Origin of the sequence: Acidovorax sp. MR-S7 (assembly GCF_000400995.2) — a bacterium.
In the GTDB taxonomy this organism is placed as follows: domain Bacteria; phylum Pseudomonadota; class Gammaproteobacteria; order Burkholderiales; family Burkholderiaceae_C; genus MR-S7.
Genome location: NZ_DF238927.1, coordinates 1 through 55822, shown reverse-complemented (window position 1 = coordinate 55822; position 55822 = coordinate 1). Strand labels below are relative to the sequence as shown.

Below are 55822 nucleotides of genomic sequence, written 5' to 3'. Positions count from 1 at the left end.
TCCTGTTGCGCGGGCGAGCCGAACAGTAGCACGCTGGCAACCTGCAAGTGCTGAAAGCCAAACAGATGCGCCAGCGAGCTGTCGGCCTGCGCAAGCCTGCGCACGGCGGAAAAGATCGCGGGCCAGCGCGCCTCCTGCCCGCCCCACGCGGCAGGCACGGCCAGCGTGAGCAAACCGCTGCCACGCAGCAACTGCCGCTGTTCCAGCGCGGTGCCTCCCGCGCGGTCCCGCTCGGCCGCCGTGCGGGCCAGCTCGCAGGCCACACGCTCCACGACGTCGGCCAGCTCGTTCGTCGAATCACTCCAGGGCAGCGGGGCCACGCCGGTCCAGACATCTCGGTGCATCGGTACTTCATCCATCGGTGGTGTGGCTTGCGGCCACAAGGAGTACGCGACTGTAGAAAGCGGCGGCGCATTCACCAACCAATCATTTGTCGTGAGCTTCTGCCCATGAACTCACAACCAAAACATCTATGCCTGGAAATACCGGCCCCCCACATCTCTTTCCAGAAAGCGCCGCCCACAATCAGGCGCCATGCCCGTGTTCGCCCCCGCCATGCCGCGCGCGCTGCGCGGGTTCGCCAGCCTGCGGTTCGTACTGCGGCTGGCGGGCGTAGCGGCCTTTCTGCGGCAGGCCGAGGGTGCCCGGCTCGCCGCCACCGCCATCTGGTTCGCCGTGCTGCTGGCCTGCCAATGGACGCTGGGTGCGGCCATGCAGGGGCGTATCGTTCCGTGGGAGGCGTTGATGGTCGAGGCCGGCGCACTGGCCACGGCCACCAGTGCGCTGCAGTTGGAGGAGTGGCACCTGCCGCTCAAGCCCATAGCCATGGCGTTAGCTATTGTTTTTGAAGCATCCAGCGCCCGCCAGCAAAGCGCTAGAAGCTTTTCTTACCTGAAGTCGCCTTACCCGCTGCTGCCGGGCGCACGGCTGGCTTCGCTGGCCGGCGACGTGTGCCTGATGCTGCCCGGCCTGTTCATTGCCCGCCTGGCGAGCCTCCTGCTGGCGTACCTGTGCTACATCGCGCTGCCGCGCCGGGGCATGGCATGGATGGCGCACCGCCCTGCACTGGCCGCCACGCTGGCGCTGGGGGCATGCGTATACGCCTTCCTGTGGCAGGGCGGGCTGCCCGCCGCGCTGCGCCTGCCCGTGGCGGCCTATGTGGCGCTGGGCGCCTGCTGCTTCATGCTGAACGATACGGTGCTGGCCGCCAGTCGCTTGGTGTACCCGCTGCCTCACGCGCAGTTCCGGGTGCTGGCCACGTACTACGCGGCGCAGGCGCTCATCGTCGGCGGCGTGCTGCGGGGAGTCAGCCGCCTTGACCCGGCGGGCCTGCGCGGGGGATAATGCGCGCTTCGCAAATTTTGGAGTCCCCACGTGGACAGTGCCAGTTCAACCAGTGATGCAAGGCGCGCCGCAATGGCTTCGCCGCTGGCCGACTGACCCGACTCCCGCAACGGGAGCCCCAGCCGGCCGCCCGAACCCGTTGCAGTTTTCAGCTTCTCCACCTTCCGCCCCGGCAGTGGGCCTGGTGGCATTCCTGCGCTTCCACTGAGATCCTGCGCTCTGCCGGCACAGGTGTTTGACACGTACCGCTACGTGGCCCTTTTCCGTGCCCGCACAGGAGACCGCCATGATCGCCTTCTGGAACCGCGACCCGCGCCGGCTGCCGCCGCGCATGGCCGCTGCCCGCCTCTGCGCCACCCAGCCGCCGGCCGCCCAGCCCGCGCTGGAACAGGCGCTGGACCTGGACGCGCGCACCGTCTGGCCCACGCACCGCATCCGCAATTTCCTCAGCACCCATGCTGCCCCTTCGGGCTGCAAGTCCCGCTGAGCCGGAGCCCCGCCATGGACCCCGTCCCTCCCCCCCCGCCCACCGAAGGACCCGCGCGCCGCTGAAACTCCCGCCCGGCTCCTTCTGCCGAACGAGAAAGAAAGGAGCCCGCATGCTGTACCTGCCCCGCCTGCGCGCGCAGCGCGCCCCCGGCCTCACCCACGCCATCGCCCCCGCCGCAGCCGCCTGCGCCCTGGAGCGCGCCGTGCTCGCCGCGCTGGGCCAGCGACGCCCGCACCTGTTGAACCACCTGGTCGACCAGGCCGGCCCGCAGGCCTTCGCGCAGGCCCTGGCTGCACTGGATGCACGGCAGATGATGGATGTCCTCTGCCTGCTGGAAGATGCGCCACGCGCCGCCGTCTGCGCCCACCTGCCGCCGTCGGCACGCCGCCGCTGGCCCACCGCCCAGGCGCCGCGCCCACGCGGATGGCGCGGTCTGCTGCAACGGACATTCATCTGACCGCCACGGAGCCACCCTAGGCTTTCTCACTCATTCCGAAAAAGAACAACCATGCAGGCACTGCACAACATCAACCTCGCGGCCACCCTCAACACGCTGGTGAGCCTGTTCTTCGCCTTCGTCTTCGGCAGCATGATCGGCCTGGAGCGGCAGATACGCCAGCGCACGGCCGGGCTGCGCACCAACGCCCTGGTGGCCGTGGGCGCGGCGGTGTTCGTGGACCTGGCAATGCGTCTGGACGGCTCCGGCGGCGCCACGCGCGTGGTGGCCTACGTGGTGTCGGGCGTGGGCTTCCTGGGCGCGGGTGCGATCATGAAGGAGGGCATCAACGTCACCGGGCTCAACACCGCAGCCACGCTGTGGGGCTCGGCCGCCGTGGGCGCGTGCGCGGGCGCCAGCCTGGTGGTGGAGGCGGCGCTGGCCACCGTCTTCGTGCTGGCCAGCAACACGCTGCTGCGCCCGGTGGTCAACCACATCAACCGCCGTCCGGTGAGCGAAGCCGCGGCCGAAGCCACCTACCACGTCTATGCCATGTGCCGCCAGGCCGACCAGGCGGACGTCCACGAAAAGCTGCTGGCGTTGCTGGAAGCCGCGCAATACCCCGTGCGGGCGGTGCAGAAGCACCCCTTCGGCACCACGGACACGGAGATCGAGGCCGTGCTGTACGCAACCTCGGTCGACGCGGAAGAACTGGACGGCGTGGTACGGCGTATCGAAGAGCTGCCCGGCGTGCTGCAGGCCTACTGGAACGCGGGCACCGAACACACGGCGTGAACAGGCGAGGCCCCGGGCGGCTGCGCCTCCCCGTCCCGCCAGTCGCCGTGCCGCCCTACGCGCCGAAAAGCCCGCCCGCCGCGCTCGGCGGCGCCACGCCCAGGTGGCGGTAGGCCGCGAGCGTGGCCACGCGCCCGCGCGGGGTGCGCTGCAGGTAGCCCTGCTGGATGAGGTAGGGCTCGATCACGTCCTCGATGGTGCCGCTCTCCTCGCCGATGCTCGCGGCGATGTTGTCCAGCCCCACCGGGCCGCCGTCGAAGCGGTGCACCACGGCTTCGAGCAGCTTGCGGTCCATCACGTCGAAGCCCTGCGGGTCCACGTCGAGCATGGTGAGCGCGCGGTTCGCCATGTCGAGGGTGATGCGGCCCGTGCCCTTCACGTCGGCGTAGTCGCGCACGCGGCGCAGCAGCCGGTTGGCGATGCGCGGCGTGCCCCGGCTGCGGCGCGCGATCTCGAAGCCGCCTTCCTCGTCGATGGGCGTACCCAGCAGCCCGGCGCTGCGCATGACGATGCGCGCCAGTTCCTCGGGCGTATAGAACTCCAGCCGCGCGACGATGCCGAAGCGGTCGCGCAGCGGGTTGGTGAGCATGCCCGCGCGCGTGGTGGCTCCCACCAGCGTGAAGGGCTGCAAATCCAGCTTGATGCTGCGCGCGGCCGGGCCCTCGCCGATCATGATGTCGATCTGGTAATCCTCCAGCGCGGGGTAGAGGATTTCCTCGACGACCGGCGAGAGGCGGTGGATCTCGTCGATGAAGAGCACGTCGTTGCGCTCCAGATTGGTGAGCAACGCGGCGAGATCCTTGGGCTTTTCCAGCACGGGGCCGCTGGTCTGGCGCAGCTGTACGCCGAGTTCGGTGGCGATGATGTGGCTGAGTGTGGTCTTGCCCAGGCCCGGCGGGCCGAACAGCAGCACGTGGTCGAGCGCCTCGCCGCGCTTCCTGGCCGCGCCGATGAAGATCTCCAACTGCTCACGCGCCTTGGCCTGGCCCACGTATTCATCGAGCAGCTTGGGGCGCAGCGCACGCTCCAGCGCCTCCTCCTGCGAGGACGCGGGCGAGGCCGACACCACACGCTCGCGCGCGGGCGGAGGGGGAGCGGGGGCGAAATCGTCGGTATGGATCGTCATGCGGGGGCGATTGTCCCCCATTGGTAACATCGGTCCCCTTTCTTTCCGGGCCGTGCCGCAGCGTCTCCGCACGGCCCCGCAACGCCCCATGACCGAATCCACACCCCCCTCCTTCTTCAGCCGCATCGCCCTCGCCTTCGCCGTGCTGGGCGATGCACGCCTCGCCCTGGGCGCGGCCCGCCTGCGCGGCGGCGAGGCACTGGCCGCCGACGTGCCGCCGCGCGAGGTGCCCGTCGAGAAGATCGTCGAAGTCCGCGTGGAAGTGCCCGTGGAAAAGCTGGTCGAAAAGCGCGTTGAAGTCACCACACCCACCGCCGCGCTGCAACTGCTCGGCCTGCTGCAGCGCGAGGCGCGCTTTGTCGATTTCGTGCAGGAAGACGTGGCCGGCTACACCGACGCCGAGATCGGCGCCGCCGCGCGCGTGGTGCACGAAGGCTGCCGCAAGGCGCTGCGCGAGCACCTGACCCTGGAGCCCGTGCGCCCCGAAACCGAGGGCAGTCGCGTCACCCTGCCCCCCGGCTTCGACGCCGCCGCCGTGCGCGTAAGCGGCAACGTGATCGGCCAGCCGCCGTTCACCGGCACCCTGGCCCACCGCGGCTGGCGCGCCGCCGACGTGCGCCTGCCGCAGCTCTCCGACGACAAGGCCGCCGCCGTCATCGCCCAGGCCGAGGTGGAGCTGTGACCGTGGAAACGACAGGCGCCCGATTCAGCATCGGCATCGACCTGGGCACCACACACTGCGCGCTGTCGTGGGTGGATCTGCAGGCCAGCGATGGCGACCGCGTGGTGCAGGGCGTGCTCGACGTGCCGCAGCTCACCGCGCCCGCCACCCTCGAAGCACGCCCGCTGCTGCCCTCCTTCCTCTACCTGCCGCACGAGAGCGAATTCGCCCCCGGCGATACCGCCTTGCCCTGGGGCGCGGCCGAGGACGGCATCACCGGCGAACTCGCGCGCACGCGCGGCGCGGCCACGCCGATCCGGCTGGTGGCCAGCGCCAAAAGCTGGCTCTGCCACCCCGGCGTGGACCGACGCGCACCCATCCTGCCGGCCGATGCGCCGCCCGAGGTCGCACGCATCTCTCCGCTGGCCGCCAGCGTGTACTACCTCACACACCTGCGCGATGCGTGGGCGCACGCCCACCCCGGCGCGCCGCTGGCTGCGCAGCACGTCACCGTCACCATCCCCGCATCGTTCGACCCCGCCGCGCGCGAGCTAACGGCCGAAGCCTGCAAGGCCGCGGGCTTCGAGCGCCTGTCACTGCTCGAAGAACCCCAGGCCGCGCTCTACAGCTGGATCCAGGCGAGCGGCGGCGGCTGGCGCAAGCAGGTACAGAGCGGCGACGTGATCCTCGTCGTGGACGTGGGCGGCGGCACCACCGACCTCTCGCTGATCGCCGTGCAGGAAAACGCCGGCAGCCTGGAGCTGCGCCGCATCGCCGTGGGCGAACACATCCTGCTCGGCGGCGACAACATGGATCTGGCGCTGGCCTACGGCGTGGCGCGCAAGCTGGCGCAGGAGGGCAAGCAGCTCGACGCATGGCAGACCCGCGCGCTCGCCCACGGCTGCCGCGCGGCCAAGGAGCAATTGCTGGCCGACGAGAACGTGCAGAGCGTGCCCGTGATCGTGCCCAGCCGGGGCAGCAAGCTCATCGGCGGCAGCATCCGCACGGAGGTCACGCGCGCCGAGGTGCAGCAGACGCTGCTCGAAGGCTTCTTCCCCGAGGTCGCGGTGACCGACAAGCCCCAGACCCGCGCGCGCGGCGCGCTCACGCAACTGGGCCTGCCCTACGCGCAGGACGCGGCCGTCACGCGCCACATCGCGGCCTTCCTCGCGCGGCAGGCCGGGGCGCTGGACCAGGCCACGTTCGCGCGCCCCACAGCCATCCTGTTCAATGGCGGCGTGCTCAAGGCGCCACAGATCGCCGAGCGCATCGTGCAGGTCGTCAACGGCTGGCTGGCCGCAGACGGCGCGGCCCCCGCCCGACTGCTCGACGGCGCCCACCTCGACCTGGCCGTCGCACGCGGCGCGGCCTACCACGGCTACGTCGCGGCACGCGGCCAGGGTGTGCGTATTCGCGGTGGTACGGCGCAGAGCTACTACGTGGGCGTGGAAAGCAACATGCCCGCTATCCCCGGCATGGAGCCGCCCATCAGCGCCCTCTGCCTCGCGCCCTTCGGCATGGAGGAAGGCAGCGAGGTGGCGCTCGACGCGCAGGAGTTCGGCCTCGTCGTCGGCGAGCCCGTGCGCCTGCGCTTCTTCGGCTCCAGCGTGCGACGCAACGACACCGTGGGCACCCTGCTCGACTTCTGGGGGCCGGAAGAACTGGTGGAGTTGCAGGAGATCGAGGCCCAGTTGCCCGCCGAAGGCCGCACGCCCGGAGAGGTCGTGCCCGTCACCCTGCATGCGCGCGTGACCGATATCGGCACGCTGGAACTCGACGCAGTGCCCGTGGGCGGCAGCGAGCGATGGAAAGTGGAATTCGACGTGCGCGCGCCTGCGGCGTCTGAATAGCGGCGCGGGAAAACCACGTCAGGCACACCACACCATGGCCACGAAATCCGTCCAAGAACTCCTCGATGACCTCCGCCTGCTTGGCGGCGAGCAACTCTCATGGGTGGAGTCTGTTCGCACGCTCGTCAAGGAAACCATTCCATCCGTGACCGAGGAGGTCAAATACGGCGGCATCCTCTTTTCCTCCGGCGTGCAATTCTGCGGAGTCTTTGCCTACAGGCAGCATGTCTCGGTGGAGTTTGGCAGGGGCGCCAAGATTTCGGACCCCTTCGGCCACCTGGAGGGTTGCGGCAAAGGGCGGCGGCACATCAAGCTGCGCTCGGCAAATGACATCCAGGCCAAAGAGTTGGCCCACTACCTTCCGCTGGCGTTGGAGGCGGCGAGGAGTGGCGCCTGATTGCATGCCCCAGCGCCCATGACGCAGCCCGCCGCCCGCTACGCCGTCGGCATCGACCTCGGCACCAGCCACACCGTCTGCGCCTTTGCGCCCCTGGGCGGCGATGCGGAGCAGATCACGCTGCTGCCCATCCCCCAGCGCATCTCGGCCAGCGAGGTGCAGGCCCAGCCGCTGCTGCCCTCGGTGCGCTACCAGGCCGCGCCGCAGGAGCTGGGCGATGCGTGGCGCGCGCCGTGGCCGCCGTTGGATGCGTCGGAGGACACACCAGCCACCCTCGGCCGCTGGGCGCGCGAACTGGGCGCGGCCGTGCCGGGGCGGCTGGTGGCCAGCGCCAAGAGCTGGCTGTCGCACCCCGGCGTGGACCGCACCGCGCCCATCCTGCCTTGGGGCGCACCGGAAGGCGTGGCGAAGGTGTCTCCGCTCGCGGCCTCGGCCTCGTACCTCGCGCATGTGAAAGCCGCTTGGGATGCGGCCCATCCCGGTGCGCCGCTGGAACGGCAGACCGTGGTGCTCACCGTGCCCGCCTCGTTCGACGAAGGCGCGCGGGCGCTGACGCTGGAGGCCGCGCGGCTGGCCGGGCTGCCCGTCGTGCATCTGCTCGAAGAACCCAAAGCCGCATTCCACGACTGGCTGGCGCTGCAGGGCGAGCGACTGGCCACGCAGTTGGAAGGCTGCCGCCTCGTGCTGGTGGCCGACGTGGGCGGCGGCACGACCGACCTGACGCTGATCCGCGTGGGGCCTACGCCGGGCGGGCTGCCCACGCTCACGCGCATCGCCGTGGGCGAGCACCTGATGCTGGGCGGCGACAACATGGATCTGGCGCTCGCGCACCGGCTGGAGCCGCAATTCGCGGGCGAGGGCCAGCGCCTGCCCGCCCCGCGCTTCGCACAGCTCGTGCAGCGCTGCCGCATCGCCAAGGAGCGGCTGCTGGCGCAGGACGCACCCGAGAGCGCCGCCGTCACCCTGCTCGGCGGCGGCTCGCAGTTGCTGGCGCAGACGCGCTCGGCCACGCTCTCTCGCGATGACGTGCGCGCCTGGGTGGTCGAAGGCTTTCTGCCGAGCGCGCAACTTACCGATGCGCCTGCACGCCGCCAAGGTGCGCTGCGCGGTCTGGGGCTGCCCTACCCGGCGGACGCGGCCATCTCACGGCATCTGGCGCAGTTCCTCGCACGGCATGCGCAGGGCGAGCTGCCGGATGCCGTTCTGCTCAACGGCGGCGTGTTCCACGCGCACGCGCTGGCCGCGCGGCTCACGCAGCTGCTGGGCGCATGGCACGGCGCGCCGGTGCGCGTGCTGCACAACCCGCACCCAGACTGGGCCGTGGCGCGCGGGGCGGCGGCGCATGGGCTGGCCACTTTTGAGTCAAATCAGCCTCCAGCGCTTGCTGGACAAGCGCCACCAGCTATCAAAACCGTAGTCCCTCGCATCGGCGGCGGATCGGCGCGCAGCTACTGGCTGGTGCTGCCGGGGGGCAAAGGCCTGTGCCTGCTGCCGCGCGGCACCGAGGAAGGCGTGCGCGTCGTCCTCACCGGGCGGCGATTCGCCCTGAAGCTGGGGCAGGCGGTGCGCTTCGCGCTCGTCGCCAACAGCCATGACGCACCCGCGCAAGCCGGACAGATCGCGCCGCTCGCAGGCGAAGGCTGGGTGGAGCTGCCGCCGCTCGCCGCCGTGCTGCCCGCGCCCGAGGGGCGCGAGAAGGCGCAGGTCGAAGTGCAGCTCCACGCGCGCATGACCGAGGTGGGCACGCTGGAGGTGCGCTGCGTGGCCGTGGACGACGACAGCCGCCAGTGGCTGCTGCCCTTCAACCTGCGCGGCGCTACCGATTCGATAGCTGGTAGCGCTTGCCAGGAAAGCGCTGGAGGCCAAAAACACCTCAAGCCCGCCATCGAAGCCATCGACCGCATCTTCGGCAGCCAGTCGCAGGAAGTACCGCCCAAGGATGTGCGCCAGCTGCGCCAGACGCTGGAAAAGATCCTGGGGCCCCGTGAGGGCTGGGAAGCCCCTCTGCTGCGCGCGCTGTTCGACGCCCTGCTCTCGCGCGCCAAGCGCCGCCGCCGCACGCCCGAGCACGAACGCGCATGGCTCAACCTCGCGGGCTGGTGCCTGCGCCCCGGCGTGGGCGCGGAGCTGGACGGCTGGCGCGTCGACCAAGCGTGGCAGCTCTACGCGCAGGGCCTGGCCCACGGCAAGGAGGCGGCGAACTGGACGGAATGGTGGGTCTTCTGGCGCCGCATCGCGTCGGGGCTGGACGAGGCGCGGCAGATGGAATTGCTGGAAGACGTGGCCGGGCACATGCAGCAAGCCGTGCAGCGCACCGCCAAAGCCGCGCACGGCAGCTACGACGACATGCTGCGCCTCTTCGCCGCGATGGAGGCCGTGCCCTGGCAATACCGCCAGGAGATGGGCCAGTGGATGCTGCAGCGCCTGCAAAAGCCCGGCGAGCCGGTGCAGACCTGGTGGGCCATCGGCCGCCTGGCCGCACGCCAGCCGCTGGCCGCCAATGCCCACCTGACCATGCCGCCCGAGGCCGCGCGCGAATTCCTCGCCGCCACGCTGGCGCAGGACTGGCGCAGGAACGAACACGCGATGTTCGCCGCCGTGCAGATCGCCCGCATGACGGGCGACCGCGCGCGCGACCTGCCCGATGACCTGCGCGCGCAGGTGCTGGCCCAGTTGCGTGCCGCCGCCGCGCCCGGGCGCTGGATCGCGCTGGTGGAGCAGGCCCAGGCGATGGACGCCGAAGACCAGAAACGCAGCCTCGGCGACAGCCTGCCGCCCGGGCTGGTATTGCTTTGATTCACTTGACAAGGAGACAACCCATGCCCCGCTCTCTCACCCGCCGCACCCTGTCCGCCGCCGCCCTCGGCCTGCTGGCCGCCGCGCCCGCCGCATGGGCGCAGCAGAATGCCTGGCCCACGCGCCCCATCGTCTTCGTGGTGCCGCAGAACCCCGGCGGCGCCAACGACGTGATCGCCCGCGCCGTGGCGCAGGGCCTGGAGAACTCTCTGGGCCAGCCTGTGGTGGTGGAAAACCGCCCCGGCGCGGGCGGCAACCTGGGCACCAGCCAGGTCGCACGCGCCGCACCCGACGGCCACACCTTCCTGGTCACGGCGCAAAGCGCGCACACCATCAACCCGGCGCTCTACAGCAAGATCCCGTTCGACCCCGTCAAGGACTTCACGCCCGTGATGCAGCTGGCCGTGGCGCCTTACCTGCTGGTGGTGAACCCGAACTTCCCGGCCAAGACGCTGGACGAACTCGTGGCCTACGCCAAGGCCCATCCCGGCAAGGTGGAATACGCGTCGGCCGGCAACGGCACGCTCAACCACCTGCTGGGCGAGATGCTCAAGAAGCAGAAGGGCGTGAACCTGCTGCACGTGCCCTACAAGGGTGCGGCCGCCGCGGCCACCGACGTGGTGGCGGGCCAGCTGCCCGTCACCTTCGGCAGCTTCCCCGGCGTGATGCCGTTCGTCACCAGCGGCAAGCTGCGCGTGCTGGGCGTGGCGTCGGACAAGCCCACGGCGCTGGCGCCCGAGATCCCGCCGCTGGGCAAGGAGCTGTCCGTGACCTCGTGGTACGGTCTCTTCGCCCCGGCGGGCACGCCCGCGCCCATCGTCGAGAAGCTGCACGGCGCCATCACCAAGGTGCTAGCCACGCCCGCGATGCGCGAGCGCCTCAAGGCGCTGGGCGCGGAGCCGGTGGATTCCGACCCGCGCAGCTTCGCGGCCATGCTGCCAGGCGAGCTGGCGCACTGGAAGCAGATCGTGCAGGACTCCGGGGCGCGGATTGATTGACATCCCCCCGAGCGGCTTCGCCGCTCCCCCCTTCTCTCGCGCTGCGCGCGGGAAGGGGGGCGACGCCGGCGGCCTGGCAAAGCCAGCTCCGCGGCGCCCGCTGGCATGGCGAGCGCTAGTTTCAGGCCCGGCGATCTATGGCGTGCCGGGGTTCAGCCAGTTCTTGATCGCGGTGCGGTAGCTGGTGTCGAAGCGGCCGTAGTGGTCCACGCCGGCCGGGTTCTCGCAGCTCGACGTGCCGCCGAACAGCTGGCCGACCACGTAGCGGCGCGGCCCGATGGTGATAAACGCGCCCGAGCCGCTGCTGCCGCCTTCCACCACGCCCTGCTGCCAGCCCAGCGTGAGGAAGGTGCCGTTGGTGTCGTCGCTGTTGGTGCACCACTCGCCGCTGCAGGTGCTGTAGCGCAGCACCACGCCCTGGCTGACCTTCTGCAGGTCGCCCTTGGGGTGGTGCACGCCGGCCAGCACCTGCCCGGCCTGCACGCCGCCGAAGTACGTGCCTGCGTAGACGATGCCCGCCGGCGCCGGACGGTCCAGGCGCAGGAACGACACGTCGGTGGTGGCCGACGCGTACAGCAGCGTGGCGCCGCCCGCCAGGCGCGTGGTGGCCGGGTTCACGCCGGAGCCGCCGCAGCTCGCGGAGCGGTAGAACCAGTCGGTGGTGAGCGTGGAGGCCACGGCCTGGGTGGAGATGCAGTGGTTGGCGCTCAGGAAATACGGCGTGCCGCTGGACTGCGCGTCGTTGAGCAGCGTGCCGGTGCACAGGTAGCTCTTGCCATCCTCGCGCACATAGATCATGCGCGCCACGGAGCGGCTCTGGTCGAGGTATTCGGGGCGGCAGGTCACGTCCACGTTGCAGCTGCCCGACTCGCCCACCTTGGCGAAGGCGGCCTCCTCGGCGGCGGCGGGCGCCACGGTGAAGTGCGACAGGCGCGGCACGGCCAGCTGCACGGCGGCAGCCTGCGCGCCGGCAGGGATCTCCACCTCCAGCGTGGTCTGCGGGCCGCCGAAGTCGGGGCTCCAGTAGGTGCGGGCGGCGTCATCCGGAGCGCCGCCCTGGGCATTGCGCTCGGCCACGGCGCGCAGCTCGTCGGCGCCGATCTCCACGGCGCCCTCGTCCATGGTCCCGTAGAAGCGCAGCACCGCGCCGGCAGGCAGCGCCTGCACCAGCACGCCCAGGCGCACGCCGTGCGCCCCCTCGGCCGTGAAGCGCAGCGCCGCCACCTGCGTGCCGTGCGCCGTGGGCTGCCAGCGCAGCAGCGCGGCCGTGGCGGCCACGGTGGCCGTGTCCTGCACGCCGCGCGCGGTGCCGATCTGCAGCGGCACGCCGGGCTGCGCCGCTGCGGCAGCCTTGGGCTGCGCCAGCGCGCCCAGGGCGACGGTGCGTGTGGCCTGCGGGCCGGCCGCCGCATGCACCGGCGCCGCCGGCGCGGCCTGCGCCTTGGCAGTGCCGCTGGGGTCGAAAGGCTCGATGCGGTCCGCCGAGGGAACTACAGGCGTCTCGGGCGTGGACGGCGTGCTGTTGTTGCTGCCGCTGCCGCCGCCGCAGCCGGCCAGTGCCAAAACCAGCGGCAGCGCCGCCCATGCTGTATTCGAAGCCTTCATGGCGTTCTCCTGGGTCGTTGGAATTTATTTGGCCAGGGACTTGAGCGCGAGCTTGATGCCCTCGCTCACCCCCACGTCAGCGGGCAGCGCCTTGAGCGCCGCGGCCGCTTCCTTGTCGTTGTAGCCCAGCGCCAGCAGCGCTTGCAGGATGTCGGCCTGCGCGTCGTTGGCGGCGTGGGCCTTGGCGCCGATGTCGGCGCCCAGCTTGCCCTTGAGCTCCAGCAGCAGCCGCTCGGCCGTCTTCTTGCCGATGCCGGGCACCTTCACCAGGCGCCCCGCCTCCTGCAGCGACACGGCCTGCGCGAGGTCGCCCACGCCCAGGCCCGAGAGGATGGCCAGCGCCGTGCGCGGCCCCACGCCGCTGATCTTGATGAGCTCGCGGAACGCCTGGCGTTCGGGCGCGGTGCCGAAGCCGTAGAGCAGCTGCGCGTCCTCGCGCACGATGAACTGGGTGAGCAGCGCCACGCGCTCGCCCACGGCCGGCAGGTTGTAGAAGGTGCTCATGGGCACCTGCACCTCGTAGCCCACGCCGTGGCAGTCCAGCAGCACCTCGGGCGGGTTCTTCTCCAGCAGGGTGCCGGTCAGTTTGCCTATCATCGCGTTCCTTTCTTGCTGGAATTATCAGCGTGATCCTGCGCCACACCTTCACCCCCCACAACAACACGCGCCTGACCCACCTGTGCGGCCCCGCCGACGCGCACCTGCGCACCATCGAGGTGGCGCTGCAGGTCAAGATCGCCCACCGCCATGAGCAGTTCAAGGTGGACGGCCCCAAGGCCAAGGCGACGCAGGCCATGGAGCTGCTGCAGGCGCTCTACGAGATGGCCGAGCGCCCCATCAAGGAGGAGCACCTGCAGCTCATGCTGGCCGGCGACAGCAGCATGCGCGAGGACGCGGAGGGCGCCATCCAGCTCACCACGCGCCGCGCCGACCTGCGCGCGCGCACGCCCACGCAGAGCACGTACCTGCACAACATCGCCACGCACGACATCACCTTCGGCATCGGCCCGGCGGGCACGGGCAAGACCTACTTGGCCGTGGCCTGCGCGGTGGACGCGCTGGAGCGCAGCGCCGTGCAGCGCATCGTGCTCACCCGCCCTGCCGTGGAAGCAGGTGAGCGCCTGGGCTTCCTGCCCGGCGACCTGACGCAGAAGGTGGACCCGTACCTGCGCCCGCTCTACGACGCGCTCTACGACCTGATGGGCTTCGACCGCGTGCAGAAGGCCTTCGAGCGCAATGCGCTGGAAATCGCGCCGCTGGCCTTCATGCGCGGGCGCACGCTGAACAACGCCTTCGTCATCCTGGATGAAGCGCAGAACACCACGCCCGAGCAGATGAAGATGTTCCTCACCCGCATCGGCTTCGGCGCCAAGGCCGTGGTGACGGGCGACGTGAGCCAGATCGACCTGCCCAAGGGCGCGATGAGCGGCCTGATCGACGCCGAGCGCGTCCTGAAGCGTGTCAACGGCATCGCCGTCACGCGCTTCACCAGCGCCGACGTGGTGCGCCACCCGCTGGTCGCGCGCATCGTGGATGCCTACGACGCCCAACGCAGCCCGGGCAGCCGCCGCGATCACTCCTGATTCAATAGCTGGTAGCGCTTACCAGATAAGCGATGGAGGCCCAAATGGCTCTTAACGCACTCGCCCTGTCCCTGCAGTTCGCACGCGACGCCGCCGCCCACCGCGCCGTGCTGCCGCGCCACAAGGTCGCGCGCTGGATCCGCCACGCGCTCGCCGTGGATGCCGAGATCACCGTGCGCATCGTGGGCGCCGAGGAAGGCCAGCGCCTGAACCGCGAGTTCCGCCACAAGGACTACGCCACCAACGTGCTCACCTTCGACTACCAGCAGGAGCCCGTGGCCGTGGCCGACCTCGTGCTCTGCGCCCCCGTGGTCGAGCGCGAGGCGCGCGAGCAGAACAAGACGCTGGAGGAGCACTACGCCCACCTGCTCGTGCACGGCGCGCTGCACGCGCAGGGCTGGGACCACGAAACCAGCGCGCAGGATGCCGACGAGATGGAGGCTTATGAGACCGCGATCATGCAAGAGCTGGGCTTCGCCGACCCCTACGCCGCGTAAAGCACCGTAACCCGGCGCATACCCAATCGGGCGCCGCTGCCCGCCTAAGATCGGCGCCGATGTTCGACACCGCCCTGCTCCTGGCCGCCGCCTTCGTCGCTGGCGCCCTCAACGCCGTCGCCGGAGGCGGCAGCTTCCTCACCCTGCCCGCGCTCGTCCTCACCGGCGTGCCGCCCGTGGCCGCCAATGCCACCGGCACCGTCGCGCTGCTGCCCGGCTACATGGCCGGGGCCTGGGGCTTCCGCGAGGACATGCAGCCGCCGCCGGGCCTGTCGATGCGCGCCGTGGTGCTGCTGTCGCTCATCGGCGGCTCGGCCGGGGCGGCGCTGCTGCTGGTCACGCCCGATGCCACGTTCAAGAAGATCGTGCCCTGGCTGCTGCTGGCCGCCACCGCCATGTTCGCCTTCGGTCCGCAGTTGCGCCGATGGGCCGGCGCCACCGGCCACGGCCCCGTGTCGGCATCGAAAGCCGGCCTGGGCATGCTGGCCGTTGCGGCCTACGGCGGCTACTTCAACGGCGGGCTGGGCATCCTGCTGCTGGCCCTGTTCGGCCTGCTGGGGCAGACGCAGCTCAACGCCATGAACGGCATGAAGAATCTCGTGTCCGCGCTGCTCACCGCCATCGCCGTGGCGATCTACGCGGCGGGCGGCATCGTGGAGTGGAAGCAGGCCCTGCTGATGATGGTGGCCGCCACGCTGGGCGGATACGGCGGCGCGCGCGTGGCGCGCAAGCTGCCCGCGCCGGTGCTGCGCTGGGGCATCGTGGCGACGGGGCTGGTGATGGCGGCGGTGTTCTTCTGGCGGCAGTAGGCCAGAGCAGGATTCAAGCCGAATCGGCCTCCAGCGCTTGTCCAGCAAGCGCAAGCAGCTCTATTTTTTGATTACTTCTGCCGCGTAGCGCGACGCCGCCAACGCGGGGGAATTCGCCGTCGCGCTGGTGGTGGCGCTGCTGGGCGGCGGCGTCACGGCCACCAGCAAGGACCAGACCATCCGCGTCGCGCTGGTGGTGCGGCCCGCCAACGACGGCAACGGCAAGGCCCGCGAAGGCAGCCACCTGGTGCGTGTCACGTTCCAGCGCGTCGTCCGCCGCACCGATGGCAGCACCTACGCCGAAACGCTCAAGAGCGAGGAACTGTACCGCGATTTCTATGAGCGGCTTTCCAAATCCGTCTTCCTCGAAGCCCACAAGATATGAGACACCTCTTCATTTCCTGCACCGTGGCCGCAGCCGCCCTCGCCGGCTGCGCGACCACCCACCAGCGCGTACTGGACGCGGACTCCGGCACGCAACTGCAAAAGCGCAGCTACCAGTCGCGCACCTTCGACACCGGCGACAAGGAGAAAGTCCTGCGCGCCACGATCTCGACGCTCCAGGACCTGGGCTTCGTGATCGACCGTGCCGACCTGACGCTGGGCACGGTCACCGGCACCAAGCTGGCGGCGCACCGCATCACGATGACCGTGAGCGTGCGCCCGCAGGGCACCGACCGGATGCTGGTGCGCGCCAATGCGCAGTTCAACATCACCGCGATCGAGGACCCCAAGCATTACCAGGACTTCTTCTCCTCGCTGGAGAAATCGCTGTTCCTGGCAGCACACGCCGAGGGCTGAGCGCCATGCGGGCATTCACCCCGGCCATCGGCCTCGGCCTGCTGCTTCTCGCCCTGTGGACCGGCTCGGCCCTGTACCTTCGGCGCAAGCGCAGGAAAAAGGAGGAGCAACTGCGCGCCCAGGGGCAGCATGCAATGGCGGATGCACAGGCAGCCGAGCACGCTCCCCTGCAAGGCTGCACCAGCGCGTCATTGGCCTGGGCATCGTTTTCTATGGCATCTACCTGTCCACCCTGGTGGGCACCATGACGCGCTTCGTCCTGCCGGAGGCTACCGCCCTGGGCGGGGGCGCAGCGGCGGGCGCGGGGGTCGGCCTCCTCACCTATCTCGTGATCGGAACGGTGGGCGTCGTCACGGGCGGCACGGGGGTTGCGCTCGGCGCGCTGGCGATGTCGTTGATCGGCGGCGGCGTCGGTGCCGTGGGGGCGGCTGCGGGCGTGTCGGGCTTTCGCGCCCTTAGCTATCCGCTGGTTTCTCCCTGGTTCTGGGGGCCGGTCATCGGCCTCGGCATCTATCTGATCGTCGGCAGGGACATCCAAAGAAAACTGTCGTCCCGATCCAGCGACTGATCTCCACAGGAAAGCACCTTATGCACAACGACGACATGCTCCTGGGCCTCTTCGGCGGGCTTTTCGCCGCTCTGGCCCTCATCCTGGTGGTGGAGATCACCGTGGCCTACCTGCTGCACCAGGGCCTCAAGAAGATTCCGGAGCAATACCGGGCCACGGAAACCTTCATGCCCTGGCTCACCCTGGTCCCGATCGCAGGACTCGCTTTCTACTGGATATTGCTTCCGTTCAAGATTCCGGAATCCTTCAGGAATTACTTCGCCGAGAACCCCGGCAACGGCCAGGAGCCCAAGGACTATGGCAAAGGCATGGGGATGGGCGCCGCCATTTGCGCCACCCTCCTGCTCGTTCCCGTCATCAATGTCGTTGCCTGGATTCCCGCGGGCATCTTCCTCCTGGTTTTCATGCTGCAGTTCGCGGAGATGGTGCGGCAACTCCCTGCGAACACGGGCAGCCACCCGCCTGTGCGCCACGCCCCCTCTCGGGCAATGCCGTCGTCCGACGACAGATTCGCCCGGCTGGAGCGGCTCAAGCAGTTGCTGGATGAGGACATTCTCACGGCCGACGAATACCAGAGCGAGAAAAGAAAAATCCTCCAGGGCCACGAGCATCCAGAATAAAAATCGCCTCCAGCGCTTTCTGAGCAAGCGCTGACAGCTCTCCTTTCAGGAGCAGCTAGATGCTCGCCGGCTCCATGCGCAGCGGAATCGTCACCGGCCCGTCGTTGACCAGGTGCACCTGCATGTCCGCCGCGAACTCGCCCGTCTGCACCACGGGGTGGGCGGCCCGCGCGCGCTGCACGAAGTAGTCGTACAGCCGCTGCCCCTCGGCGGGGTCGGCGGCCTGGGTGAAGCTGGGGCGGTTGCCGCCGCGCGTGTCGGCGGCCAGGGTGAACTGGCTGACGATGAGCAGGCCCCCGCAGGTTCCCAGCCCATCCACGTCCTGCACGCTGCGGTTCATCTTTCCCGCCTCGTCGCTGAAGATGCGCAGCTTGAGCACCTTGGCCAGCAGCTTGTCGGCCTGGGCCTCGCTGTCGCCCTGCTCGGCGCACACCAGCGCCAGCAGGCCGGGGCCGATCCGGCCCGTCACGCGGCCGGCCACTTCCACGCGCGCCTCGCGCACGCGCTGCAGGATGCAGATCACTTGTCGTCTCCTTGCGTTTCCACGGTTTCGAACACGGTGGCCTGGCCCACGGGCAGCAGCTCGATGGTGGCGTGCAGGCCGGGCGCGGCGCGCATCAGCGCCTCTTCGACGCGGGTGCGCATGCGCGCCGCGTGGCCCAGCGCCCAGTCGGCGGGCACGTGCATGTGCAGCTGCACGTAGTTGCGCGCGCCGGCGCGGCGCGAGGTCAGGCTGTCGAACTGCACGGCGCCGCGGCTGGCGGCGGCATGCTCCTGCAGCACGGCCTGCACGCGCGCGAGCATGGCGGGCTCCATGGCCTCGTCCATCAGCCCCTGCGAGGCGCGCCAGACCAGCGCACCGCCTTCCTTCAGGATGTTCAGCGCCACGCCCATGGCGACCACCGGGTCGAGCCATTGCCAGCCCGTCGCGCCGGCGGCCAGCAGGCCGACCACCACGCCGACCGACGTCCACACGTCGGTCATCAGGTGGCGCGCGTCGCCCTCCAGCGCCAACGAGCGGTGCACGCGCGCGGCGCGCAGCATGCCCCAGGCCAGCAGGCCGTTGCAGGCGGTGCTCAGCAGGGACAGGCCCATCCCCCAGCCGATCTGCTCCAGCGGCTGCGGATGCACCAGGCGCAGCGCAGCCGCCCAGAAGATGGCGATGCTGGCACCCACGATCAGGATGCCCTCGAAACCCGACGAGAAATATTCCGCCTTGTGGTGGCCGTAGGGGTGGCCGTCGTCGGCCGGACGCCGGGCCACCGTGACCATGGCCAGCGCGAAGACGGCGCCGGCCAGGTTCACGAAGGACTCCAGCGCGTCCGACAGCAGGCCCACCGACCCGCTGACCCACCACGCGAGCGTCTTGAGCGCGATGGTGAGCACGGCCACGCCGACGGACGCGCGCAGCAGGTTGCCGGGCGTCATCCAGGCGGGCAGGTGCTCGTCGGCGGGGCCGGCCGCCGGGCGGGTGGGGGTGTTCATGGCGGTCGATTATCCTGTCTGGCATCACGCCGACGGCAGGCGCAGAGGGCTTGCACTCTCCCTGCGGCCAGGGCGATCCGCTATAAGTTCCCCATGGGCACCTCACCAACCCACCCTTCCCTGCCCGGTCTTGGACAAGGCGGCGGCACGGCCCTGCTGCGCCTGCTGGCCGACGCGGTGCCCGTGCTGCTGGCCTACTACGAGGTGCCCGGCCTGCGCTGCGTGTTCGCCAACCAGCGCTACGCGCAGTACAGCGGCATGGCGGTGGACGCCCTCATCGGCAAGACGGTGCGCGACGCCGTGGGCGAGCGGGCCTGGCAGCAGATCCTGCCCTACGTGGAGCGCGCGCTGCAGGGAGAGGCGGTGCAGTACACGCGCGAGCACGTCCAGGACGACGGCGAGGCGCGCATGATGGAAATCACCCTCATGCCCCACTTCGACCGCGACGGCGACGGGCAGCCGCACATGGTGGGCGCCTTCGTGCTCATCAACGACATCACCCACCACTGGGCGGCCGAGCGCGCCGTGCGCCAGAGCGAGGAGCGCATGCGCAAGTTCGCCGAGGCCACCGAGGAGGGCATCGTCTTCCACCGCGAAGGCATCATCCTGGACGGCAACGAGGCCCTGCAGCGCCTCACCGGCTATCCGCTGGACGAGCTGGTCGGGCACCCGATCATCGATTTCGTCGAGCCCGGGCACCACGAGGCCGTGCGCGAATACGTGCAGCACGGGCGCGAGGACCCCTACGAGCTGGCCATCCGCCACAAGGACGGCCACACCATCCAGATCGAGGCGGTGGGCAAGACCATGCCCCAGGCCGGCGGCGCCTACCGCGTGGTGGTGGCGCGCGACATCACGGCGCGCAAGCAGGCGCAGGCGCGCGCGGACTTCCTGGCCGGCCACGACACCCTCACGCAGTTGCCCAACCGCCGCAGTCTCATGCAGCAGCTGGCGCGCACGCTGGCCGATGCGCAGCACTGGCGCCGGCGCGCGGCGGTGCTGTTCATCGACCTGGACCACTTCAAGACCGTCAACGAGTCGCTCGGGCACGAGGCCGGCGACCAGTTGCTGTGCGAGATGGCGCGGCGCCTGCAGGGCAGCGTGGAGGCCGGCGACTTCGTCGCCCGCGTGGGGGGCGACCAGTTCGTGGCGGTGCTCCCGGACATCCGCAACCGCACCGCCGCCGCCACGCTGGCCGACACCCTGCTGGAGCGCGTGCGCGCGGTCTACGCGATCGACGGCACGCCGCTGTCGCTGTCGCCCTCCATCGGCATCAGCGTGTTCCCCGAGGACGGCTACGCCCCCGACGAGCTGCTGCGCCGCGCCGACGCGGCCATGCACCGGGCCAAGGAAAGCGGGCGCGGCACGCGCCAGTTCTACGCCCCGGGCATGGAAGGCCAGCCCACCGAGATCCTGCAGCTGGAGCACCAGCTGCGCGAGGCCGTGTTCCAGGAAGCCTTCGTGCTGCACTACCAGCCCCAGGTGGAGGTGAGCAGCGGCCGCCTGGTGGGCTTCGAGGCGCTGGTGCGCTGGCAGCACCCGCAGCGCGGCCTGATCGGGCCGGACGAGTTCATCCCCGTCGCCGAATCGCGCGGGCTCATCACGCCCATCGGCCGCTGGGTGCTGCGCGAGGCCTGCCGGCAGGTCAAGGCCTGGCACGACGAGGGCCTGCCGCGCGTGCCCGTGGCGGTGAACCTCTCGCCCCTGGAGTTCCGCCAGCGCGACGTGGCCGCCGAGATCGCCGCCGTGCTGCACGCCACCGGACTGGAACCGCGCTACCTGGAGATCGAGATCACCGAGTCCGCCCTCATGTGGCACACCGACCAGACGCGCGAGACGCTGCAGGCGCTGCAGCACCTGGGCGTGGGCGTGGCCGTGGACGACTTCGGCACTGGCTATTCGTCGCTCGCCTACCTCAAGCGCTACCCGCTGGACAAGCTCAAGATCGACCGCTCCTTCCTCACCGAAGCGCCCGCCAACGGCGACGACGTGGCCATCGTCACCGCCATCGTCCAGCTCGCGCACAGCCTGCAGCTGCAGCCCGTGGCCGAGGGAGTGGAAACCGCCGAGCAGATCGACCTGCTGCGCCGCCTGGGCTGCGGACTGGCCCAGGGCTTCGGCATCTCGCAGCCCATGGATGCCGAGCGCACCCGCGCCTGGCTGCAAGCCCTGGCGTGAAACACCCCCCCTGAGGCGCTTTGCGCCTTCCCCCCGCTCTCGCATTGCTGCGCAATGCGGGCAGGGGGACGCAGCCAGCGCGGCGGGGCGGCGCGGCCGGCCCAGGCCCTTGCGCGGCAGCCCTCGCCTGGAGCGCGCCAGTTTCATGCGGCGCGGGCGACGCACGGCATCAGGTAGAAGGTGCTTCCGCGCCACGGCGCGGTCATGCGGCGGTGGACAATAGCGCCATGGTCCACACCTCCGATTTCACCGAATCCACCTTCCACAGCGACCCCGCCGGCGCCCTCGCGCAAGTGCAGCGCCTCTACCAGGGCCAGATCGACCATCTGCGCGATGCCATGCAGCGCTTCGTGGCCGGCGAGACGCCGGACAGCCCCGTGCGCGCCTTCTACCCCTTCGTGCGCGTGCAGACCACCACTGTGGCGCGCGCGGCCACCACGCTGGCCTATGGCTTCGTCGAAGGCCCGGGGCGCTACGAAACCACGCTCACGCGCCCCGACCTGTTCGCCGGCTACTACCAGGAGCAGTTCCGCCTGCTGCGCGCCAGCCACGGCGTGGAGCTGGAGGTGGGCCTGAGCAGCCAGCCCATCCCCATCCACTTCTCGTTCGCGGAGAACGACCACATCGAAGGCACGCTGTCGCCCGAGCGCCGCATGCTCATGCGCGACGTGTTCGACCTGCCCGACCTCGAGGCCATGGACGACGGCATCGCCAACGGCACCTGGGCGCCGCGCGCGGGCGAGCCCCAGCCGCTGGCCCTCTTCACCGCGCCGCGCGTGGACTACTCGCTGCACCGCCTGCGCCACTACACCGGCACGGCGCCCGAGTGGTTCCAGAACTTCGTGCTGTTCACCAACTACCAGTTCTACATCGACGAGTTCGTGCGCCTGGGCCACGCCGAGATGGCCAAGCCGGACAGCGAGTACGTCGCCTTCATCGAGCCCGGCAACGTAGTCACGCGCCGTGCAGGCCTGGAGCCAGCGCCTGGCGACGAGCTGGGCACCCCGCCGCCGCGCCTGCCGCAGATGCCGGCCTACCACCTCGTGCGCGCGGACCGCAGCGGCATCACCATGGTCAACATCGGCGTGGGCCCGGCCAACGCCAAGACCATCACCGACCACATCGCCGTGCTGCGCCCACACGCCTGGATGATGCTGGGCCACTGCGCGGGCCTGCGCAACAGCCAGCAGCTGGGCGACTACGTGCTGGCCCACGCCTACGTGCGCGAGGATCACGTGCTGGACGAGGAGCTGCCGCTGTGGGTGCCCATCCCGGCCCTCGCCGAGATCCAAGTGGCGCTGCAGCAGGCCGTGGCCGACGTGGCCCGGATGCCCGAGGCGCAGCTCAAGCGCATCATGCGCACCGGCACCGTCGCCAGCACCGACAACCGCAACTGGGAACTGCTGCCCGACAACATGCCCCAGCGCCGCTTCAGCCAGAGCCGCGCCGTGGCGCTGGACATGGAAAGCGCCACCATCGCGGCCAACGGCTTCCGCTTCCGCGTGCCCTACGGCACGCTGCTGTGCGTGAGCGACAAGCCGCTGCACGGCGAGATCAAGCTGCCGGGCATGGCCAACCACTTCTACCGCGAGCGGGTCGACCAGCATCTGCGCATCGGCATGCGGGCCGTGGACATCCTGCGCGAAGGCGGTGTGCACCGGCTGCACAGCCGCAAGCTGCGCAGCTTCGCGGAAGTCGCCTTCCAGTAATCGAAAAACATAGCTGCCAGCGCTTGCCAGACAAGCGCTGGAGCCATTTTTGACGCTGAATCCTCAATACTGCTTGTAGGGCAGGAACTTGCCCGAGAGCACCACCTTCACGCGGTCGCCCTTGGGATCGGCCTCGCGCTGGATGTCCATGCTGAAGTCGATGGCGCTCATGATGCCGTCGCCAAATTCCTCGTGGATCAGCTCCTTGATCGTGCTGCCGTAGACGCTGACCACTTCGTACCAGCGGTAGATCAGCGGATCGGTGGGCACGGGCGTGGGCAGCGAGCCCTTGTAGGGCACCACCTGCAGCCACTTCTGCTCCTCGGCGGTGAGGCCGAAGATCTTGCCCAGCACCTTGGCCTGCTCGGGCGTGGCCGTCATCTGGCCCAGGCACAGGGCCGTGGTCCATTCCTTGGACTGGCCGACCTTCTTGGCGATGGCGTCCCACTGCAGGCCCTTGGCGACCTTGGTGCTGATGATCTTCTCGGTGACGTCGTTGCGGTTCATGGTGATGGTTCCTTGGTGTTGAAGAAAGAAAGGGATCAGTGGGCCTTGGCCCGGCTGACGAGAAAGTCCACGATGTGGTTGCGCAGCGCGTAGTAGCCATCCAGGTGGTGCAGGCTGGTGCGCGTGCGCTCGCGCGGCAGGGGGTTGACCACCACCTCGGCGATGCCGCCGGGCACGTAGCCCTGGGGCGTGTCGCTGCCGTTGCTCATGAGAAGGATGCGGTCGGCCAGCAGGATGGCCTCGTCCACGTCGTGCGTGATCATGAAGACCGTCTGCTGCGTCTGCCGCACGATGGCCATGAGCTCGTCCTGGATGGTGCCGCGCGTGAGCGCATCCAGCGCGCCGAAAGGCTCGTCGAGCAGCAGCATCTTGGGCTGGATCGAGAACGCCCGCGCGATACCCACGCGCTGCTTCATGCCGCCCGAGAGTTCCGACGGCTTCTTGTCGATGGCGTGCGACAGGCCCACCAGCGCCACGAACTTCTCCACGTGGGCATTGACCTGCGCACGCTTCCACTCCGGCCAGCGCGACTTGACGGCGAAGGCGATGTTCTGCCGCACCGTGAACCAGGGCATGAGCGCATGGCCCTGGAACACCACGCCCCGGTCCAGGCTGGGGCCGGCGACCTCGCGCCCGTCCATGATGACGTGGCCCGCCGTGGCCGTGTCCAGCCCCGCCAGCACGTTGAGGATGGTGGTCTTGCCGCAGCCCGAGTGGCCGATGATGCAGACGAACTCGCCCTTGTCGAGCGCGAACGACACATCGGCGAACACAGGCCGGGCGGGCACGTAGGCCTTGCCGAGTTGTTCGATCCGCAGGAATCCGGTCACGGGAGGGGCCTTTCTTGTGGTTGGCGAGGTGCCGGGCGCTACGTCACTCCACATAGGTCACCGCCTTCTGCAGTTGGGCGAACGCCAGGTCGAGCAGCATGCCCACCACGCCGATCGTCAGGATGGCGAAGATCACGTTGGTGAGCGACAGGTTGTTCCACTCGTTCCACACGAAGTAGCCGATGCCCGTGCCGCCCACCAGCATCTCGGCCGCCACGATGACCAGCCACGCGATGCCCATGCTGATGCGCATGCCCGTGAGGATGGTGGGCGCCGCGGCGGGCAGGATGACGAGGAACGCGCGGCGCAGCGGGTTCACCTCCAGCGTGGCCGATACGTTGAGCCAGTCGCGCTTAACCGAGGCCACGCCGAAGGCCGTGTTCACCAGCATGGGCCAGACCGAGCAGATGAAGATCACGAAGATGCCCGAGATGGACGAGTCCTTGATCGTGTAGAGCGCCAGCGGCATCCACGCGAGCGGGCTGATGGGCTTGAGCACCTGGATGAACGGGTCCAGCGCACGCCGCAGCAGCGGCGACATGCCGATCACAAAGCCCAGCGGAATCGCCACCAGGCACGCCAGACCGAAGCCCAGCGCCACGCGCGCCAGCGAATACCCGAGCTGGATGGCGATGCCCTTGTCGTTGGGCCCGTTGTCGTAGAACGGGTCGGACAGGTGGCTCCACACCGTGGCGCCCATGGCCTGCGGCGTGGGAAAGCCGCCGCTCTTGCCGGAGGCGCCGCCGGGGTCCTTGCCCATCATCTTGGCGTACTCGATCTGCTCGGGCGTCATGCCCGCCGTGCCTGCGGCGCCGCCCTGCGCGGGTGCCGTGGCCACGTACCAGATGCCCAGCAGCGCCAGGAAGAGCAGCACGGACAGCACGCCCGCGCGCAGAGGAAGGTTCTTCGATGCCGCCATGTCACGCTACCTTGCGGATGGGGAAGCTCTTGGCGTACTCCGCCGCCTTGGCAGGGTCGAATTCGCGGCCCATGATCTTGAACTTGGGGTAGGCGCCCTCGGGCACGGGCATGTCCAGCGCCTTCATCTGCTTCTTGGCGTCGGTCAGCAGGAACACCTTCTCGGCGATCTGCCGGTAATTCACGTCGCCCTTCACGTAGCCCCAGCGCTGCATCTGCGTGAGCATCCACAAGGCCATGCTCTGCCAGGGCATGGGGTCGAAGTCGGCGCGGTCGGGCACGCTCTGCACCTTGCCCAGGCCGTCGGCGAAACGGCCGGTGAGCACCTGGGCGATCACCGTCTCGGGCTGGTTCAGGTACTGCGCGGGCGCGATCACCTTGGCGATCAGCTCGCGGTTCTCGGCCTTGCGCGCCATGGCGGCCGAGGTGAGCACGGCGCGGTAGAGCGCGGCGAAGGTGTTGGGGTTCTGCTGGATGAACTCGGTGCTGGTGCCGAAGGCGCAGCAGGGGTGGCCGTTCCACAGGTCGCGCGTGAGCAGGTGCAAAAAGCCGATCTCCTCGTACACCGCGCGCTGGTTGAACGGGTCGGGGCCCAGGTAGCCGTCGATGTTGCCCGCGCGCAGGTTGGCCACCATCTCGGGCGGCGGCACCACGCGGATCTGGATGTCGGTGTCGGGGTTCAGCCCGTGCTCGGCCACGTAGTAGCGCAGCAGGAAGTTGTGCATGCTGAACTCGAACGGCACGGCGAACTTAAAGCCCTTCCACTGCTTGGGGTCGCGCTTGTCCTTGTGCTTGTTGGCCAGCGTGATGGCCTGCCCGTTGGTGTTCTGGATGGTGGCCACGTTCATGGGCATCGGGTTGGAGCCGATGCCCATCGAGATCGCCAGCGGCATGGGGCTGAGGAAGTGCGTGGCGTCGTACTCCTTGTTCATCATCTTGTCGCGGATCAGCGCCCAGCCCGCCGTCTTGGTCACCTCCACCTTCAGGCCCTGCTTCTCGTAGAAGCCCAGCGGGTGCGCCATGATGAGCGGCGTGGCGCAGGTGATGGGGATGAAGCCGATCTTGAGGTTCTTCTTCTCCAGCGCGCCCTGCTTCTCCTGCGCCATGGCCTGCAGGCTGGCCACGGGCAGCACGCTGGCGATGGCGGCCATGGCCGTACTCTTTCCCACGGCGCGCAGGAAGCGGCGGCGCACCGCGTCCTGCGGGAACAGGGCCTTGACCAGCGTGGCCTCGACGAATTCGTTGCTGTAGGCCTCGAACTCGCTGGTGAGGCTGCGCGCGCGCAATTGGGTGGCGGCAGCCTCGGCGGAAACCTCGGCCTGGTGGTCGGCCACCGTGTGGTCGCGGCCGCAGCTGCACTTGAGCATCAGCGGGCGGTCGGCATCGAAGGGCGAGAAGAATTCGGACATGGCACACCTCACGGAAGTTGATGCCAGCCGCTACGCAAGCCGCGGGCCAGTTCGGGCCCGGCGCGGGCCGCGTGCGTCATTTCGCGGTGCTGGCGTCTACGGCGTGTAGGGCCAGCACTACACCACTCAGGCTTCGGGCGCGCCGTGGGCCAGCAGCGCCAGCTCCACGTCGTTGCGGGCGCCGGTCTTTTCGAGGATGCGCGCGCGGTAGGTGCTCACCGTGTTGGACGCGAGCTGGAGCTGTGCACCAATTTCGCCCACGCTGTGCCCCGCGATGAGCAGGCGGAACACCTGGTGCTCGCGGTACGAGAGCGCGTCGATCCCCACGGGCGCGCCCTTCACCATGCTGGTGCGCTGCACCGCGCCCACCAGCGCCAGCGCCGTGGCCTCGGTCAGGTAGCGCCCGCCCGCGGCCGCCTTGCGCACCGCCGCCACCATGTCGTCGGGGTCGGCGCTCTTGTGCAGGTAGCCCGACGCGCCGAGCTGGATGCAGCGCACCGCGTACTGCCGCTCGGGGTAGGTGCTGAGCATGAGCACGGGCAGCGCAGGCCAGTCGCGGCGCAGGGCCTGCAGCACCTCCAGGCCGTCCATGCCGGGCATGGCGATGTCGAGCAGCACCAGGTCCAGCCCGCCCTGCAGCGCAGCCACCTGCGCCAGCACCTCGCCGCCCTGCGTGGCCTCGGCCGCCACGGTGATTTCGGGCAGGCCGTTGGCCGGGTCGCCCAGCACCTGCTTGAGCCCCTCGCGGACGATGCGGTGGTCGTCGCCGATCAGCACGCGGATGGCGGCACTCATGGCAGCGGCACCCACAGTTGCAGGCAGGAGCCCGCGCCCGGCTCGCTGGTGATGCGCAGCTGCCCGCCGAGCTGGCGCGCCCGCTCGCGCATGCCCATCACGCCGTAGGCGGTAGGCGCCTCCAGCGCCTGGCGCGTGGCGCCCACGCCGTCGTCGCGCACGCACAGGTGCAACTGCCCGTCCTGCAAGCCAATGGCAATGTCGATGGCGCTGGCTCGCGCGTGGCGGCCCACGTTGCTCAGCATCTCCTGGAAGATGCGGAACACCGCGATGGCAGCGGGCTCGGGCAGGTGCAGTGCGGGCGGCACGTCCATGCGCCAGTCCAGCGCCAGCTCGGCCGACTGCGCGAACTCCTGCGCCTGCCATTCCAGCGCGGCCCACAGGCCCTGGTGGTCGAGAATGCTGGGGCGCAGGTCGGTGATGATGCGGCCCACGTTGTCCACGGCGTTCTCGATCAGGCGGCTCATGTTCTGGCACTTGCAGCGCATCTGCGTGCGCATGCCGTCCGCCGCCTCGGGCGTGCGCGCGGCCTGCTCGCCCAGGCGCTTGTGCAGCCAGTTCACGTCCATCTTCAGCGCCACGAGCAGGCTGCCCAGCTCGTCGTGCACCTCGCGCGCGATGCGGGTGCGCTCCTCCTCGCGCACCTGCTCGGAATAAGCCGACAACTCGCGCAGCTGCGCCAGCGCCTGCGACAGCTCCCCCGTGCGCGCGGCCACGCGGCGCTCCAGCTCGTCGTGCGCGCGCTGCAACTCGTCGGCGGCGCGCTTGCGGTCGGTGATGTCGATGAAGGTGATGACGGCGCCGTGCACCTGCTCGGCCTCCACGATCGGATGGCTCGAATATTCCACCGCAAACGCGCTGCCGTCGCGGCGCCAGAACACCTCGGTGTCCACCCGGCACGGCAGGCCGTTGCGGAAGGCGTTGAAGATGGGGCAGTCGCTGTCAGCGTAGGGACTGCCGTCGGGGTGGGAGTGGTGGGTGAGCGCGTGCATGTTGCGGCCCATGACCTCCCCGGCCGCGTAGCCCAGCATGCGCGCCCCGGCGGGGTTGATGAACACGCAATCGCCCGCGAGGTCGATGCCGAACACGCCCTCGCCCGTGGATTCGAGCAGCAGGCCCAGGCGGTTGCGCCAGAGTGCGCCGGAGGGAAGGTGCAGGACGTTGGCGGTCATGCCGCCTGCGGCAAGCAATGGCCGTGCCCGTGCGGCGCCGATCAGTTCAACTTTGATAGCTGCCCGCGCTTGTCCAGCAAGCGCGGGAGCACGATTTCATGCCAATGATGCGCGGTCCAGCGCCTCGCCCGACTCCAGCAGGGCCGCCGCCTCGCGCGCCGCCACCCGCCCTTCGTCGGTGGGGATGACCCAGATCTCCACCGCGCTGTCCGGCGCATGGATGGCATAGGCCTCCTTGCCGTCGGCCTCGCGGTTGCGCTGCCAGTCCATGTGGATGCCCAGCCAGGCGAGGCGCGTGCAGACCTGCTCGCGCAGCGCGATATCGTTCTCGCCAATGCCGCCGCTGAAGGCCAGCACATCCAGGCCGCCCAGGCAGGCCACCAGCGCACCGGTTTCGCGCACCACGCGGTGGGTGAACTGGGCGATGGCGCGCCGCGCGTTCTCGCCGTCCGCGCCGTCTTTCGCGGCCTCCTCGCGCAGGCGGCGCATGTCGGCCGAGATGCCGGAAACGCCCAGCAGGCCGCTCTGTTTGTAGAGCAGCTTCTCGATCTGCGCGTGCGTCCAGCCCTGCTCCATCAGGTAGAGCAGCACGCCCGCATCCAGCGAGCCGCTGCGCGTGCCCATCATCAGGCCGTCCAGCGCGGAGAAGCCCATGGTGGTGGCCATGCTGGAACCGTCGCGGCAGGCGCAGAGGCTGGCGCCGTTGCCCAGGTGGGCCATGACCACGCGGCCGTTGGCGCGGAGGGTGCGCTGCTGCAGCACGGACATGATGTACTGGTACGACAGGCCGTGGAAGCCGTAGCGGCGCACGCCCTGCGCGCGCAGCTCGCGCGGCAGCGCGAAGGCGTAGTCCACCTCGGGCATGGTGGCGTGGAAGGCGGTGTCGAAGCAGGCAATCTGCGGCAGCTCTGGGAACGCGCTGCGGAACTGGCGGATGCCCGCCAGGTTGTGCGGCTGGTGCAGCGGCGCCAGCGAGTTGAAGCGCGCCAGGCGCTCCAGCACCTCGTCGGTGACGCGCACGCTTTCGGTGTACTCGCCGCCGCCGTGCACCACGCGGTGGGCCACGGCCTCGATGCCCGCGCCCTGCAGCGACTGCACCAGCGCGCGCAGGCGCTCCAGCGCGATCGCAAACGGGGCGGCTGCCGCGGGCACGGCAAGCGCTTCCTGCTGCTTGCGTCCTTGGTACTTCCAGTCCAGCGAGGGGCTGCCGCCGGGCTCCAGGCCCTGGATGCAGCCCGAGAGCACGTGGGGCTGGACCTGCCCGCCCTGCAGCGGGTGCAGCGAGAACTTCAGCGACGAGGAGCCGGCGTTGACGGCGAGGATGGACATGGCGGTATTTCCTTTGGTTCGGTGGTTCAGGGCATGCCCTTGGCAACTGGCGCAGCCCAAGCCAGCAGACGCCGCGCAAGGGCCGCCCCGCCGCGCTGGCGTCGTCCCCCTCCCCGTAGCGCGCAAGCGCGCAGAGAGAAGGGGGAAGCCGCGCAGCGGCTCAGGGGGATGTCACCCCTGTTTCCAGGCGTTCTCGGCCTGGCGCTTGCGCTGGTCGTGCGCCGCCAGTAGCGCCAGCACGGCCGAGGCCACGCGCGCCATGGGGCCGTCGGCGCGGCTGGTCAGGGCGATGGGCACGCGCGCGCCCAGCACCAGGCCCGAGCCGCTGGCGCCGGCCATGTATTCGAGCTGCTTGGCCACCATGTTGCCGCTCTCCAGGTTGGGCACGGCGAGGATGTCGGCCTGGCCCGCCACGTCGGAGGCGATGCCCTTGATGCGCACGGCTTCCATGGAGATGGCGTTGTCGAACGCCAGGGGGCCGTCGAGCAGGCCGCCCTTGATCTGGCCGCGGTCGGCCATCTTGCACAGCGCGGCGGCGTCGATGGTGGAGGGAATCGACGGCGTGACGGTCTCCACCGCCGAGAGGATGGCCACCTTGGGCCGCTCGTTGCCCATGATGCATGCGAACTCGATGGCGTTCTGGATGATGTCGGCCTTCTCGGCCAGCGTGGGCTGGATGTTGATGGCCGCGTCGGTCACGATGATGGGCTTGGGGTACAGCGGCACGTCGAAGCGGAACACGTGCGACAGGCGCCGGCCGGTGCGCAGCGGCGCCTGGGCCAGGACGGCCTTGAGCAGCTCGTCGGTGTGCAGGCTGCCCTTCATGACGATCTCCACCTCGCGGCGCGCGGCCATGCCGGCGGCCAGTTCGGCGGCGGCGTGGCTGTGCTCCACGGAGACGATCTCCACGCCTTCGAGGTCGATGCCGGCCTCCTCTGCGACGCGGCGGATGCGGCCCTCGGGGCCGATGAGCACGGGCACGATCAGGCCGTGCGCGGCGGCGTCGATGGCGCCGGAGAGCGAGCCGGCGTCGCACGGGTGGACCACGGCGCAGCGCACCGCCTCCAGGCCGTCGGCGCGGGCCAGCAGCTCCTTCAGGCGCGCCTCGGGGTCGAAGAGCTGGATCTGCGGCGCGTTCACCTTGGGCACGCGCACCTTCTGCGTGGGCGGCATCAGTCGGGCCTCGCCCTTGAGCACCACCTCGCCCTTCTGGTTGGTGACCAGGCAGTCCATCTTGACGCGCTTCTTCTCGTCGTCCTTCTCGCTCACGGTGGCCAGCACGGTGAGCGTGTCGCCGATGCGCACGGGCTTGGTGAACTTCAGCTCCTGGCCCAGGTAGATCGTGCCGGGGCCGGGGAACCGCGTGCCGAACAGCGCCGAGATCAGCGCAGCGCCCAGCATGCCGTGGGCGATGACGCCGTGGAACATGGTGGCGTCGGCGTATTCGGCGTTCAGGTGGGCGGGGTTGATGTCGCCGGAGACGGCGGCGAACGCCTGGATGTCCTCCAGCGTCACCGTGCGCAGCAGCCGGGCCGTCTGGCCCAGGCTCAGCTCGTCATAGGTGACGTTTTCCATCCATTCGAGGTCGGGTGCGTTGGTGTTCATGGTGTGTGTCCTCCTCAATCCACGGCGTGGACGCCGCCGTCCACGTAAATCGTCTGGCCCGTCATGCCGGAAGCGGCTTCGGTGCACAGGAACAGGCTCAGCTGGGCGATCTCGTCGAGCGTCACCAGGCGCTGCAGCGGCGCCTTGGCCTGGGCCGTGGCCATCAGCTCGTCGAAGCTGGCGATGCCCGAGGCCGCACGCGTGAGGATGGGGCCGGGCGACACCGCGTGCACGCGGATGTTCCTGCCGCCCAGCTCCATGGCCATGTAGCGCACCATGGATTCAAGCGCCGCCTTCACCGGGCCCATCAGGCCGTAGTGGGGCACGGCCTCGCCGGAGCCCAGGTAGGTCATGGACAGCATGCTGCCGCCGCGCGGCATGTGCGGCGCGCACAGCCGGCCCAGCTCGGCGAACGAGTGGCAGGAGACGCCCACGGCGCGGGCGAAGCCCTCGCGCGAGCTGTCCACCACGTCGCCGTGCAGGTCGGCCAGCGGCGCCCAGGCGATGGAGTGGATGACGAAGTCGATCTGGCCGAACTTCGCCACCGCGTGGTCGACGATGGCCTGCAGCTGGCCGTCGGCCTCCACGTCGCAGTTGACCAGGTCGATGCCCAGCGGCGCGGTGAGCGGTTCGACGTACTTGCGGGCCTTGTCGTTGAGGCACGAGGCCACCACCTCGGCGCCCATGCTGCGCGCCAGGCGGGCGCAGCCGAAGGCGATGCTGCTGTCGTTGGCGATGCCGAGGATCAGGCCTTTCTTTCCGGCCAGGCTGAAGGGATTGGTTGTCATGGAGTGAAGGAAGTCGAAAAAATCAGTCGTCGATGCCGTCGAAGAGCGCGCGCAGGTTCAGGCCCGGCGCCTCATAGGGGAAGCCCTTGCACAGCAGGCGGTCGTTGGCGCACAGCAGGATGTCGCGCGCGGCCTGCGGGCCCACGTCGGGGTTGTAGGCAAGCCGCCGGAAGGCGCGGTAGCGCAGCACCAGCAGGCCCCGCAGCTCCTCGCGCATGCGCTCCTCGCGCCCAGGGCGGCCGGCGGTCGCCGCGTCGCACTGCAGCGCGGCCTGCAGTTCCGACGCGGTGCCCAGCGGCACGTCCAGGGCCTGCGCCAGCAGGGTGATGCGCGCGCCCATGCCCTCGAACTGCCGCACGAAGTGGTGCAGGTGGCGTTCGATGACCTGCTGGCGCGTGGAGTGCCTAGTCTGCATAGCGCGTCATCACATAGGCGCCGGGCGCGTCGCACACGGCATGCTCGGCGCGCATCGCCGGCGGCTTGGCGGGCGCGCCCGAGCGCTCGGCGATCCAGGCGTGCATGGCCTCCCACCACGAGCCCTGCACCACGGGGGCCTGGGCCTTCCAGTCGTCGGGGTCGATCCAGCCGGTGTTGTCCTCCACACTGGCGATCTGGTAGCTGCGGCGCGGGCGGCCGGGCTCGCTGACGATGCCCGCGTTGTGCCCGCCCTCGGCCAGCACGAAGGTCACGTGCGTGTCGGTCTGCAGGTGGATCTTGTAGACCGACTTCCACGGCGAGACATGGTCGCGCGTGGTGGCCACCACCATCATCGGCGCGTCGATGTCCATCAGCGCCACGGTGGCCCCGGCGAAGCGGTACTGGCCCGAGGCCAGCGCGTTGTTGAGGAACAGCGCGTCGAGGTATTCCGAGTGCATGCGCGCGGGCAGGCGCGTGGTGTCGGCGTTCCAGCTCATGAGGTCGAAGCTGGCGTCGTCCTCGCCCATCAGGTAGCGGCGCGTGTTACGGCCCCACAGCAGGCCCCGCGAGGCCAGGTAGACGAACGAGCCGCCCATCTGCTTGCCCGAGAGGTAGCCCTTGTCGTTCATGTTCTGGCGCAGCGTGGCGAGCTGGTCCTCGTCGATGAACACGCCCAGCTCGCCGGGCTCGGTGAAGTCGGTCTGCGCGGCCAGCAGGATGACGGAGGCCAGCTGGGGCAGGTCCGCCGGGATCAGCGCCTGCTCCTTGGCCGTGCGCTCGCCCTCGCGCGGGCCGCCCTTCTTGCGCGCCAGGCGCCCCATGGCCGCCGCTGCGATGGCCAGGAACGTGCCGCCCAGGCAGTAGCCCACGGTGTGCAGGCGCTCGGCGCCGGTGCGCGATCTGGCGGCGGCCATGGCGGCGAGCACGCCGGCGCTCAGGTAGTCCTGCATCTTCAGGTCGCGGTCCGATGCGTCGGGGTTGCGCCAGGAGATGATGAACACCGTATGGCCCTTGTCCACCAGGTACTTGACCATGGAGTTGTGCGGCGACAGATCCAGGATGTAGTACTTCATGATGCACGAGGGCACGATGAGCACCGGCTCGGGCAGCACCTTGTCGGTGGACGGGCTGTACTGGATCAGCTCGATCAGGTGGTTGCGGAACACCACCTTGCCCGGCGTGACGGCCACGTCCTTGCCCACGGCGTATTCGAGCGGCGCCAGCGACTCGGCGGGTGTGTCGGCGTTGGCACCCAGGTACTCGCGAAAGTCCTGCAGGAAGAACTTGAAACCCTCCTGCAGCGAGCGGCCCTGGGTCTCGCGCGCCACGCGCAGCACCTCGGGGTTGGTGACGGCCCAGTTGGACGGCGACAGCGCATCAAGCGCCTGCCCCGTGAAGAAGTCCACCATGTGCTGGTGGTGGCGCGACACGCCGCCGCCCTGGTGCGCCACTTCGCGCCACCAGGCGTCGGTGGCCTTGAAGCCTTCCTTGACGGCGCTGTAGGGCCACTGGCTCCAGCCGGCGTCGGCGAAGCGTCCATCCTTCTCGGGCGCGGCCTCGTCGGGCGCAACGCCGGTATTGCGCCAGGCCTGCAGCGACAGCTCCAGCGCACGCTGCGCCAGTTGCGCCTGGCGGCCCGGCGAAGCCAGCATGTGCAGGGCCCAGTCGGCATGGGCCAGGGCCAGCGCGATCGGCGACAGGCCGCTGAAGGCGCGCGCCATCTGCGCTTGCACCGACTCGTCGAGCGTGCGTGCGGCAGCGCGCTGGCGCTCCTGGAAATGCTCAGATCCGGACGAGGTTTCCGTGGCCATGGCCAGCTCCTTAATGTAACAAAACAACAATTGGCGGCATTATGATGACTTCCATCAAGAAGTCACTTGATTGATGTCAAAACGGCAGCCCATGCCTTCCAAATCCCTTTGGACGGATGTGAAATCATACATACATACATACATACATGAATGTATGATTTCATAATCCCATTCTGGGTTCACAATATAAAACCCCACCCCGGGGACGGTCATCGGCGTGCCACCGGCCGCGCCGCCGACAGGGCCACAATCCCCGCCGGGGGCCCTGCCACACGCAAGAATGACTGCAACCATTTCTTACAGACAGTAACCAGCTCATAGCAACCAACCCTTTTACTCCACCATGACCTTCTCCTGGAACCAGTTGCGGATCACCCAGCGCTTCATCGTCGTCCTGTGCGCCTTCGTTCTGTCGGTCGTGGCCGTGGCCGCCACCGGCCTGTGGGGACTGTCCTCGGCACGCGACAGCCTAAAGTCCCTGCATGACGAAGCGATGGCGCGCTCCCTGCTGGCCAGCCAGTCAATCGAAGGCACCCTGCAAAACCGCATGCAGGTGCTCCTGGCCTTCCAGCACGCCCCCGCGGGCGGCCTGGCCAGCATCCACGACCATCCGGCCACCATGCACCTGGATGCAATCGCCGCCAGCCAAAGCGCCACCAACGCGCTGCACAAGACCATGGAGCAAGGCATGGCCGACCCGCGCGAGCGCGCGCTGTACGACGCCGCCATGGAAGCGCGCAAGCCCTGGCGCGCGGAGCTGGAGAAGGCCGTGCAGGCCATCCGCAAGGAAAACTACGCCGCCGAGACCATGGCCGCCTTCCTGGCCGCGGGCCGCAAGGAGGGCGAGGCCGTGGTGAAGACCATGGACGCCCTGCGCAGCTACCAGGTGGAGCATGCCAACGCCGCCTACCAGGCCGCGCAAAAGCGCTACGAGCTGGCGCTGTGGATCTTCGTGCTGGCCGCCGCGCTGCTGGTGCTGCCCTCGGTGCTGCTGGCGCTGGCGCTGCTGGCGCGGCTGAAGAACGGCTTCGCCATCGCCCAGACTGCGGCGGCCCACATCGCCGCGAGCGACCTCACGCACGACATCGCGTGCCAGGGCAGCGACGAGATCGGCCGCCTGTGCGCCGAGATGGAAACCATGCGCGGCAACCTGGCCGAGGTGGTGGGCCACGTCAAGGCCGGCACCAGCGCCATCGCCGGCGCCTCCACGCAGGTGGCGGCGGGCGCGCTCGACCTGTCGTCGCGCACCGAGCAGCAGGCCAGCGCGCTGGAGCAGACCGCCTCGGCCACCGAGCAGCTCTCGGGCACCGTGCAGCAGAACGCCGACAGCGCCGCCCAGGCCAACCAGCTCGCGGCGCAGGCCAAGGAGGTGGCGGCGCACGGCGGCGCCGTGGTCACCCAGGTGGTGCAGACCATGCAGGCCATCAACCAGTCGGCCGCGAAGATCGTCGACATCATCGGCGTGATCGACGGCATCGCCTTCCAGACCAACATCCTGGCGCTGAATGCCGCCGTGGAAGCGGCGCGCGCCGGCGAAGCCGGGCGGGGCTTCGCCGTGGTGGCCTCGGAAGTGCGCGCGCTGGCCGGGCGCAGCGCCGAGGCGGCGCGCGAGGTCAAGACGCTGATCACCGACTCGGTGTCCAAGACCCAGGCGGGCAACGCCCAGGCGGCGCAGGCGGGCACGGCCATGCAGGAGATCATGGACGGCATCCAGCGCGTGGCCGGCATCGTCGATGAAATCGCCCTGGCCAGCCGCGAGCAGGCATCGGGGCTGGCGCAGATCAACCAGGCCGTGGCCCACTTGGACGGGGTGACGCAGCAGAATGCCGCCCTGGTCGAGGAAACCTCAGCGGCATCCAGTGCGCTGCAGCAGCAGGCCCACGATCTGGCCGAGTTGGCCGGAACGTTCCAACTGCCGCAGTAAAAGCCGAAGCGTGTCCATGATCCCGCACAGCAAACGCCGGCAGCGATCATTCACGCACTGTCAAGCACAGAACTCGCCATGCTGGACAAGCACTACCTCGCCCCCTTGTTTTCCCCCGGTTCGGTCGCCGTGCTGGCGGGCCGACCGGACGACCCCGAGCTGACGCCGCAGGCCCAGGCCCTGCATGCCGCGCTGCGCGCACAGCGCTACGCGGGCACGCTCACGTTCCTGGACATTCGGGGCAGCAGCGGCACCCTGCACGACCTGGCGCAGAGCCGCGCCGACCTGGCCGTGATCGCCCTGCCGCCGCAGGACCTGGCCGCCGCGCTGGAGCTGGCGGGCCGCATGCACTGCCGCGCAGCGCTGGTGCTGGGCAACGGCGTGGGCGCGCCGCATGCCGCACAGCTGCACAAGATCGCGCGGCGCGAGGGCGTGCACCTGCTGGGCCCCAATTCGCTCGGCATCCAGCGCCCCGCGCTGCACCTGAACGCCAGTGCCGCCGGGCCGCTGGCGCAGGACGGGCCGCTGGCGCTGGTCTGCCAGTCGGGCGCGCTCACCGCGGCGGTGCTCGACTGGGCGGGCAGCAACGACGTGGGCTTTTCCAGCGTGATCTCCCTCGGCCCGCACCCCGGCGTGGGGCTGGCCGATGCGCTGGACTTCCTGGCACACGACCCGCACACGCAGAGCATCGCCGTCTGCATGGAGGGCATCCAGGACGCGCGCCGCTTCATGAGCGCGCTGCGCTCGGCCGCCTTCGCCAAGCCGGTCATCGTGCTCAAAGCCGGCCGCAAGAGTGCGGGCAGCGCGGCGGCGCAGACGCACAGCGGCGCCATCGTGGGCAGCGACGACGTCTTCGACGCCGCCCTGCGCCGCGCGGGCGCCGTGCGCGTGCGCTCGTTCGTGGAGCTGTTCTCGGCCGCCAAGTGCCTGGCATCGCGCCACCGCCCCGTGGGCAGCCGCCTGGCCGTGGTCACCAACGGCGGCGGCCCCGGCGTGCTGGCGGCCGACTGGATGGAGGAGATCGGCCTGTCGCTAGGCCGGCTGCCCGAGGCCACGCGCACCCGCCTGGCCCCGCACCTGCCCGCCCAGGCCACGCTGGACGACCTGGTGGACCTGACCGAGGACGCCACCCCCGCGCACTACCGCGCCGCGCTGGACGCCGCGCTGGCCGAGCCCGCGGTCGACGGCGTGCTGGCCCTGTTCTCGCCCAAGGCCGGGCAGGACGGCGCGGGCATTGCCCAGGCCCTGGCCGGCGCCCGCCAGCACGCTGCCAAGCCCCTGCTGTCGTGCTGGATGGGCGACAGCGCCGTGCTGCCCGCGCGCGCGGTGCTGCGCGCGGCGCACATCCCCACCTTCCGCACGCCCGAGGCGGCCGTGGGCGCGTTCGGCAGCATCGCCGCCTATCACCGCAACCAGCAGCTGCTGCAGCAGACCCCGCCGCCGCTCGCCGCCACGCTGGCCCCGCCCGACATCGAGGGCGCGCGCCTGGTGATCGAAGGCGTGCTGGCCGAGCGCCGCACCGTGCTCACCGAGATGGAGTCCAAGGCGCTGCTGGCCGCCTTCCACATCCCCGTGACGCGCACGCTGCTGGCGCGCAGCAGCCACGAGGCGGTGATGATCGCCGCGCAGCTCGGCTTTCCCGTGGCGCTCAAGATCGACTCGCCCGACATCGCCCACAAGTCCGACGTGGGCGGCGTGGCCCTGCACCTGCAGAGCGCCGCCGCCGTGCGTGACGCCTACGAGGCCATGGCGCAGCGCGTGGCGCATGCCGCACCCGGCGCGCGCATCCAGGGCGTGACGGTGCAGCCCATGGCGGCCGCACGGCCGGGGCGCGAGGTCTGCATCGGCCTAGTGGCGGACGACCCGTTCGGCCCCGTCATCACCTTCGGCGCGGGCGGCACCCTGGTCGAGCTGCTCGAGGACCAGGCCATGGAGCTGCCGCCGCTCAACACCTTCCTCGCGCAGCGCCTGGTCCAGCGCTCGCGCGTGGCGCGCCTGCTCGGCGCCTGGCGCGGCGCGCCGCCCGCCGACCGGCAGGCGCTGGAGCAGGTGCTGCTGCGCGTGTCCGAGATGGCCTGCGCGCTGCCGCAGCTGCGCGAGATGGACATCAACCCGCTGATCGTCGATGCGCACGGCGCCGTGGCGGTGGACGCGCGCATCGCGCTGGGCGAGGCGGCCCATGGCCCCGCTGCGGGACACGCGCGCCACGGCCCCTATGCCCACCTGCCCATCCTGCCCTACCCCGCGCGCTACGAGCAGACCTGGCCTCTGCGCTGCCAGACGGGCGGCAGCGGCGAATACCTCGTGCGGCCCATCCGGCCCGATGACGCGCCGCTGATCCAGCGCCTGGTGCGCGAGCTGTCGCCCGAGAGCCGCTACTTGCGCTTCGCCTCGCGCATCACCGAGCTGCCGCCCGCCATGCTGGCGCGCTTCACGCTCATCGACTACGACCGCGACATGGCCCTGGTGGCCGTGCACCGCGAGCGCACGCTGGACGCGCAAGGTGTGGAGCACTGCGCCGAGCGCATCGTGGGCGTGTCGCGCTACGTCATCAACCCCGACCCGTCGAGCTGCGAATTCGCGCTGCTGGTGGCCGACGATTTCGCGGGCCAGGGCCTGGGCTCGCGGCTGATGCACAGCCTCATGGACGTGGCGCGCGAGCAGGGCCTGGCCGAGATCCAGGGCCTGGTGCTGGCGGAGAACACCCGCATGCTCCAGCTCATGCGCCGCCTGGGCTTCGAGGTGCGCGCCTACCCCGAGGAGCCCGAGTTCCGGCTGGTGACGCACGCGCTCTAGGCTCAGAGCGTTTTCGGCCTCCAGCGCTTATCCATAAAGCGCAGGCAGCTATTTTTTCAGGAGCATTCCAGCGCCAGCGTGCGGGCCAGCTTGTCCCACTCGCTGGCCGACAGGTGCAGCCGCACCATGTCCAGCACCGCCTGGAACGCCTCGCGCGGCGCGTGCTGGCGCATGTCGCACAGCACCAGGGCGCGCTCGGCGGGCGTCAGGTAGGGCAGCATCCAGCGCATGGTCACCATGGCTTCGGCCGGCGGGAGGGAGGCGACGATGGCGCCCTCCACCTCGGCCAGCTGCGCATCGGTGCAGTGGGCCCAGAGCACGGCGTTGTGCTCCGTCTCCTCCTGGTGCATGTGCTCGAAGTTGTGCGCCACGAACAGCGCCAGCTGCCGGTACAGCGCATGCGCCACGCGCGCACGCCGCTCGCGCGGGCAGGCCATGAGCTGCGCCGCACCCGAGGCCAGGGCGGCGATGGCCTGCTCGTGGCCCTCGTGCTCGTGCTCCACGGCGGCGCTGCTGCCGGGCGCGCGCACCTCCATGGCCGGGTGCACGAAGGCGTTCTCGTGGTGCAGGTGCGAGCGGCAGAAGTCCACCAGCTCCAGCACGCGCGCGCAGGCTTGCGACAGCTCCAGGTCGTCGCCCACGTCCGCGCGGCCCAGGCCCATGAGCGTGTCGGCCATGAAGGCGCGCAGCGCCTTGTGGATGAAGGCATAGATGTCCAGGCGCGGGGCGGCGGCTTCGGCCTGGGCCAGGGCGGTGATTTCGCGGGGGTTGAATTGCATGGTCGGGCTCCTTGGGAATCAAGTGCCGCGAAGTCTAGGAACGCCGGAGCGCGCGCGCTGCTAAAAACTGCTTAAACGGGCCTCAAAGATTGCTCCAACGGACGCATTCGTGAAATACCTCACGCCCCCTGGCGCACCCACTCGGCCGCGCGCTCGGCGATCATGACCGTCGGCGCGTTGGTGTTGCCGCTGACGATGCGCGGCATGACGGACGCGTCCACCACCCGCAGCCCCTGCATGCCGTGCACGCGCAGCCGCGCATCCACCACGTCCGTCGCGCCCGGCCCCATACGGCACGAGCCCACCGGGTGGTAGACGGTGTCGGCATGGCCGCGCACGAAGCGCTCCAACTGCGCGTTGTCCTGCGCCTGGGCCGAGACGGGCAGCTCGCGCGCGCCATGCCGGGCCAGCGCGGGCTGGGCCAGGATCTGGCGCATGAGGCGCACGCCGCGCACCAGGCGCCGCAGGTCGTCGGGGTCGCTGAGGAAGGCCGGGTCCACCAGCGGTGCGGCGCCCGGGTCGGCGCTGGCGAGCTGCACGCGGCCCCGGCTGCGCGGGCGCAGCACGCACACGTGGCACGAATAGCCGTGGCCCCAGCGCGCCGTGCGGCCGTGGTTGACGAGCTTGCCGGTGACGAAGTGCAGCTGCAGGTCGGGCACGTCCTCGTCGGGACTGCTCTTGAGGAAGCCGCCGGCCTCGGCGAAGTTGGTGGTGAGCATGCCGGTGCGGTGCGCGCGCCATTCGCGGATACCGCGCAGCAGGCGCCACGCGCCGGGCAGCGACAGGCCGAACAGGTCGGCCAGGCGCGGCGCGTCCATCACCAGCACCACGTCGGGGTGGTCGTGCAGGTGCTCGCCCACGCCCGGCAGGTCCTGCACCACGGCGATGCCGTGGCGCTGCAGTTGCGCGCCGGGCCCGATGCCCGAGAGCAGCAGCAGCTGGGGCGACAGCAGGGCACCGGCCGACAGCAGCACCTCGCGCGCGGCGCGCACCGTGTGCAGCTGCCCGCCCTGGCGGTACTCCACGCCCACGGCGCGCCGGCCCTCGCAGACGATGCGCGTAGCGCGCGCGCCGGTCACCACGCGCAGGTTGGGGCGGCCCAGGTGCGGCGTGAGGTAGCCCTTGGCCACGCTGAAGCGCTCGCCCGCGCGGTGGGTGACCTGGTAGAGGCCCACGCCCTCCAGCTGCGCGCCGTTGAAGTCGCCGTTGCGCGCGTGGCCGGCCTGCACGCCGGCCTCCACGAAGTCGCGGCTCACGCGGTGGGGCGACTGCAGGTCGGCCACGTTGAGCGGGCCGCCGGTGGCGTGCCAGGGATCGGCGCCGCGCTCGTTGTTTTCGGCCCGCAGGAAGTACGGCAGCACGTCGCGCCACGCCCAGCCGGGGTTGCCGGCCTGCGCCCAGTGCTCGTAGTCGCTGGCATGGCCGCGCGCGTAGATCATGGCGTTGACCGAGCTGGAGCCGCCCAGCACCTTGCCGCGCGGCTGGTGGCCCCGCCGCCCGTCCAGGCCCGCCTGCGGCGTGGTGGACAGACCCCAGTTGAACGTGCCCGTGGCCGCCAGAGCGGCCAGGCCCGCGGGGCAGTGGATGAGCGCGCTGGCGTCGGGCGGCCCGGCCTCCAGCAGGCACACGCGCACGCCGGGGTCCTCCGTCAGCCGCCCGGCCAGCACGCAGCCGGCCGAGCCGCCGCCGATCACGATGTAGTCGAAGTCTCCCATGCGCTCCATCCTCCTCGCGTGGCGATGGCGGCTACCATCGCCATGTTTTTTTCTCACGTTCCATTGAAGGGGTTCTTTATATGACGATTACGACCGTCGGCATCATCGGCGCGGGCACCATGGGCAACGGCATCGCACAGGCGTGCGCCGTATCGGGCATCGACGTGGTGATGGTGGACATCTCCGACGCCGCCGTGCAAAAGGGCATCGCCACCGTCGCGGGCAGCCTGGACCGCCTCATCAAGAAAGAAAAGATCACCGCCGCCGACAAGGACGCCGCGCTGGCGCGCATCAAGGGCTCGACGAGCTACGACGACCTGAAGACCGCGCAGATCGTGATCGAGGCCGCCACCGAGAACTACGAGCTCAAGCTCAAGATCCTCAAGCAGGTGGACGCGCTGGTGGCGCCCGAGGTCATCATCGCCTCCAACACCTCGTCGATCTCCATCACCAAGCTGGCCGCCGCCACTTCGCGGCCCGACCGGTTCATCGGCATGCACTTCTTCAACCCCGTGCCGATGATGGCGCTGGTGGAGATCATCCGCGGCCTGGCCACCAGCGACGCCACGCACGATGCGGTGAAGCAGCTTTCCGAGCGCCTGGGCAAGAGCCCCATCACCGTGAAGAACGCACCGGGCTTCGTGGTCAACCGCATCCTGGTGCCCATGATCAACGAGGCCTTCTTCGTGCTGGCCGAAGGCCTGGCCACGCCCGAGGACATCGACGCAGGCATGAAGCTCGGCTGCAACCAGCCCATCGGCCCGCTGGCGCTGGCCGACATGGTCGGCCTGGACGTGTGCCTGGCCGTGATGGACGTGTACCTCTCCGAGTTCGGCGACAGCAAGTACCGCGCGTGTCCGCTGCTCAAGGAATACGTGGCCGCCGGCCGCCTGGGCCGCAAGACGGGCCGCGGCGTCTACCAGTACTGAGGAGATGCGCGCCGGCGCGCGTCAGCGCTGGCGCTGCCCGAGCTTCTCTCCGATGAGCCGCGCCTGCTCCTGCATCACCTGCACCACATGGGGCAGGCGGCTCTCGGTCAGGCGGGAAGAAATCGCCGTGACGGCGATGCCCGCCACGGTGTCTCCCGCAAGCGTCTGCACCGGAACGGCTACGGCGCGCGTACCGCGCACCACGCCCGTGGCCGTATAGGCATACCCCAGCATGCGGGCTGCGGCGCAGCGCTCCAGAATGTCCCGTGCATCGAGTCCCAGCCCCTTCAACCGGCCGGCATTGCGCTGCATCATCTCCACGGCCTCCGCGTAGGGCAGGGAGGCCAGCAGTACCACCCCGCTCACGCCAATGCCCAGCAGGCGGCGCGCGCCCACCTCGATCGAGAGAACCTTGATCGGATAGCTCCCCAGCGCCCGCGCCAGGCACACGGAGTCGTCGCCCTTGCGGATGGTCAGAAAAGCTGTCTCCCCCAGAACCTCTCCGATGTGATGCAGGTGCTGAGCCGCCAGCGAACGCAGAGGGAAACCCGCAGGCCGGGCCAGTCCCAGCAGCGACACCTCGGTACCGATCAGATACCGCCGCGTCACGGGTTGTTGCTCCACCGCGCCTTCCTCCACCAACGCACGCAGGATCCGGTGCACCGTGGGCCGGTTGAGACCCGTGGCCGAAGCGACGTCGGTCAGGCGCACCCCGCTTTCCTGCCCCGACGCCACGATGCGCAGCACCGCAATCGCGCGGCGGATGCTCTGCGCTCCGTCCTGTCCCGCGGGGAAGGCGAGGCCGGTCATCTCCCGGGAGCCAACACCGCCTTCGGTGTCTGCGCCATCGCGCGCAGGGTGACGATTTCACCCAGCGTCGCGTAGTTGGGGCCAGCGATGCGGCACACCGGGTCGAGGGCGCGGGTGTCGATCTTGCCGTCCTGCAGCAAGTCTTCCCGCACATGGAATGCCGTGACCACCCCCACGAAGAATTCGGCGCCCGTATCCCCGAAGGGAATGACGCGATCGAGCCGGCATTCCATGCTCACCGGCGCGTCGGCCAGGCGCGGCACGGCGATCGTTTCACTGGCCGCCGTGGCCAGTCCGAGCAGTTCCGCCTCGCTCACATCGGGCGCGTGCTCGGCGCTGCTCTCATGGATGGCGTGCATGTGCCCCCGATGCCCGATGTTCACGACGAATTCGCTGCTCGCCAGGATATGCGCCCCCGTGTCCTTGCGTGCCCCTGCCTTGCGGCCGATGTTCACGCCCAGCATCGGCGGCTTGTTGGAAACGAAGGTGAAGCACGAAAAAGGCGCCAGGTTCACCACGCCCGCCTGCGACAGCGTGGTGATCCAGGCGATCGGGCGGGGCACCACGATGCCGCTCATCAAGCGATAGGTGGCTTCGGGAGCGAGGGTGTCGGCACGCAGGGTCGTATGGGTCATGGCGGCAGCGGTGTGGGTTTGCGGAGCGCTGAAGGGATTGTGCGGAGCACGGGGCCCGCGCCGCCATGGTCACGACGCCTTTCGTTCCACATTATGGACAAATCCGCCATTCCGCCATTGCTGCCTCCAGACCCCGAAGCCTACGATTTGTGCCAACGGATGCACCGTCCGCCCCATCGCAAAAAAAGCCCAGGAGACATGCCCATGCAACGTCGAACCCTTCTTTCCCACGCTTTGCTGTGGGCCTGCGCGGGAGCCGCGCCGCTGGCCATCGCACAGACCGGTGCATGGCCCGACAAGCCCGTCAAGCTGGTGCTCCCCTACCCTCCCGGCGGCAACGTCGATGGCGCAGCGCGCATCATCAGCGAGCAGCTGCAGCAGCACTTCAAGCAGCCGTTCATCGTGGACAACCGGCCGGGCGCGGGCGGGATGATCGCGGGCGAGGCCGTCGCCAAATCCGCTCCCGATGGCTACACCTTCTTCATGGGTGCCAACGGGCCGATCCTGTTCTCGCCGCTGATCTTCAAGCGCAGCCTCTACGACTGGAAGAAGGACTTCGCACCCGTATCGTCCGTCTCGTTCACACCGCTGCTGCTGCAGGTGAACCCGTCCACCCCCTACAAGAGCATGGCGGATCTGCTCGCGGCGGCCAAGGCCAATCCGGGCGCCATCACCATGGCGTCTCCGGGAGCGGGCACGACCAATCACCTGGTGAGCGAATACCTGCAGCGCGAGAGCGGCGCGCGCTGGACCACCGTGCACTACAAGGGCAACGCGCCGGCCACCACCGACCTGCTGGGCGGCCAGGTGCAGTTCAACTTCGACCAGCTGTCCGTGGCCCAGCAGTTCCTGCAGAGCCACCGCACGCGCGCCCTGGTCGTCACCTCGCCGAAGCGCCTGCCGCAACTGCCCGACGTTCCCACGCTGGCGGAGTCCGGCTTCCCCGGGTTCAGCGCGGAGACCTTCACGGGCATCCTGGCGCCCAAGGGAACACCCGCCGCCATCGTGGACAAGCTGGCGGACGCGCTGCGGCAGATCCTGTCCGACAAGGGCGTGCAGGATCGCTTCACCGCGCTCGGCTCCGAAGCGCGCGCCACCACGCCCGCGCAGTTCACCCAATACCTCACCCAGGAAGACAACCGATGGACACCCATCATCAAGCAAGCGGGCATCACGGCGGATTGAGCGCCCCGGCGGGCCGCACCAGCATCTACATCGAAGGCTTCAGCCACAAGAACCCGATTCCGGCCGCCTGCCGCATCGGGCCGCTGGTGGAAAGCGGCAGCGTGCTCGGCACCGACCCCGCCACGGGCCAGATCGCCGACGGCATCGAGGCCCAGTGCCGCTGCATGCTCGACAACATGCGCCGCATCGTCGAGGCGGCCGGCGGCAGCACCGCCGATATCGCCAAGGTCACGGTGTGGATGAAGGATCGCACGCAGCGTCCCGCACTCAACGTGCCGTGGCTGGAGATGTTCCCCGACGCGGCATCGCGTCCCGCGCGCCATGCCATCCACGCGCCCGATCTCGACATGGGCAAGCTCATCGAATGCAGCTTCACGGCCTACATCGTCTGAACGCGCCCCACCACCCATCCCGCCATGCCCGACTATCTCCCGTTCGACCCCGCGCCCCGCGCGCCGCAGCCGCTTCCGCCCGCGCTGGCGTGCGACAGCCAGTTCCACGTTTTCGGCCCGCGCGAACGCTATCCCGTGCGCCCGGGCGCCGCCTATGAAATGCCCACGGCGACCTGGCAGGCGGCGCATCAGCTGCACGCCACGCTGGGCGTGCAGCGTGGCGTGATCGTGCAAGCCACCACCTACGGCGCCGACCACCAGGTGGTGCTGGACGCGCTGGCCGGCCTCAACGCGGGCAGCCCCCCCCACCGCTACATGGCCTGCGCCAACGCCGCCGTGCTCGTGGAGTGCGACGACGCCTATCTGCAGCGGCTGCATGACGCCGGCGTACGCGGCGCGCGCTTCACGCGCGGCGGCCTGGGCATCAGCTTCACGCCGCAGCAGCAGGAGCGCGCACTGGCGCGCGTGCGCGAGCTGGGCTGGTACGTCAAGGTACAGCCGGAGCCGGGCGGCATCGCCGAGCAGATGCAGGCCTTCCTGCACCTGCAGGACGTGCCGGTGCTCATGGACCACATGGGCCGTGCCAACCCCGAGCTGGGCGAGGACGATCCCAGCCTGGCCTGCATCCTGGAGCTGTTCCAGCGCGGCAACTTCTGGGTGATGCTGTCGCTGTCCGAAAAAATCTCGCGCCAGGGCGCACCCTGGGACGACGTGGTGCCCCTGGCGCGCCGCCTGATCGGCGCGGCCCCCGACCGATGCGTCTGGGGCAGCGACTGGCCCCATCCCGTATCGGTCAAGCAGCCTCCCAACGAGGGCGACCTCCTGGAACTGCTCTACCGCTTCGCGCCCGATGCAGACACGCTGCGCAAGATCCTCGTCACCAATCCCGCCCACTTCTTCGGTTTCGATACTCCATGAAGCTCGCCAGCTACCTCCATGAAGGCCGCCCCGGCTGGGGCGCCGTGGTCCACGGAAACCGCATCGTCGAACTGGATCGCCGGATGGCGGAGTTCGACTCGGTGGCATCGCTGCTCGCAGGCGGCGACGCGGCGCTGCGCCAAGCCCGGTCGCTGGCCGAGCAAGCGCCACCCGGCCTCGATCTGGCGGCCGTGCAGCTGCTCCCGCCCGTGCCAGCCCCGCGCAAGATTTTCTGCATCGGCGTCAACTACGCGCACCGCAATGCCGAGTACAAGGACGGCAGCGATCTACCCAAGTACCCCAGCATCTTCATGCGTGTGCCCGACTCTTTTGTGGGTCACGGCCAGGCGCTCGTGCAGCCCCATGAATCGCAACAGCTCGACTACGAGGGCGAGATAGGGCTGGTGATCGGGCGCGGCGGCCGCCGCATCCCCCAGGCACAGGCGCTGGCGCACATCGGCGGCCTGACCTGCGTGAACGAAGGCACCATCCGCGACTGGGTGCACCACGCCAAGTTCAACGTCACGCAAGGCAAGAATTTCCACGCCTCCGGTGCCGTCGGGCCCTGGCTCGCGACGGCCGACGAATTTCCCGAGGGCTTCGGCAACGTGCGCGTGCGTACCCGGGTCAACGGCGAGCTCCGCCAGGACGACACCACTGCGAACCTGATGTTCGACTTCGCCTACCTGATCCATTACCTCTCGACCTTCACGGCACTGGAGCCCGGCGACCTCATCGTCACCGGCACGCCCATCGGCGCGGGCATCCGCTTCGACCCGCCCCGCTTCCTGCGGCCCGGCGACGTGGTGGAGGTGGAGGTCAGCGGCGTGGGCACGCTGCGCAACAGCGTGGAGGCCGAGGCATGAGCGCACCACACATGTCCCTGTCTCCCGCGCAGTTGGAGGCGGCCGCCGAGCAATTGGAATCGGCCGAGCGCACGCGCACGCCCTGCCGCCAATTCTCTTTGCAGTACCCCGGCATGGGCATCGACGACGCCTACGCCGTGCAGGCCGCCTGGATGGACCTCAAACTGCGCCAGGGCCGCCGCGTGCTGGGGCACAAGATCGGCCTGACCTCCAAGGCCATGCAGCGCGCCGTGAACATCGGCGAGCCTGATTTCGGCACGCTGCTCGACGACATGTTCTACCGCGACGGCGCCGCGATCTCCACGGAGAAGTTTCTGCAATTGCGCATTGAGGCCGAGCTGGCCTTCGTGCTCGGCAAGCCGCTGTCCGGCCCCCACTGCACGCTGTTCGACGTACTCGACGCCACCGCGTACATCACCCCAGCGCTGGAGATCCTGGATGCGCGCATCCAGCGCGTGGACCCTGTCACCGGCAAGACACGAACCGTTGTCGACACCATCTCCGACAACGCGGCCAACGCGGCGCTGGTCCTGGGCGGGCGGGCCTTCAAGCCCCAGTTGATCGATGCGGACCTGCGCCGCATCGGCGCCATCGTGAACAAGAACGGCGAGGTGGAGGAAACCGGCCTGGCCGCCGGCGTGCTGAACCACCCGGCCTACGGCGTTGCATGGCTTGCCAACCGGCTGCACCGCCACGGCATCCAGCTGCAGGCGGGCGAAGTGGTACTCGCAGGCTCGTTCATCCGCCCCATCGACGTGGGCCAGGGCGACACCGTGGTGGCAGACTATGGGGAATTCGGCACCGTTTCCTGCCACTTCGGATAGACATGCCCCTGACCAATACCTTCAAACACGCCCTGGCCTCGGGCCAGGCCCAGATCGGCCTGTGGTGCACGCTGGCCTCGCCCTACGCGGCGGAGCTGGTGGCCGGATCGGGCTTCGACTGGCTGCTGCTCGACACCGAGCACACGCCCGCCGACGTGCCCCTGGTGCTACAGCAGCTGCAGGCCGTGGCCGCCGAGCCGCTTTACCGCACGCACCCCGTGGTGCGCGCAGCATGGAACGACCCGGTGCTGATCAAGCGCATCCTCGACATCGGCGCGCAGACGCTGCTGCTGCCCTTCGTGCAGAACGCGGATGAAGCCCGCGCCGCCGTGGCCGCCATGCGCTATGCGCCGCGCGGCATCCGGGGCATGGGCGGCACCATGCGCGCGTCGCACTACGGGCGCGACATGGACTACGTGCGCGATGCCGAGAAGGAACTCTGCCTGCTGGTGCAGGTGGAAACGGCCGAGGCGCTGGCGCAGCTCGAGGCCATCGCCGCCGTCGATGGCGTGGACGGCATCTTCATCGGCCCGGCCGACCTGTCGGCCAGCATGGGCCACCCGGGCAACGCCAACCACCCCGAGGTGCGCGCGGCCATCGACGATGCGGTCCGCCGCATCCGCGCAGCCGGCAAGGCGCCGGGCATCCTCATGGTGGACGAGGCCCGCGCGCGCGAATGCCTGGCACTGGGCGCGCAGTTCGTCGCCGTGGGCATGGACATGATCCTGCTGCGCAACGCGGCCGACGGCCTGGCCGCCGCCTTCCGGCCCGGCGCGCGCGGCGCAGTGCAGACCGCGTACTGAGGCCCCCGCACACGGCACCGCCCCTGGTTCGGCCTTCCGCCGCCAGTGGCGGCCCTATTTCAAGAAAAATCAGCCTCTAGCGCTTATCCATAAAGCGCTAGCAGCTCCTTTTTCAATAGCAACTCAAAAAACCTCGCATCCAGAATGGATGCATACAATTCAATTGCACGCAATTTAATTGCACTTCACAATCCACCCATGCCTTCGCGCTCCCATTCCCTGCCACCCGCGTCCGAGCTGCTGCGGCTCGACCACCAGGTCTGCTTCGCGCTGTATTCCGCATCGCTGGCCATGACCAAGCTCTACAAGCCGCTGCTGGACGCGCTCGGCCTCACCTACCCGCAGTATGTGGCGCTGCTCGCGCTGTGGGAGCGCGACGGGCTCACCGTCTCCGAACTCGGCCAGCGCCTGTTCCTCGACTCCGGCACGCTCACCCCGCTGCTCAAGCGGCTGGAGGCGGCCGGCCTCGTGGCCCGGCTGCGCGACGTGCAGGACGAGCGCCGCGTGCGCATCACGCTCACGCCGCAGGGCCGGGCGCTGCGCGAACGCGCCGAGGACATCCCGCGCTGCGTGATGGAGCGCAGCCAGTGCGACGTCTCCGAGCTGCAGGCGCTCACGCGCCAGCTCACCACCCTGCGCGACCGCCTGGCCGCGCGCTGACCCTCCGAAAGGAAACACCATGGCCTCCCTCGACAAAGTTCTCTACACCGCCCGCGTCCACACCACCGGCGGCCGCGACGGCGCCGCGCGCACCGACGACGGGCGCCTGGACGTCAAGCTCTCCTCGCCCGGCGGCAGCGGCACGGGCACCAACCCCGAGCAGCTCTTCGCCGCGGGCTACTCGGCCTGCTTCATCGGCGCGATGAAAGCCGTGGGCGGCAAGCTGGGCATTGCAGTGCCGCAGGACGTGGCGGTAGACGCCGAAGTGGACCTGGGCACCATTCCCAACGCCTACGGCATCGCCGTGCGCCTGACGATCAGCCTTCCGGGCCTGGAGCAGGGCCAGGCGCAGCAGCTCGTGGACGCCGCCCACCAGGTGTGCCCCTACTCCAACGCCACGCGCGGCAACATCGACGTGACCCTGGCGCTGGCCTGAGACGGCACCCGCCACACGCGACGCCCTCGCGTTTTCCCTAGGCCCCGCGCTCCGCGCTGCAAGCCAGCGATCAGCTTCCGGGGCCATCATGGAGGGCTGCCACCGCACGCTGCCCCGCCATGAAGATCGCCCTGCTGTCCGACATCCACGCCAATCTGCCCGCGTTCGACGCCTGCCTGGAGCACGCCCGAGCGCACGGCGCGCAGCAGTTCGCCCTGCTGGGCGACCTGGTGGGCTATGGCGCGGACCCCGGCGCCGTGCTGGACCGGGCGATGCAGCTCACCGGCGCCGGCGCGCTCGCCGTGCGCGGCAACCACGACGATGCCGCCCTGGCCCCGCCCGCCACCGCCCAGAACCTGGGCGACCAGAGCGCGCAGTGGACCGGGCCGCATCTGCAGGAGCACCACCGCGCCTTCCTGGCCGGCCTGCCGCTCACCGCCCGCATGGGGCCCGACGCGCTGCTGGTGCATGCCAGCGCCGACGGCCCCGAGCGCTGGCACTACGTGACCGACGGCAACGCCGCCGAGCGCAGCATGGCCGCCGCCACGCAGGTGGACCCGGCCATCCGCTACGTCTTCAGCGGCCACGTGCACGAGCAGGCGCTCTATTTCCTCACGCCCACGGCCAAGCTCATGCGCTTCTCCCCGCAGCCCGGCGTGCCCGTGCCCGTGCCGCCGCACCGCCAGTGGCTGGCCATCGTGGGCTCGTGCGGCCAGCCGCGCGACGGCGACGTGCGCGCCATGTATGCGCTGTTCGACGAGGATGCCGCCACCCTCACCTTCCGCCGCGTGCCCTACGACCACCTGGCCGCGGCCGCGGCCGTGCGCGCGAGCGGGCTACCCGCGTTCTTCGCTGATCGCCTGGAAAAGGGCCGCTGATGAAACTGCTCGAACCCGGCACCGAGATCGACGGCTTCGTGGTGCACGAGTGCATCCACGCGGGCGGCATGGCCCACATCTACCGCGTGGGCTACGCCAGCACCGCGCGCGACCCGGGCTTCGCCATGGCGATGAAGATCCCGCGCATGACGGCGGGCGACGGGGCCGAGAACATCGTCAGCTTCGAGGTCGAGCTGACCATCCTGCCTACGCTCTCGGGCCCGCATGTGCCGCGCTTTGTGGCGGCGGGCGACCTGGTGCGTCTGCCCTACCTCGTCATGGAATACGTGGAGGGCCACACGCTGCAGCACTGGATCGACACGCACGAGCGCGGCGACGCGCTGGCCGACGCAGCCGCCATCGCGCGCCTGGGCGGCGCGGTCGCCATCGCCGCGCACAGCATCCACCAGCAGAACGTCTGCCACCTGGACCTGAAACCGGCCAACGTGCTGCTGCGCGCCGACGGCAGCGCCGTGCTGCTGGACTTCGGCCTGTCGTGCCACGCCCACTACCCCGACCTGCTGGCCGAGGAGATGCGCAAGGCCGTGGGCTCGCCCGCGTGGATCGCGCCCGAGCAGGTCGTGGGCGTGCGCGGCGACCTGCGCAGCGACATCTTCGCCATCGGCGTGATGCTCTACGAGATGGCCACGGGCGAGCTGCCCTTCGGCGCGCCCGCCACCCAGGGCGGCCTGCGCCAGCGCCTGTGGATGACGCCCGCCCCACCGCGCCAGCACCGCCCCGACCTGCCCGAGTGGCTGCAGGAAATCATCCTGCGCTGCCTGGAGCCCGAGGCCGCGCAGCGCTACCCCACGGCCGCGCACCTCGCATTCGACCTGACGAATCCCGACCAGGTGCCCATCACCGAGCGCGGCCGGCGCCTGCGCGGGCCGGGCGTGCGTGCGCACCTCAAGCGCTGGATCAAGGCCGCGGGCATGCACTACCAGCCCAGCCCGCTGCCCGAGCGCCAGATCGCGGAGGTGCCCATCCTCATGGTGGCCGTGCCGCACAACGACGTGACCGACGCCACGCTCTACTCGCTGCGCGAAGCCGTCGCGCGCTCGCTGGGCATCCGCCCCGGCGCGCGGCTGGCCTGCGTCACGGTGATCTCGCCCGGCGCCAGCAGCACCTCGGACAGCGCGCGCAGCGAGACCACGCTGCACCGCCAGCACCTCGCGCGCCTCAAGCAGTGGGCCTCGGGCCTCGATCTCACGGGCCACGCCGCGAGCTACCACGTGCTCGAAGCCAGCGACGTGGCCCAGGCCCTGGTGCGCTATGCCGAGGGCAACCGCGTGGGCATGATGATCCTGGGCGCGGCCACGCACGGGCTACAGCTGCAGCGCTTCATCGACACCGTGCCCATCCGCGTGGCGCGGGATGCGCCGTGCACCGTGATCCTGGTCAAGCAGCAGCTGCCGTTCGAGCAGTTGCACACCAGCCATCAAGAAGCATAGCTGCCAGCGCTTTCTGCACAATGGTTTGAGGCCGATTTGGCCTCAAACTTTTTTTCTTACGCGCTCAGATTCGCTCAGATTCGCAAGTGTTTCAGCTTGTAGTCTTTTCTGCGGCCGAACACCCGGCTTTCGAGAAGAAACATGAACCACTCCCTCCCTTTTTGCGGCCCCATGCGCGCCTGGCTCGCAGCCCTGGTCCTGGCCTAGTGCGGTAGCGCCATCGCAGCATCCCCCTATACCGACGGCCAGGCTGCCACCCTGGTGCTGGGGGCGGACAACTTCACCACCGCAGGCGGCGGCGCGTCGGCCTCCCGTTTCGAATACCCCTCGGACATCTGCATCGACGCGACCACGGGCAAGGTGTTCGTAGTGGTTTACGGCCAAAACCGTATCCTGCGCTTTTCCTCCGCCCAGGCCGCCACCATCGGCGGCGCAGCCGAGGCGGTGTTCGGTCAGCCCGACTTCACCAGCACCACGGCCAACAACGGGGGGCTTTCAGCGAAATCCCTGAATGCGCCCATGTACTGCGCCATGGATAGCAGCGGGCGGCTTTTCGTGACCGACACCATGAACCTCCGTGTGCTGCGCTACGACAACGCCGCCACCAAGACCGACTTCGCGGCCGCGGACGGCGTGCTGGGCCAGGCTGATTTCACAAGCTATGCCACGGACACCACGGCCCATCGCTTCGGCCCCCTTACCCCAACCAGCTTGGCCCTCGGCCCCAACGGCGATCTCTACGTCAACGACCCCGCCAACAAGCGGGTGCTGCGCTTCAACAATGCTGCCGGCAAATCCAACGGCGCCGATGCCGATGGCGTGCTGGGCGCAGCCAACTTCACCACGGTAGGCGCCAGCGCGATCTCGGCGTCTTCCGTCAGCGGAGCCCTGGGTCTCGCGGTGGATGCCGGCGGCAACCTCTACGTGAGCGATATCGACTACCGCCGCATCCTGCGCTTCAACAACGCCTCGACCAAAAATAACGGAGCGCCAGCCGACGGCGTGCTCGGCGCACCCGACCTGCAAACGGGCGGCAGCGGCACGGCATCGCGTTCCAACATGAGCAATTCGGTCTGGATCATCAACGTCCTCCCCGACGGCGCGCTGTACGTATCAGACGCCGGCAACCACCGCGTGCTGATCTTCGACAACCCCGCCCAAAAGCCCAACGGCGCCGACGCCGACCATGTGCTGGGGCAAAGCGACTTCACCAGCAGCAGCAGCAGACTGTCGGCATCGAAGATGAACGGCCCGGAAAGCCTGCGCTACCACGCCCAGACGGGCTACCTCCTGATCGCCGACGGCAGCAACAACCGCATCCTGGGGTTCCGCCCCGTCAACGCCGGCCCCACGGCCACCGGAGTCACCGTCACCGGAACACCCCAGGAAGGTCAGCCGCTCACAGGCAGCTACACCTACACCGACACAGAGAACGACCCCGAGGGCATGAGTACCTTCCAGTGGAAGCGCGGCGCCACGGCTGTCGGCGGCGCCACCAGCCTGCAGTACACGCCCGTCGCGGTCGACGTGGGCTCAGTGCTCACCTTCTGCGTCACGCCCGTGGCCAGCACTGGCACGGCGGCGGACGTACAAGCATGCTCCGCCCCCTCGGCCGCCGTCGCCGCGGCGCCGGTCGATGGTGCCTGCGGCAGTGCCGCCGGTCAGCCCCGCGCCATCGCCCCGGCCGCCAACCTATGCAGCGCCGGCACGCCCGGTCCGGTGTCTAGCGCGGGCAGCCTATACACATGGCAGTGCCAGGGCCAGAATGGCGGCAGCCCCATCAACTGCCAAGCCCCCTGGGCGAATGCAGGCAGCGGCAGCGCCATGGTGGTTCTGACGCCCACGAACGGCTGGCAGGTGGACAACGCCACCATCAGCGCCACCCCGCCCACGGGCGCGGACGCGCTGGACGGCGCCACCTTCCCGGCCGGGGTGCTAGCACTGAACCTGAGTTCTGGCACCCAGGGCAGCGATGCCACCGTCACCCTGCACTTCACCAGCCCCATCCCCGCGGGCGCCGTGTACATGAAGTACGGCCCCAGCCCCGACGGCTTCAACTGCCAGGGCAATGCCTGCACCCAGGACCATTGGTACGAACTGCCCGCCTCGCGCGTCGCCATCGCGGGCGACCGACTGAGCGCCACACTGACGCTGACCGACGGCGGCCTGGGCGACCATGACGGCGCGGCCAACCAGTTGATCCAGGACCCGGGCGGCTTCGCGCTGCTGGCCGCGCCCGCCGGCGCGCAGGCCATTCCCACGCTCAGCGAGTGGGGCGTGCTGCTGCTGTCGGCCCTGGCGGCGGCCTTCGGCCTGCGCGCGGCGCGGCGGCCTCGCTTCTGAAAGAGCAGCAAACAGCTCTTGAATGGAAAGGGTTTGGGGGCGTTTTACCCGATGGCAGCGGGAGCATAGAAGCAGTAGCCGCTACCGCGCAGGGTCTTGACGGGCAGCCGCTGGCCACTTTCATCCTGCACCTTGCGGCGTAGGCGGCGCATTTGCGTATCGAGGCGGCGCTGGTCGTAGTCGAAGTAATCAGCACCCAGCGCCTGCACGATCTGGCGGCGGCTCACGCTCTCGCCAGCCGTGCGCATCAAGCATTGCAGCACCAGCAGATCTTGCCGCGACAGCGCCACCGGCGGGGCACCAGGCGGAGCGAGGCGGCCCGCGCCCAGTTCCAGCCGCCAGCGCGCCTCGCGCCGCTGCAGGCCCAGGCGGCGCGCCAGCGCGGCCAGCGTCGCTTCCAGCTCATCGAGGTCGCAGCCCTTACCCAGGTAGTGGTCAGCGCCCGTTGCCAAGCCGTCGATGCGGTCAGCGCTCGTGTTGCGCGCACTAAACACCACAATGCCCAACTCCTGCCCGCCCTGGCGCAGCTGCTGGATCAGCGCCAGGCCGCTGCCGTCGGGCAAGCCGATGTCGATGACCGCCAAACGGTGGCGGCGCGCATCGAAATGGCGCTCCCACTCCGCCAGGCTGGCAACGCACTGCGGCGCATAGCCGGTCTGCTCCAGGAATTCGCCCAGCTCCGAGCGCAGCACGGGTTCATCTTCGAGAAGGATCACGTCGATCATGCAAGAAAAGGCGGTACGCTCGCGCCCGCCCCTGGAATCGGAATGCGAAATTATCGTGCGCTCATCGTTGCCCTGGCGCTGCTGCTGGCGCTGCCGTGGACGCACGCCCAGGCGCCACAGGCGCCCCGAATGCCCGCGCCGCTACTGCTCGCGCCCGATGCCCACCGGCTCCCCGCGGCCGGCCACCTCGAACGCCTGGACGATGCGGCCGGTACCCTCGGCGCCGCGCAGGCGGCCCAGGCCCAAAGCTGGCAGCCCCTGCCCGGTCACCTGAGCGCGGGCTACACCCAGGCCACCGTCTGGCTGCGGTTGCGGCTGCACGCCCCGCAGCCCGGCCAGTGGATGCTGCTGCTAGAGCGTGTTATGAACTTGATAGCGCCTGCGGTAGATTCGCCCAATGGCAAGGCGTAAGCAGTATCCGACG

General features: G+C 69.7%; 55 protein-coding genes (1 of these 55 cut by a window edge). 33 read left to right on the top strand and 22 right to left on the bottom strand.

The features are described 5' to 3' along the window. On the bottom strand, nt 1–359 hold the 5' end (the start) of the coding sequence (locus AVS7_RS12300) for an acyl-CoA dehydrogenase family protein (RefSeq protein ID WP_034690807.1). It extends 871 nt beyond the left edge of the window; 359 of the gene's 1230 nt are visible here — the first part of the coding sequence; it begins with the start codon at nt 357–359; its stop codon lies off the left edge, out of view. A gap of 175 nt (nt 360–534) precedes the next feature. On the opposite strand from AVS7_RS12300, the gene AVS7_RS12295 reads away from it, so the two are divergent. From AVS7_RS12295 to AVS7_RS12280, 4 genes are all read left to right on the top strand, one after another. Continuing rightward, on the top strand, nt 535–1344 hold the full coding sequence (locus tag AVS7_RS12295; RefSeq protein ID WP_020228698.1) for a lysoplasmalogenase family protein: 810 nt from the start codon (nt 535–537) through the stop codon (nt 1342–1344). Between the two features lie 286 nt (nt 1345–1630). Continuing rightward, nucleotides 1631–1831, top strand: coding sequence for a hypothetical protein (locus AVS7_RS12290; protein ID WP_020228697.1), 201 nt, complete (start codon nt 1631–1633; stop codon nt 1829–1831). A 112-nt stretch (nt 1832–1943) separates the two neighbouring features. Next, nucleotides 1944–2291: a hypothetical protein gene (locus AVS7_RS12285; protein WP_020228696.1), complete on the top strand. Its 348-nt coding sequence runs from the start codon at nt 1944–1946 to the stop codon at nt 2289–2291. Between the two features lie 51 nt (nt 2292–2342). After that, complete coding sequence (locus AVS7_RS12280; protein WP_020228695.1) at nt 2343–3065, top strand: MgtC/SapB family protein; 723 nt, start codon at nt 2343–2345, stop codon at nt 3063–3065. 55 nt (nt 3066–3120) lie between these two features. On the opposite strand, the gene ruvB is transcribed toward AVS7_RS12280, so the two are convergent. Beyond that, entirely contained in the window at nt 3121–4191 is a 1071-nt protein-coding gene (ruvB, locus tag AVS7_RS12275) for a Holliday junction branch migration DNA helicase RuvB (protein ID WP_034690804.1), read from the bottom strand. An 88-nt stretch (nt 4192–4279) separates the two neighbouring features. On the opposite strand from ruvB, the gene AVS7_RS12270 reads away from it, so the two are divergent. The 5 genes from AVS7_RS12270 to AVS7_RS12250 are packed head-to-tail and all read left to right on the top strand — an operon-like array spanning nt 4280 to nt 10893. Continuing rightward, nucleotides 4280–4873 (top strand): DUF2760 domain-containing protein, encoded by a 594-nt coding sequence (locus AVS7_RS12270; RefSeq protein ID WP_020228693.1) that lies wholly within the window; start codon nt 4280–4282, stop codon nt 4871–4873. Next, nucleotides 4870–6702: an Hsp70 family protein gene (locus AVS7_RS12265; protein WP_020228692.1), complete on the top strand. Its 1833-nt coding sequence runs from the start codon at nt 4870–4872 to the stop codon at nt 6700–6702. Before AVS7_RS12270 ends, AVS7_RS12265 begins: the two co-directional genes overlap by 4 nt. A gap of 34 nt (nt 6703–6736) precedes the next feature. After that, the gene (locus tag AVS7_RS12260; protein ID WP_020228691.1) at nt 6737–7099 is read left to right on the top strand and encodes a DUF1801 domain-containing protein; all 363 of its coding nucleotides are present in this window, start codon (nt 6737–6739) and stop codon (nt 7097–7099) included. An 18-nt stretch (nt 7100–7117) separates the two neighbouring features. Continuing rightward, nucleotides 7118–9895: an Hsp70 family protein gene (locus tag AVS7_RS12255; RefSeq protein WP_020228690.1), complete on the top strand. Its 2778-nt coding sequence runs from the start codon at nt 7118–7120 to the stop codon at nt 9893–9895. Between the two features lie 23 nt (nt 9896–9918). Then, nucleotides 9919–10893, top strand: coding sequence for a tripartite tricarboxylate transporter substrate binding protein (locus AVS7_RS12250; RefSeq protein ID WP_020228689.1), 975 nt, complete (start codon nt 9919–9921; stop codon nt 10891–10893). A gap of 135 nt (nt 10894–11028) precedes the next feature. Here the strand turns inward: AVS7_RS12250 and AVS7_RS12245 are convergent, their stop codons facing one another. Both AVS7_RS12245 and ruvA read right to left on the bottom strand, forming a co-directional pair. Beyond that, nucleotides 11029–12498 (bottom strand): serine protease, encoded by a 1470-nt coding sequence (locus AVS7_RS12245; protein WP_020228688.1) that lies wholly within the window; start codon nt 12496–12498, stop codon nt 11029–11031. A 24-nt stretch (nt 12499–12522) separates the two neighbouring features. Further along, a complete protein-coding gene (gene ruvA, locus AVS7_RS12240; protein ID WP_020228687.1) occupies nt 12523–13095 on the bottom strand; it encodes a Holliday junction branch migration protein RuvA in 573 nt (190 codons plus the stop codon). A gap of 29 nt (nt 13096–13124) precedes the next feature. Between ruvA and AVS7_RS12235 the strand changes: the two genes are divergently transcribed. From AVS7_RS12235 to AVS7_RS12205, 7 genes are all read left to right on the top strand, one after another. Then, on the top strand, nt 13125–14081 hold the full coding sequence (locus AVS7_RS12235; protein WP_020228686.1) for a PhoH family protein: 957 nt from the start codon (nt 13125–13127) through the stop codon (nt 14079–14081). Nucleotides 14082–14125: 44 nt separating this feature from the next. Continuing rightward, complete coding sequence (gene ybeY, locus AVS7_RS12230) at nt 14126–14578, top strand: rRNA maturation RNase YbeY (RefSeq protein ID WP_020228685.1); 453 nt, start codon at nt 14126–14128, stop codon at nt 14576–14578. Between the two features lie 59 nt (nt 14579–14637). Further along, entirely contained in the window at nt 14638–15387 is a 750-nt protein-coding gene (locus AVS7_RS12225) for a sulfite exporter TauE/SafE family protein (protein ID WP_020228684.1), read from the top strand. 130 nt (nt 15388–15517) lie between these two features. Beyond that, nucleotides 15518–15772: a hypothetical protein gene (locus AVS7_RS12220; protein ID WP_234450012.1), complete on the top strand. Its 255-nt coding sequence runs from the start codon at nt 15518–15520 to the stop codon at nt 15770–15772. Beyond that, complete coding sequence (locus AVS7_RS12215) at nt 15769–16188, top strand: hypothetical protein (RefSeq protein ID WP_020228682.1); 420 nt, start codon at nt 15769–15771, stop codon at nt 16186–16188. The genes AVS7_RS12220 and AVS7_RS12215 overlap by 4 nt, the downstream gene beginning before the upstream one ends. A gap of 244 nt (nt 16189–16432) precedes the next feature. Continuing rightward, a complete protein-coding gene (locus AVS7_RS12210; RefSeq protein ID WP_020228681.1) occupies nt 16433–16756 on the top strand; it encodes a hypothetical protein in 324 nt (107 codons plus the stop codon). A 20-nt stretch (nt 16757–16776) separates the two neighbouring features. Next, nucleotides 16777–17376: an SHOCT domain-containing protein gene (locus AVS7_RS12205; protein WP_020228680.1), complete on the top strand. Its 600-nt coding sequence runs from the start codon at nt 16777–16779 to the stop codon at nt 17374–17376. 55 nt (nt 17377–17431) lie between these two features. On the opposite strand, the gene dtd is transcribed toward AVS7_RS12205, so the two are convergent. Then, nucleotides 17432–17899, bottom strand: a complete 468-nt coding sequence (dtd, locus tag AVS7_RS12200; protein WP_020228679.1) for a D-aminoacyl-tRNA deacylase — start codon at nt 17897–17899, stop codon at nt 17432–17434. After that, the gene (locus AVS7_RS12195; protein ID WP_020228678.1) at nt 17896–18861 is read right to left on the bottom strand and encodes a cation diffusion facilitator family transporter; all 966 of its coding nucleotides are present in this window, start codon (nt 18859–18861) and stop codon (nt 17896–17898) included. Before AVS7_RS12195 ends, dtd begins: the two co-directional genes overlap by 4 nt. Before the next feature lie 93 nt (nt 18862–18954). Here AVS7_RS12195 and AVS7_RS12190 point away from each other — a divergent pair, with 93 nt between their 5' ends. Together AVS7_RS12190 and AVS7_RS12185 are read left to right on the top strand one after the other, a co-directional pair. Continuing rightward, nucleotides 18955–21039, top strand: coding sequence for a bifunctional diguanylate cyclase/phosphodiesterase (locus AVS7_RS12190; RefSeq protein ID WP_020228677.1), 2085 nt, complete (start codon nt 18955–18957; stop codon nt 21037–21039). A 227-nt stretch (nt 21040–21266) separates the two neighbouring features. Further along, nucleotides 21267–22748 (top strand): AMP nucleosidase, encoded by a 1482-nt coding sequence (locus tag AVS7_RS12185; protein WP_020228676.1) that lies wholly within the window; start codon nt 21267–21269, stop codon nt 22746–22748. A gap of 63 nt (nt 22749–22811) precedes the next feature. Here AVS7_RS12185 and cynS read toward each other — a convergent pair whose 3' ends face one another. The 11 genes from cynS to AVS7_RS12130 form a co-directional block, all read right to left on the bottom strand. Continuing rightward, nucleotides 22812–23255 carry a cyanase gene (cynS, locus tag AVS7_RS12180; protein ID WP_020228675.1) on the bottom strand — a complete coding sequence of 148 codons (444 nt, stop codon included), beginning with the start codon at nt 23253–23255 and terminating at the stop codon, nt 22812–22814. Between the two features lie 35 nt (nt 23256–23290). Beyond that, nucleotides 23291–24139: an ABC transporter ATP-binding protein gene (locus AVS7_RS12175; RefSeq protein WP_034690800.1), complete on the bottom strand. Its 849-nt coding sequence runs from the start codon at nt 24137–24139 to the stop codon at nt 23291–23293. Then, complete coding sequence (ntrB, locus tag AVS7_RS12170) at nt 24129–25004, bottom strand: nitrate ABC transporter permease (RefSeq protein WP_020228673.1); 876 nt, start codon at nt 25002–25004, stop codon at nt 24129–24131. Before ntrB ends, AVS7_RS12175 begins: the two co-directional genes overlap by 11 nt. 1 nt (nt 25005) lies before the next feature. Next, the gene (locus AVS7_RS12165; RefSeq protein WP_020228672.1) at nt 25006–26412 is read right to left on the bottom strand and encodes a CmpA/NrtA family ABC transporter substrate-binding protein; all 1407 of its coding nucleotides are present in this window, start codon (nt 26410–26412) and stop codon (nt 25006–25008) included. A 126-nt stretch (nt 26413–26538) separates the two neighbouring features. Next, entirely contained in the window at nt 26539–27207 is a 669-nt protein-coding gene (locus AVS7_RS12160) for a response regulator transcription factor (RefSeq protein WP_020228671.1), read from the bottom strand. Next, complete coding sequence (locus tag AVS7_RS12155) at nt 27204–28379, bottom strand: PAS domain-containing sensor histidine kinase (protein WP_020228670.1); 1176 nt, start codon at nt 28377–28379, stop codon at nt 27204–27206. Before AVS7_RS12155 ends, AVS7_RS12160 begins: the two co-directional genes overlap by 4 nt. Before the next feature lie 96 nt (nt 28380–28475). Further along, complete coding sequence (locus AVS7_RS12150; RefSeq protein ID WP_020228669.1) at nt 28476–29708, bottom strand: acetate/propionate family kinase; 1233 nt, start codon at nt 29706–29708, stop codon at nt 28476–28478. Between the two features lie 171 nt (nt 29709–29879). Then, on the bottom strand, nt 29880–31313 hold the full coding sequence (locus tag AVS7_RS12145) for a bifunctional enoyl-CoA hydratase/phosphate acetyltransferase (protein WP_020228668.1): 1434 nt from the start codon (nt 31311–31313) through the stop codon (nt 29880–29882). A 14-nt stretch (nt 31314–31327) separates the two neighbouring features. Then, complete coding sequence (fabI, locus tag AVS7_RS12140; RefSeq protein ID WP_020228667.1) at nt 31328–32101, bottom strand: enoyl-ACP reductase FabI; 774 nt, start codon at nt 32099–32101, stop codon at nt 31328–31330. A gap of 22 nt (nt 32102–32123) precedes the next feature. Continuing rightward, the gene (locus AVS7_RS12135) at nt 32124–32516 is read right to left on the bottom strand and encodes a hypothetical protein (protein WP_020228666.1); all 393 of its coding nucleotides are present in this window, start codon (nt 32514–32516) and stop codon (nt 32124–32126) included. Further along, on the bottom strand, nt 32506–34329 hold the full coding sequence (locus AVS7_RS12130; protein WP_020228665.1) for an alpha/beta hydrolase: 1824 nt from the start codon (nt 34327–34329) through the stop codon (nt 32506–32508). Before AVS7_RS12130 ends, AVS7_RS12135 begins: the two co-directional genes overlap by 11 nt. 343 nt (nt 34330–34672) lie before the next feature. Here AVS7_RS12130 and AVS7_RS12125 point away from each other — a divergent pair, with 343 nt between their 5' ends. Both AVS7_RS12125 and AVS7_RS12120 read left to right on the top strand, forming a co-directional pair. Then, nucleotides 34673–36253, top strand: a complete 1581-nt coding sequence (locus tag AVS7_RS12125) for a methyl-accepting chemotaxis protein (protein WP_020228664.1) — start codon at nt 34673–34675, stop codon at nt 36251–36253. Nucleotides 36254–36331: 78 nt separating this feature from the next. Continuing rightward, nucleotides 36332–39049, top strand: coding sequence for a bifunctional acetate--CoA ligase family protein/GNAT family N-acetyltransferase (locus AVS7_RS12120; protein ID WP_020228663.1), 2718 nt, complete (start codon nt 36332–36334; stop codon nt 39047–39049). A 56-nt stretch (nt 39050–39105) separates the two neighbouring features. Here the strand turns inward: AVS7_RS12120 and AVS7_RS12115 are convergent, their stop codons facing one another. Together AVS7_RS12115 and AVS7_RS12110 are read right to left on the bottom strand one after the other, a co-directional pair. Beyond that, nucleotides 39106–39828 (bottom strand): hemerythrin domain-containing protein, encoded by a 723-nt coding sequence (locus AVS7_RS12115; protein WP_020228662.1) that lies wholly within the window; start codon nt 39826–39828, stop codon nt 39106–39108. 119 nt (nt 39829–39947) lie between these two features. After that, complete coding sequence (locus AVS7_RS12110; RefSeq protein ID WP_024001466.1) at nt 39948–41543, bottom strand: GMC family oxidoreductase; 1596 nt, start codon at nt 41541–41543, stop codon at nt 39948–39950. An 80-nt stretch (nt 41544–41623) separates the two neighbouring features. On the opposite strand from AVS7_RS12110, the gene AVS7_RS12105 reads away from it, so the two are divergent. Next, nucleotides 41624–42472 (top strand): 3-hydroxybutyryl-CoA dehydrogenase, encoded by an 849-nt coding sequence (locus tag AVS7_RS12105; protein ID WP_020228660.1) that lies wholly within the window; start codon nt 41624–41626, stop codon nt 42470–42472. Between the two features lie 21 nt (nt 42473–42493). Here the strand turns inward: AVS7_RS12105 and AVS7_RS12100 are convergent, their stop codons facing one another. Together AVS7_RS12100 and AVS7_RS12095 are read right to left on the bottom strand one after the other, a co-directional pair. Beyond that, the gene (locus AVS7_RS12100) at nt 42494–43282 is read right to left on the bottom strand and encodes an IclR family transcriptional regulator (protein ID WP_020228659.1); all 789 of its coding nucleotides are present in this window, start codon (nt 43280–43282) and stop codon (nt 42494–42496) included. Beyond that, nucleotides 43279–43917, bottom strand: coding sequence for a flavin reductase family protein (locus AVS7_RS12095; protein WP_020228658.1), 639 nt, complete (start codon nt 43915–43917; stop codon nt 43279–43281). The genes AVS7_RS12100 and AVS7_RS12095 overlap by 4 nt, the downstream gene beginning before the upstream one ends. Before the next feature lie 204 nt (nt 43918–44121). On the opposite strand from AVS7_RS12095, the gene AVS7_RS12090 reads away from it, so the two are divergent. From AVS7_RS12090 to AVS7_RS24895, 11 genes are all read left to right on the top strand, one after another. Beyond that, complete coding sequence (locus AVS7_RS12090) at nt 44122–45102, top strand: tripartite tricarboxylate transporter substrate binding protein (protein WP_034690815.1); 981 nt, start codon at nt 44122–44124, stop codon at nt 45100–45102. Further along, the gene (locus AVS7_RS12085; RefSeq protein ID WP_049696909.1) at nt 45060–45494 is read left to right on the top strand and encodes a RidA family protein; all 435 of its coding nucleotides are present in this window, start codon (nt 45060–45062) and stop codon (nt 45492–45494) included. The genes AVS7_RS12090 and AVS7_RS12085 overlap by 43 nt, the downstream gene beginning before the upstream one ends. 24 nt (nt 45495–45518) lie before the next feature. After that, entirely contained in the window at nt 45519–46412 is an 894-nt protein-coding gene (locus AVS7_RS12080) for an amidohydrolase (protein WP_020228655.1), read from the top strand. Then, entirely contained in the window at nt 46409–47278 is an 870-nt protein-coding gene (locus tag AVS7_RS12075; protein ID WP_020228654.1) for a fumarylacetoacetate hydrolase family protein, read from the top strand. The genes AVS7_RS12080 and AVS7_RS12075 overlap by 4 nt, the downstream gene beginning before the upstream one ends. Further along, nucleotides 47275–48102 (top strand): 2-oxo-hept-4-ene-1,7-dioate hydratase, encoded by an 828-nt coding sequence (hpaH, locus tag AVS7_RS12070; protein WP_024001465.1) that lies wholly within the window; start codon nt 47275–47277, stop codon nt 48100–48102. Before AVS7_RS12075 ends, hpaH begins: the two co-directional genes overlap by 4 nt. A 2-nt stretch (nt 48103–48104) precedes the next feature. Beyond that, a complete protein-coding gene (locus AVS7_RS12065; RefSeq protein WP_020228652.1) occupies nt 48105–48905 on the top strand; it encodes an aldolase/citrate lyase family protein in 801 nt (266 codons plus the stop codon). 198 nt (nt 48906–49103) lie between these two features. Further along, on the top strand, nt 49104–49565 hold the full coding sequence (locus AVS7_RS12060) for a MarR family winged helix-turn-helix transcriptional regulator (RefSeq protein WP_020228651.1): 462 nt from the start codon (nt 49104–49106) through the stop codon (nt 49563–49565). A 19-nt stretch (nt 49566–49584) separates the two neighbouring features. Continuing rightward, a complete protein-coding gene (locus tag AVS7_RS12055) occupies nt 49585–50001 on the top strand; it encodes an organic hydroperoxide resistance protein (RefSeq protein ID WP_020228650.1) in 417 nt (138 codons plus the stop codon). Between the two features lie 119 nt (nt 50002–50120). Continuing rightward, a complete protein-coding gene (locus AVS7_RS12050; protein ID WP_020228649.1) occupies nt 50121–50879 on the top strand; it encodes a metallophosphoesterase in 759 nt (252 codons plus the stop codon). Continuing rightward, entirely contained in the window at nt 50879–52330 is a 1452-nt protein-coding gene (locus tag AVS7_RS12045) for a bifunctional serine/threonine-protein kinase/universal stress protein (RefSeq protein ID WP_020228648.1), read from the top strand. Before AVS7_RS12050 ends, AVS7_RS12045 begins: the two co-directional genes overlap by 1 nt. A gap of 261 nt (nt 52331–52591) precedes the next feature. Beyond that, the gene (locus AVS7_RS24895) at nt 52592–54673 is read left to right on the top strand and encodes an IPTL-CTERM sorting domain-containing protein (protein WP_020228647.1); all 2082 of its coding nucleotides are present in this window, start codon (nt 52592–52594) and stop codon (nt 54671–54673) included. Between the two features lie 44 nt (nt 54674–54717). Here the strand turns inward: AVS7_RS24895 and AVS7_RS12035 are convergent, their stop codons facing one another. After that, complete coding sequence (locus AVS7_RS12035; RefSeq protein WP_020228646.1) at nt 54718–55398, bottom strand: response regulator transcription factor; 681 nt, start codon at nt 55396–55398, stop codon at nt 54718–54720. Between the two features lie 42 nt (nt 55399–55440). Here AVS7_RS12035 and AVS7_RS12030 point away from each other — a divergent pair, with 42 nt between their 5' ends. Continuing rightward, a complete protein-coding gene (locus tag AVS7_RS12030; RefSeq protein WP_020228645.1) occupies nt 55441–55809 on the top strand; it encodes a 7TM-DISM domain-containing protein in 369 nt (122 codons plus the stop codon). Nucleotides 55810–55822 lie beyond the last annotated feature (13 nt).

Excerpts from the sequence above, each read along its gene's own strand:
- AVS7_RS12030 (WP_020228645.1), top strand. The coding sequence starts at position 55,441 with ATGCGAAATTATCGTGCGCTCATCGTTGCCCTGGCGCTGCTGCTGGCG.
- cynS (WP_020228675.1), bottom strand. The coding sequence starts at position 23,255 with ATGAACCGCAACGACGTCACCGAGAAGATCATCAGCACCAAGGTCGCC.
- AVS7_RS12055 (WP_020228650.1), top strand. The coding sequence starts at position 49,585 with ATGGCCTCCCTCGACAAAGTTCTCTACACCGCCCGCGTCCACACCACC.
- AVS7_RS12080 (WP_020228655.1), top strand. The coding sequence starts at position 45,519 with ATGCCCGACTATCTCCCGTTCGACCCCGCGCCCCGCGCGCCGCAGCCG.
- AVS7_RS12045 (WP_020228648.1), top strand. The coding sequence starts at position 50,879 with ATGAAACTGCTCGAACCCGGCACCGAGATCGACGGCTTCGTGGTGCAC.
- ybeY (WP_020228685.1), top strand. The coding sequence starts at position 14,126 with ATGGCTCTTAACGCACTCGCCCTGTCCCTGCAGTTCGCACGCGACGCC.
- AVS7_RS12095 (WP_020228658.1), bottom strand. The coding sequence starts at position 43,917 with ATGACCCATACGACCCTGCGTGCCGACACCCTCGCTCCCGAAGCCACC.
- AVS7_RS12210 (WP_020228681.1), top strand. The coding sequence starts at position 16,433 with ATGACGCGCTTCGTCCTGCCGGAGGCTACCGCCCTGGGCGGGGGCGCA.
- AVS7_RS12060 (WP_020228651.1), top strand. The coding sequence starts at position 49,104 with ATGCCTTCGCGCTCCCATTCCCTGCCACCCGCGTCCGAGCTGCTGCGG.
- ruvA (WP_020228687.1), bottom strand. The coding sequence starts at position 13,095 with ATGATAGGCAAACTGACCGGCACCCTGCTGGAGAAGAACCCGCCCGAG.
- AVS7_RS12225 (WP_020228684.1), top strand. The coding sequence starts at position 14,638 with ATGTTCGACACCGCCCTGCTCCTGGCCGCCGCCTTCGTCGCTGGCGCC.
- AVS7_RS12175 (WP_034690800.1), bottom strand. The coding sequence starts at position 24,139 with ATGTGGAGTGACGTAGCGCCCGGCACCTCGCCAACCACAAGAAAGGCC.
- AVS7_RS12120 (WP_020228663.1), top strand. The coding sequence starts at position 36,332 with ATGCTGGACAAGCACTACCTCGCCCCCTTGTTTTCCCCCGGTTCGGTC.
- hpaH (WP_024001465.1), top strand. The coding sequence starts at position 47,275 with ATGAGCGCACCACACATGTCCCTGTCTCCCGCGCAGTTGGAGGCGGCC.
- AVS7_RS12145 (WP_020228668.1), bottom strand. The coding sequence starts at position 31,313 with ATGAACACCAACGCACCCGACCTCGAATGGATGGAAAACGTCACCTAT.
- AVS7_RS12110 (WP_024001466.1), bottom strand. The coding sequence starts at position 41,543 with ATGGGAGACTTCGACTACATCGTGATCGGCGGCGGCTCGGCCGGCTGC.
- AVS7_RS12090 (WP_034690815.1), top strand. The coding sequence starts at position 44,122 with ATGCAACGTCGAACCCTTCTTTCCCACGCTTTGCTGTGGGCCTGCGCG.
- AVS7_RS12115 (WP_020228662.1), bottom strand. The coding sequence starts at position 39,828 with ATGCAATTCAACCCCCGCGAAATCACCGCCCTGGCCCAGGCCGAAGCC.
- AVS7_RS12255 (WP_020228690.1), top strand. The coding sequence starts at position 7,118 with ATGACGCAGCCCGCCGCCCGCTACGCCGTCGGCATCGACCTCGGCACC.
- AVS7_RS12250 (WP_020228689.1), top strand. The coding sequence starts at position 9,919 with ATGCCCCGCTCTCTCACCCGCCGCACCCTGTCCGCCGCCGCCCTCGGC.
- AVS7_RS12290 (WP_020228697.1), top strand. The coding sequence starts at position 1,631 with ATGATCGCCTTCTGGAACCGCGACCCGCGCCGGCTGCCGCCGCGCATG.
- AVS7_RS12190 (WP_020228677.1), top strand. The coding sequence starts at position 18,955 with ATGGGCACCTCACCAACCCACCCTTCCCTGCCCGGTCTTGGACAAGGC.
- AVS7_RS12280 (WP_020228695.1), top strand. The coding sequence starts at position 2,343 with ATGCAGGCACTGCACAACATCAACCTCGCGGCCACCCTCAACACGCTG.
- AVS7_RS12160 (WP_020228671.1), bottom strand. The coding sequence starts at position 27,207 with ATGAGTGCCGCCATCCGCGTGCTGATCGGCGACGACCACCGCATCGTC.
- AVS7_RS12195 (WP_020228678.1), bottom strand. The coding sequence starts at position 18,861 with ATGAACACCCCCACCCGCCCGGCGGCCGGCCCCGCCGACGAGCACCTG.
- AVS7_RS12185 (WP_020228676.1), top strand. The coding sequence starts at position 21,267 with ATGGTCCACACCTCCGATTTCACCGAATCCACCTTCCACAGCGACCCC.
- AVS7_RS12100 (WP_020228659.1), bottom strand. The coding sequence starts at position 43,282 with ATGACCGGCCTCGCCTTCCCCGCGGGACAGGACGGAGCGCAGAGCATC.
- AVS7_RS12150 (WP_020228669.1), bottom strand. The coding sequence starts at position 29,708 with ATGTCCATCCTCGCCGTCAACGCCGGCTCCTCGTCGCTGAAGTTCTCG.
- AVS7_RS12035 (WP_020228646.1), bottom strand. The coding sequence starts at position 55,398 with ATGATCGACGTGATCCTTCTCGAAGATGAACCCGTGCTGCGCTCGGAG.
- AVS7_RS12295 (WP_020228698.1), top strand. The coding sequence starts at position 535 with ATGCCCGTGTTCGCCCCCGCCATGCCGCGCGCGCTGCGCGGGTTCGCC.
- AVS7_RS12135 (WP_020228666.1), bottom strand. The coding sequence starts at position 32,516 with ATGCAGACTAGGCACTCCACGCGCCAGCAGGTCATCGAACGCCACCTG.
- AVS7_RS12245 (WP_020228688.1), bottom strand. The coding sequence starts at position 12,498 with ATGAAGGCTTCGAATACAGCATGGGCGGCGCTGCCGCTGGTTTTGGCA.
- AVS7_RS12125 (WP_020228664.1), top strand. The coding sequence starts at position 34,673 with ATGACCTTCTCCTGGAACCAGTTGCGGATCACCCAGCGCTTCATCGTC.
- AVS7_RS12155 (WP_020228670.1), bottom strand. The coding sequence starts at position 28,379 with ATGACCGCCAACGTCCTGCACCTTCCCTCCGGCGCACTCTGGCGCAAC.
- AVS7_RS12165 (WP_020228672.1), bottom strand. The coding sequence starts at position 26,412 with ATGTCCGAATTCTTCTCGCCCTTCGATGCCGACCGCCCGCTGATGCTC.
- AVS7_RS12215 (WP_020228682.1), top strand. The coding sequence starts at position 15,769 with ATGAGACACCTCTTCATTTCCTGCACCGTGGCCGCAGCCGCCCTCGCC.
- AVS7_RS12065 (WP_020228652.1), top strand. The coding sequence starts at position 48,105 with ATGCCCCTGACCAATACCTTCAAACACGCCCTGGCCTCGGGCCAGGCC.
- AVS7_RS12130 (WP_020228665.1), bottom strand. The coding sequence starts at position 34,329 with ATGGCCACGGAAACCTCGTCCGGATCTGAGCATTTCCAGGAGCGCCAG.
- fabI (WP_020228667.1), bottom strand. The coding sequence starts at position 32,101 with ATGACAACCAATCCCTTCAGCCTGGCCGGAAAGAAAGGCCTGATCCTC.
- AVS7_RS12270 (WP_020228693.1), top strand. The coding sequence starts at position 4,280 with ATGACCGAATCCACACCCCCCTCCTTCTTCAGCCGCATCGCCCTCGCC.
- ruvB (WP_034690804.1), bottom strand. The coding sequence starts at position 4,191 with ATGACGATCCATACCGACGATTTCGCCCCCGCTCCCCCTCCGCCCGCG.
- AVS7_RS12260 (WP_020228691.1), top strand. The coding sequence starts at position 6,737 with ATGGCCACGAAATCCGTCCAAGAACTCCTCGATGACCTCCGCCTGCTT.
- AVS7_RS12050 (WP_020228649.1), top strand. The coding sequence starts at position 50,121 with ATGAAGATCGCCCTGCTGTCCGACATCCACGCCAATCTGCCCGCGTTC.
- AVS7_RS12105 (WP_020228660.1), top strand. The coding sequence starts at position 41,624 with ATGACGATTACGACCGTCGGCATCATCGGCGCGGGCACCATGGGCAAC.
- ntrB (WP_020228673.1), bottom strand. The coding sequence starts at position 25,004 with ATGGCGGCATCGAAGAACCTTCCTCTGCGCGCGGGCGTGCTGTCCGTG.
- AVS7_RS12085 (WP_049696909.1), top strand. The coding sequence starts at position 45,060 with ATGGACACCCATCATCAAGCAAGCGGGCATCACGGCGGATTGAGCGCC.
- AVS7_RS12285 (WP_020228696.1), top strand. The coding sequence starts at position 1,944 with ATGCTGTACCTGCCCCGCCTGCGCGCGCAGCGCGCCCCCGGCCTCACC.
- AVS7_RS12075 (WP_020228654.1), top strand. The coding sequence starts at position 46,409 with ATGAAGCTCGCCAGCTACCTCCATGAAGGCCGCCCCGGCTGGGGCGCC.
- AVS7_RS12205 (WP_020228680.1), top strand. The coding sequence starts at position 16,777 with ATGCACAACGACGACATGCTCCTGGGCCTCTTCGGCGGGCTTTTCGCC.